Consider the following 57,671-nt stretch of genomic DNA (forward strand, 5'->3'; position numbering starts at 1 on the left):
CCCAACGATTCAATCAAGGTTTCTCTCACGAGAGAATATGGTGGAGGGGGACGGATTCGAACCATCGAAGGCGGAGCCGGCAGATTTACAGTCTGCTCCCTTTGGCCACTCGGGAACCCCTCCAGGGTTTTTTCCTATTCTTAAAATAGGCTCAATTGAAGTTTTCCCAACGATTCAATCAAGGTTTCTCTTACGAGAGAATATGGTGGAGGGGGACGGATTCGAACCATCGAAGGCGGAGCCGGCAGATTTACAGTCTGCTCCCTTTGGCCACTCGGGAACCCCTCCAGGGGTATTTTTTATGCTCTTAAAGCATACTTAAACAACGTTTTCCCAACGCATTGCTCAAGTGCGGAGCGCATCATAGCAAACTCGCTCTTTGTGTAAAGACTTTTTCTTATGATTTCGAATCGAATGCTGCCTTTTTGGACAAAGAAGCGCGTAATGAGTGGTTTTAGCAACAGAAAGCTATCTAAAACAGCATATGTGCTGTGTGTTGAATACTCAAATCATGATGTAGATAGCACTTATTTGATCAGATTTACACTCCTTGACGTTTGAATACCGTATAAGTCGTTACAATACCCTCAGTTTCTAACTATTGAATAAAAACATGAAAAATACGTCCGTTCTCTCATTGATTATTATCGCTTTGTTGGCTGCACCTCAAACTGCATTGGCAGCGCAAGCACCTAAGAAAGCACAAGCGGTCGCTGTCGTTACCGAACAAGTGGCGACTCATCAAGTGTCTCAATCACTATCTTTAATTGGTAAGTTACAAGCCGAGCAGTCGGTGATCATCTCGTCTGAAGTGTCAGGTAAGGTTGATAGTATTGCGATTAAAGCGAACCAAGAGGTCAAAAAAGGTCAGCTATTAATCCAATTGAATGATGACAAAGCGAAAGCTGCGGTTTCAGAAGCGAAAGCATATTTGAAAGATGAACAGCGTAAGCTCAAAGAGTTTGAACGCCTTGTTTCTCGCAATGCCATTACACAAACGGAAATTGACGCTCAAAAAGCGAGTGTGGAAATTGCTCAAGCGCGGCTCGATGCTGCCAATGCCAATTTAAAAGACTTACATATTGAGGCTCCTTTTAGTGGCACCGTCGGGTTTGTGGATTTCAGTTTGGGTAAAATGGTCAGTGCCGGAACAGAATTAATTACCTTGGATAACCTTTCCATTATGCAGCTCGATATTTTGGTACCTGAACGTTATTTGTCGATGATTCATAAAGATATGCAGGTAACAGCTAAAAGTAATGCATGGCCAGATAAAACCTTTGAAGGCAAAGTGGTTGGTGTGGATTCAAGAATCAACAGTGAAACATTGAATTTACGCGTTCGAATCCACTTTGCAAATCAAGAGCGTCAACTTAAACCTGGCATGCTTTTGTCTGCAAAATTGGATTTCCCTGCTATCGAAGCACCGATCATTCCGGTACAAGCTCTCGAATACTCGGGTACTAAGCGCTACGTCTACGTTGTTGAGCAAGAGAATAAAGCGCAACGTACAGAAGTGTGGTTAGGGGCACGTATTGAAAACCAAGTGGTGATTGATAAAGGCTTACAGATTGGCGATAAAATTGTTGTACAAGGTATTGTTAACATGCGGAATGGGGTCAGCGTGATGGAAGTTAATACCGATGGCACGCCAGTAGCGAAAGGTGACAAATAATGTGGTTGTCTGATGTTTCTGTAAAACGCCCCGTTGCTGCTGTCGTTTTAAGTTTGCTGCTGTGTGTGTTTGGTATCGTTTCATTCTCCAAGCTCTCGGTACGAGAAATGCCGGATATTGAAAGCCCCGTGGTTTCTATCAGTACCCGTTATGAAGGTGCATCGGCCACCATCATTGAAAGCCAAATTACCTCGGTACTTGAAGATCAATTAGCAGGTATTAGCGGCATTGATGAGATTGAGTCGACGACGCGCAATGGTATGTCTCGCATTACTGTAACGTTTGAGCTGGGATATGATCTTAATACTGGTGTCAGCGATATTCGTGATGCGGTCGCAAGGGCGCAACGTTCACTACCCGATGAAGCCGATGATCCTACCGTCTATAAGAATAATGGTTCAGGTGAAGCGTCTTTATACATCAACCTTAGTTCTTCAGAAATGGATCGTACTCAGCTAACCGACTATATAGAACGAGTATTGATTGACCGTTTCAGTTTGATTTCGGGCGTGAGCTCGGTTGATGTGTCTGGTGGTTTGTATAAAGTGATGTACGTTAAGCTCAAGCCTGAACTGATGGCTGGTCGTGGCGTGACGACTTCCGATATATCGAGTGCACTGCGCAGTGAGAATATTGAAAGCCCTGGGGGGGAAGTCCGTAATGATTCGACGGTGATGTCAGTCAGAACCGCTCGCTCTTATAAAACCGCGCAAGACTTTGAGTACTTAGTTGTTAAGCGTTCCAGTGATAATACTCCTATCTATCTAAAAGATGTGGCGGATGTGTTTATTGGTGCCGAGAACGAAAACTCCACTTTCAAAAGTGATGGTGTGGTGAACGTGAGTATGGGGATTGTGGCTCAGTCTGATGCGAACCCTTTAGAGGTTGCTCAGCGTGTCCACAAAGAAGTAGATGATATTCAGCAGTTTTTACCCAAAGGTACTCGTCTCGCGATCGATTACGATTCGACGGTTTTTATTGAGCGTTCAATATCTGAAGTTTATAGCACGCTCTTTATTACCGGTGGCTTGGTTATCCTCGTGCTCTATATTTTTATTGGGCAAGTCCGCGCGACCTTAATTCCAGCGGTGACTGTACCAGTTTCACTTATCTCTTCTTTTATTGCTGCATACTACTTTGGTTTCTCAATCAACTTGATAACCTTGATGGCGTTGATTTTATCGATTGGTTTGGTAGTTGATGATGCGATCGTGGTAGTCGAAAATATCTTCCACCATATCGAAAATGGTGAAAAACCTCTGTTAGCAGCCTATAAAGGGACTCGTGAAGTAGGGTTTGCCGTTATTGCGACAACATTAGTATTAGTGATGGTGTTCTTGCCTATTTCGTTTATGGACGGAATGGTTGGATTACTCTTCACCGAATTTTCGGTATTGCTTGCGATGTCGGTTATTTTCTCGTCGCTGATTGCTTTGACATTAACACCTGTGTTGGGCAGTAAGATTCTAAAAGTAAACGTAAAACCAAATCGTTTTAACCAATTTGTTGATCGTCTTTTCGGGCACTTAGAAGGTGGCTATAAATCCGCATTACGTGTGGCGATAAATTGGAAATGGGTCGCCCCAATTGTGATTTTGGCCTGTATTGGCGGCAGTTATGTCTTAATGCAAAAAGTACCATCGCAGTTAACTCCGTCAGAAGACCGTGGTGTTATTTTTGCTTTTGTACGTGGAGCGGATGCGACCAGTTATAACCGAATGTCTGCCAATATGGATTTGGTTGAAGAGCGTTTAATGCCGCTGCTTGGTCAAGGTTTTTTAAAATCTTTCAGTATTCAATCTCCCGCCTTTGGTGGTAATGCTGGTGACCAAACGGGTTTTGTGATCATGATTTTGGATGATTGGGATCAGCGCAGCCTTACGGCACAGCAAGCACTAGGTGAGGTGAGAAAATCACTGGCTGGTATCCCAGACGTGCGTGTTTTTCCATTTATGCCTGGTTTCCGAGGTGGTTCGAGCGAACCTGTTCAATTTGTGCTTGGTGGGTCAGATTACCCAGAGCTTAAAAAATGGGCTGAGTTGTTAGAAGTCGAAGCCGAAAATTCGCCTTATATGGAAGGCGCGGATATTAATTACTCCGAGAAAACACCAGAGCTTGTGGTAACGGTTGATAAACAGCGTGCGGCGGAGTTAGGTATTAGTGTTACTGATATTTCCGATACCTTGGAAGTGATGCTCGGAGGTAAAAATGAAACTACCTTTGTTGAGCGTGGTGAAGAGTATGACGTCTATTTACGTGGTGATGAAAATAGTTTTAATAATGCCTCGGATCTAAGTCAAATATACATGCGAACGGCATCGGGTGAATTGGTCACCTTAGATGCTGTTACTAAAATAGAAGAAGTCGCATCATCCATTCGTCTTGCGCACTACAACAAGCAGAAGTCGGTCACGATAACCGCTAACTTATTAGACGGCTATACGCTAGGGGAGGCACTAGACTTCCTCGATCAAAAAGCAGTAGAAATACTACCAAGTGATATTTCAATTAGTTATTCGGGAGAATCCAAAGACTATAAAGAGAATCAATCGAGCGTTGCCATTGTCTTCGCACTGGCATTGCTGGTGGCTTACTTAGTGCTAGCAGCGCAGTTTGAAAGCTTTATTAACCCTTTGGTCGTGATGCTAACCGTTCCGATGGGGGTATTTGGTGGTTTTCTTGGCCTGTTCATTATGAACCAAGGTATGAATATCTATAGTCAAATTGGGATGATCATGCTGATTGGTATGGTCACTAAAAACGGAATATTGATTGTGGAGTTTGCTAACCAACTGCGTGATAAAGGGGTAGAGTTTGAAAAAGCGATCATCGATGCATCTGCACGTCGTTTAAGACCGATTATGATGACTGCTTTTACTACTTTAGCGGGTTCTATTCCTTTAATTATCTCTACTGGTGCTGGCTATGAAAGCCGAGTTGCTGTCGGGACAGTTATTCTATTTGGAATGGGTTTCGCTACTTTAGTGACATTGTTTGTGATACCAGCAATGTACCGATTGATCTCCGCATCGACCCAGTCACCTGGCCATGTTGAAGCTGAGTTGAATAAAGAACTTTCTCAAGATATCAAAACAAGAAGTATCCACTAATAAATATGTTGAGCCTGTATAACGCAGGCTCTTTTTTTGTCTTTAAAATGGTTAATGATTACAACTTTCGACATTCTATTTTCAGCGCAGTAATTCTATAGCTTTCGCTAATATACCTGTAACTATAATCGACATTTCAACTAGTTGATGATTGTGTAAATAATCCATCAAAATAATGAAATGACTATTCTGAAATACATCCTTGGTTTAATTAAAGGTAGGCTCATTTTTGAGACACCCATTTATTGCCATCTTGAGATACTCTACTCATCGCTTTCAAACATAAACCAATAGTGACACATTGAAGTGAATGCATCAGTAAACATCATGGACAATAAAAGACGCTCTATTCTCATAGTATGCATGGGTAATATATGCCGTTCTCCCCTTGCTGAAGCTGTTTTACGCCAAAAAGCGCAACAATGCGGAATCGATTTAACCGTAGAGAGTGCCGGTACTGTTAACTTTCAAGTTGGCAAAGTGCCTGATCCTAAAGCTGTTTTCGTCGCAAATCAGCGAGGCTTGGTTATGTCTGGCATGCGAGCTCGACAAGTCTGCGTCGAGGATTTTGAGAAATTTGATTTCATCTTTGCCAGTGATAAAGCAAACCTAGCGGATCTTGTTGATATTTGCCCGGCAGAATATCGATACAAACTTTCCCTCTTTTTAGCGCATAGTCATATTGGTGTCACCGAAATTCCAGATCCTTATCAAGGAAATGTTCGTAAGTTTGAGCAAGTTCTTGAACTTATAGATAGCGGGGCTCAAGACATCATTGAGTATATTTCCAAGTACGATCAATTCAAGGAAAGTGAGATGCGGCTTTGTGTAACAACATAGCGGATTTTATATTTCAGATAATATTTTTACTCCCCAACATATAAAGCGGTAGCGGCTTTACAAAATGAATTACTTTCCATGCAGAGCGTATGGGAATAGGTTTTTTGCGCCTTATATAAGGCCAGTTTATTAAAAATAATGGGTTTAAAGACGCAGTCTAGAGGCGACATCTAGTGGCGGTAGCGTACTTAAAATCACCATCAATCAGTTGGGTTTACAAAGAAGTGACATTGACCCTGGTTCTAAAATGTCTCTTGGCTTTAATTATAGGAAATAGAGAAAGTGAAAAAAATTCTAATTGCGTTTGGTACAAGACCTGAAGCGATCAAAATGGCGCCATTGGTCCATCAGTTAAAGCAAGATGAGCGTTTTGAAACAAAAGTTTGTGTCACGGGTCAGCACCGAGAAATGCTTGATCAGGTGCTAGATTTATTCGAAGTCACGCCAGATTTTGACCTCAATATTATGGAACCAGGCCAGACGCTAACCACAGTTACCACCAAAATTTTAATCGGTATGGAAGGTGTACTAAAAGACTTTCAACCAGATGTTGTGCTGGTTCACGGTGATACAGCTACAACTTTTGCTACATCACTAGCCAGTTATTATCAACAAATTGCGGTTGGTCATGTTGAAGCGGGTTTGCGTACCGGAAATATTTATTCTCCTTGGCCTGAAGAAGCAAATCGAAAATTAACAGGCTCGTTAACTCAATATCACTTTGCACCGACAGAAACGTCAAAGCAAAACCTGCTAGACGAAAATTACGCTGACGAGAATATCTATATCACAGGTAATACCGTCATCGATGCACTGTTCATGATTAGAAATAAAATTCACAGTGAAGCCGATCTCAAAGCAACCTTGGAACACCATTTTCCAATGCTTGATAAAGATAAAAAATTGATCCTCGTGACAGGCCACCGCCGTGAGAGTTTTGGTGATGGCTTTGAACGCATTTGTGAAGCATTGCTCACAACCGCGAAGCAGCATCCAGATAGCCAAATTCTCTATCCTGTGCATCTTAATCCTAATGTTCAAGAGCCAGTCAACCGTCTATTACGTGGTGTCGACAATATATTCTTAATCGAACCGCAACAGTATCTACCATTTGTTTATTTGATGGACCGAGCTCACATCATCTTAACCGATTCCGGCGGCATTCAAGAAGAAGCACCATCACTAGGTAAACCGGTACTTGTGATGCGAGATACTACCGAAAGACCAGAGGCAGTGAGTGCAGGTACGGTGAAATTGGTGGGAACCAATACTCAGCTGATTTGCGATGAATTGAGTAAGTTGCTCTCAGATCAAGATGCTTACCAATTGATGAGCCAAGCACATAATCCATACGGTGATGGCCAAGCCTGTCAGCGTATTGCAGACGTTTTAGCACAATAAAGATTTAAGGAAATAAGATGTTTAATAAAGTATCAGTAATTGGTCTGGGTTATATCGGTTTACCAACGGCTGCTGTTATTGCTTCTCGCGGTATTGAAGTTATTGGTGTTGACGTTAATCAACATGCGGTTGATACCATCAACAAAGGTGAAATTCACATCGTTGAACCCGATTTAGATATCGTGGTTCGCAGTGCGGTCATGACCGGTAAACTAAAAGCGACCACAACACCAGAGCCAGCCGATGCCTTTATGGTTGCGGTTCCAACCCCATTCAAAGGGGATAATCACGAACCTGATCTGAGCTATATTGAAGCAGCAGCAAAAGCGATTGCTCCAGTGATCGAAAAAGGCAACTTGGTGGTACTTGAGAGTACTTCCCCGGTTGGTGCTACGGAAAAACTTTCCGCTTGGTTAGCAGAAGCACGTCCTGATTTAACCTTCCCACAGCATAAAGGCGATGCGGCCGATATCAAAATTGCGCACTGTCCAGAACGTGTATTGCCAGGTTATGTCTTACAAGAATTAGTGAGTAATGACCGTGTCATTGGTGGGATGAGCAAATCGTGTAGCGAAAAAGCGATGTCACTGTATAAGACGTTCGTCAAAGGCGAGTGTATTGTCACCAATTCACGTACAGCAGAAATGGCTAAGCTAACAGAAAACTCATTCCGCGATGTTAATATTGCCTTTGCTAACGAGCTATCTTTGATTAGTGAGAAATTAAAAATCAATGTGTGGGAATTGATTAAACTGGCTAATCGCCACCCTCGAGTGAACATTTTGAACCCAGGACCGGGTGTAGGTGGTCACTGTATCGCTGTTGACCCGTGGTTTATCGTTAACAGCTGCCCGGAAGAAGCAAAACTGATCGCGGCAGCAAGACATGTTAATGATGGCAAACCACACTGGGTTATTGACCAAGTTAAACAGGCCGCAGACCAATTTAAAAAACCGGTTATTGCATGTTTAGGTCTTGCTTTCAAAGCAGATATTGATGATTTACGTGAAAGTCCTGCATTAGATATTACAACTCACCTAGCGCAGGACGATATTGGTCAAATTCTTGCGGTAGAGCCAAACATTCATTCATTACCAAACAAACTAGCAGAAAACGGTGTTGAACTTGTATCACTAGAGCAAGCGCTAGAATTAGCAAACATCGTTGTAGTATTAGTTGATCACAGAGATTTTAAAGAAGCGGATAAAACAGCATTTGCGAAAAAAGTAGTGATTGATACTAGAGGTGTGGTTGCTTGAGTTCAGCATTCGATCTAATTAAGGCTGATCTGTATCGTCATACAGGGAAGTTGTCGACGGGGTTACTCATCAAGAACATGATGTTTAACCCTGGCTTTAAGTATATGTTTTGGTTCCGATTATGCCGAAGTAAGAATTATCTCTTACGTTCATTTGCTAGGCTAATGCATAAAAATTTATCCATTAGATACCAAATACAAATACCGAAAGAAACCAATGTTGGCCCTGGGTTATACCTAGGGCATGGTACTGGGATAATTATTAACAGTACGGCAAAAATTGGTGCTAATTGCAATTTGAGTCCTTTTACTGTGGTTGGTTCTAATCACAGTAAAGCGGCAACGATTGGCGATAATGTTTATATAGGTCCTCACGTTACTATCGTTGAATCAGTGCATATCGCCAATGGTGTTGAAATCGGCGCAGGCAGTGTGGTGGTAAAAGATATACCGGAATATGGCGTTGTTGTCGGTAATCCAGGCCGAGTACTCAATCAAGGAAGTGTTTGCCGTTATATACAAAACCCATATCTGAAAAAGGAAGGATGATGAGGAAAATATTGCTTGTCGTTCCTCTCAGCACGGTTAAATGGGGGAATGAGAATACTGGTGGTGTCGATAGTGTTTGCCAACAAATTGTCCGTTTCTTGGCTGAAAATCCTCCTGATGGCTATATTTATGAAATACTTGCCATCAAGGTTGGAGTCTCAGATGTTGAACTTTTTAAAAAACAAAAGTTGCATGAACGCGTTACATTAACCTTTATTCCTAACAAAGGTAAAGTTCACGGGGTTAAGCTTCCTGGATTTCTTTTCCAAAATTATCATTTAAATAAAATCTGCAAGCGATTCAAGCCGGATATCGTCCATAGCCATCTATTGAGTTTACCTCTGTATCTACAAGCGGGAATCAAATCTGTAGTAACACTTCATTCATATGGAAAAATCGCAAGAACTCCAAGAGGGAAAATGAATGATATCTTGTTTGAACATATACTCCCACGTAGAACATTGCATTTAGCTAATAAGATTACATGTGTTGGTGATATTCTTTGCGATGCAATAAGAGAAATATATCCAAATAAAATAATAAAAATCGGTAATCCTATTGATGATGCGTTTTTTAACGGTTGTAATGACAGGGGGGTAAACAATTCAACTCTCCGGTTAGTGACGTGCTCAATTATCACTCCGAGGAAACAAATTGACAAAATGATAGAGCTTATGAGCGAATTATCTAAACATATAGATATAGAGCTTATTGTCATTGGACCCGGTGGAAGTGCATATTTAGCTGAATTAAAGCGTAAAGCATCCGATTTGATGATTGATAATAAAATGCATTGGTTAGGTTCTATGTCACAACCTGAAATTTTTGAACAGTATAAAAAGTCTGATGCTGCCATTTTTTTATCTAAAGAAGAAACTTTTGGATTAGCACCGTTAGAAATGTTAGCTACAGGTCTCCCCCTCATTTCTACCAGAGTCGGTATTTTAGATGAACAATATGCATTTTTTAAAGAAAGCGGTGTATTGTTTGTAGATCTAGAAAATGTCACTAATTCTGTAAAGGACTGCTTGGGTTTTTTAAATAAACCACATGAAATTGACCGAGAATTATTGGCTAATCGATTTTCTGCAAATAGTATTGTTCAGCAGTATCAGAGTGTGTATCGGGAGTTAGAAAGGTGATCAATAAACTTTTCAAATACGCACCTGTACAACTATTCTCAGCACTAAGTCTATTTGTCCTGATTTCAATTCAAACTCGTTTTTTAACCCCTAAAGAGTATGGCTTATTAGCCATTCTGCTTGTTTTCTCCGAAGGTGCTAGATCCGTACTAATACAGTGGGTAAATAGTTGCCTAATCAGATTTTATTCAACTTCTGATGCGGATGTTAAGCCCAGCTTTCAATCTCAAACCACCCGGTGGCTAATTTATAATTTATTAATATCTAGTGTCGTTATCGCTGGTTGTATGCAGGTGTTTTCTAATTTTTCTTGGGTCAATTTCTCTGCAATTTATGCATTACTTATCAGTAAAAGTATTTATATGTACCTAATCGAGTGTGCCAGAGTTGAAGAGCGAGTGTCGCTATACCGTCGCACAGTATTCTTGCAGGCAATGCTGGTTATGATCACTAGTTTTGTTATTCTAAATTGGCATGCACACATTTTGTCTGCAATTTTCGCATTAGTGTTGAGTTATTTTATCTCAATTATTATCGCTGGTTATAGTGGAAAAATTACTCTTAAATTAGATAAACCGATGCGTAAGGAAGTGCTTAATTATGGTATTCCTTTCATGGTCTCAGGTCTACTCGGCATTTTAGCGTCTCGAAGTGATAGAGTATTGGTAGCCACTCTTGCCAATTTAGAGCAAGCCGGCCTATATGCCGCCATTGCAAATTTACTGCTAGGTATCATGGCGCTTGTTTTTATGATTGTTGCACTACCATTATTTCCAGAGTTAACTAAAGTTGTTGATGATAAAGAGAAGCTCTATCAACAGCATCGCTATTATGGTGGTGTGTTATGCGCCTTAAGTCTACCTGCAACCATTGGAATTTGCTTACTTGCTTCTTCATTTGTGGAAGTGTTTTTGGGTAAATCCTATCATGTAATGGATTTGAAAATATTCTACCTTTTAGCGTTTTCAGCTTGGTTTTTAAATATTAGAGGTCATTTTTTAGATCATGGTTTTCAATTTATATTGAAAACAAAATGGATGCCACTTTTGACATTCTGTACTTTGGTCACTCAAATGGTGCTCTCGTTCATCCTTATTCCCCAATATGGTGCCTTAGGTGCGGCAGGGAGTTTAGCTATCGCATTTTTTATCGGTGCAATATGCAGTCTTTGTATGGGAACATTCTTAGGCTACCGTTATCCATTACCTCAATGTTTACTCCAAACAGTCATTGCATCTAGTATTATGTCATTAAGTATTTTTTGTGCTAAGTACTATGTGGCTGAATTTATTCCAGTAGTTAAATTGTTATTACTCGTTGCTGTTGGTTGTTTATCATATACTGGTGCTCATATCGTACTGAATAGCTTTTCTGTTCGAGGTCATTTCAATGATTGGAGAAGAAAACGTGCGAAGTGTTAATACCTATGTGCCTATTTTAATAGCGATCATAGCTTCTGTTTTTTTAGGTAGCTACCTTCTTGAGAACTTAGGAATTAATTATGTTTCGGATGGTGGTTCTGCGCTACTTAAAATACATTTGTATACATATATTATTTTCGGTATGTTTACTGTTTTAGCAATGAAATTTGGACCAACATGGTTTTGTGAACGACTTGGTTCATTTAATAAAATATGGTGGATTGCTATATTTTCTTTATCATTTGTCATTATATACGGATATTTCAGGCATGGAACGTCTGGAATGGCATACTTGATCAATACATTTCTTGCTCCAATGTTGTTTATTCCTTTGCTTTCTAGCCTAGATGATTTTCAAAAAGATAAAGTTATTAATCTGATTTCATATTTGATATTGCTTAATTCAGTGATCGCAATTTTTGAATATTTAACAAGTTCTCGTGTTGTTGATGTTGACTTTCAGGCATTTTCATTCTTTCGTTCGAGTGCTCTGCTTACTCATCCACTTAATAATGCATTGATTACGGCTAGCTTAGGGTTGTTAATATTTAAACGGACTTTATTGCCTGGTTTTCTTTACATATTGATTACTCTATTAGGTTTATTCGCTTTTGGTGGGAGAGCAGCGTTAGTTATATTCTCATGTATGTTTATTTTGTATTGCATTCCAAGTGGTTGGAAGTTTATAACGACAGGGGTTAGAGGTGATAAAAGAAAGATAGCGTTATTTATGTTTTTAGGATATTTCGCTTTTATGTTCTTTGTCTTTATCATCGTTGGTTCTGGCATTACTGAAAGAATTATGTCTAAACTTTATATTGATGGAAGCGCATCAGCGCGTATCGATGTATTTTTCCTTTTTGATCAATTGACAGTGTCGGAATGGATTTTTGGTGCTAGTCACCGATTACTAGAGTCCATAGAGTTATATATAGGCATAAATGTTATTGAAAATTACTTTATAGGTTGGATTTTTACATTTGGTCTAATGGGGACTATTCCTTTATCAATATGTGTCTTTTTAACACTATATTATTTTGCTAAAAATGGAGATGTAGCATCTAGACTTGTTGTTGTTACATTTATGATTGTCGGTCTTACAAATAATTCATTAACAACGAAGACTCCAGTTCTACTCTTACTTTTTAGTGTGTTGTATTTGAACTCTGTTAGAAAAACACAGGTTAATACTTATTAATAATCAAAATATCAGGAGCTAGACTTTTAATGCCTAATGCTATCTTTTTCTATCGAATTTCTAGGTGGCTCTATCTTAAGAAAGTTCCATTTTTACCAAAGCTACTTCAGCTCGTTATATTCATATTATACAACTCGAAAGTTCCACCAGATGCAGATATTGGTAAAGGATCGTTTCTAGTCGTAAAAGGTGTTGCTGTTGTTATTATTAATGGCGCAAAAATCGGCAAGCGCTGTCGGATAGGTATTGGCTGTAGAGTCGTTGGAAAAGGTCCATATAAAAAGGTTCCAGTTATCGGAAATGATGTTTTCTTAGGTCCAGGTTGTGTAATTGTTGGGCCCGTGATTATTGAAGATAATGTGGTCGTTGCGCCTAACTCTGTTGTCACAAAAAGTGTACCGAAGGGTTCTATTGTTGCTGGTGTTCCAGCCAAAATCATTGGCAATGTGTCTAATTTAGATTATGACATTTTGAAGAATGAGAGCTATTTAGATGACAATGCACCTTTTATGAACTAATTTGAGGTTGTGAGATTATGTTTTTAAGTAAAATATATAGAAATTCCCCTTTATTAATTCAGAACCTTCTTCTTAGTTGCCGGGCTATTATTAGGAAGTTTATTAGAGAAAATGGACATCAACAGTCATTAACTCGAGAATTATTACAGCATGATTATAATAATGATCTTTTGAAACGATATAGCGAACTTCAATTGGAATTAGCGTTAAAAAATGCATTGAAAGCTAAGTTTTATAAAGATCGTGTAAAAACCATTTCAGAAAGTGAAGGGTTAGCACATTTTCCAATGATTAATAAAAATGAAGTTAGAAATTGTGCTGAAGATTTTATTAATTCCACAGAAAAAACGACACCGATTAAAGGTGCAACCAGTGGGACGACTGGTACACCTTTGTCAATTAGTCAAAATGTGGAATCCGTGATTCGTGAGCAAGCTTTTGTTGCAAGGCATCTTCAGTGGGCCGGATATAAAAAAGGTGACAAACGTGCTTGGATCCGTGGTGATATGATCGTGCCAATGGAGCAAAAAGGAGCCCCTTTCTGGCGTTATTCATGGTTTGAAAATATGATCATGTTATCTTCATTTCATATGACTCAACAAGCTTTACCGCTATACATCAAGGCAATGGTTGATTTTGGAGTAGACATAATTCAAGCCTATCCATCGTCGATTGTTGCTTTGGCTAAATATTTAGAGTCTAAGAATGAATATTATCCTTCCAATATTAAATCAGTGATTACATCATCAGAATCTTTGTCTGATGATGACCGTAAAGTCATTGAGGAACGATTTAAATGCAAAGTGTTCGATTGGTATGGACTTTTTGAAAGGGTTGCTGCAATTGCTAATTGTGAGCATGGTCGTTACCACGTTCTCACCGATTACTCGCAGGTTGAATTTTTAGATGCAGGAAATGGTACTCATGAAATTGTTGGCACTAATTTCAATAATAGCTACTTTCCTCTAGTTAGATACAAAACTGGTGACCATGTCGTACTGTCTGACGAGAAGCAGTGTCCATGTGGGAGATTCTATCCAATAATTAAACGAATTGAAGGCCGAGTTGGTGATTATTTACTTGGCGAAGATGGACAAAAAATACATATCCTGAATCACATACCGAAAGGGATTGATGGTTTATTAGCTTGTCAATTTGTTCAACACAAGGCCCAAGAAGTTGAAGTTTGGACAGTTAGAGACGAATCAATATTTGGCACTTTGCAAGAGAACCAATTGATTAGCAACACCAAAGAGCGCTTAGGTGAAAGAATGAACATCATCGTAAAATATGTTGATGCATTGCCTAGAACAAAAAATGGGAAAATTAGACAAGCGATATGTAATGTCAAGGATGTGAAGTGAAACAAAAAATAAATTTAACCGTAGCGACGGATCTAAATGGCCAAGGTGGGATTGCAACGGTCTTAAATGTATACAAAGAATCTGGTTTCTTTGCTAATAACAACGTCAAATTAATTTCAACACATTCTACTAAAAATAGATTCGGAAAAATTGGGGCATTTGCATTATTCCTATTAGCAACGATAAAGTTGATCTCATATTTTATATTTTACGATATTGGTCTAGTTCACATCCATATGGCTTCCAGAGGCAGTTATCAGCGCAAGTCTCTTCTTATTAGGATAGCTAAAGCTTTTAAAGCTAAAGTTATATTACATTTACATGGTGCTGAATTTAGAGACTTTTATGCCAATGAATGTGATGAACGCAAACAAGCCCATATCAGACATACTTTTGAAATTTGTGATGTCGTTATTGTCTTATCAACACACTGGCTTGCTTGGGCAAATGAAACGTTAAGCAAAAGTGACCATGTAAAAGTTCTTTACAATGCTGTTCCATCTCTTCGGTTACAGCGTTCGAATGCCCAACCAGGAGTCATAGCTTTTTTAGGTAGAGTTGGGCCTCGTAAAGGTGCATTGGATCTTCTTCATGCCTTTAAAATAGTTAAAGAGGTTTGCCCTCATGCGTTGCTGAAAATGGCTGGTGATGGAAATATCGCAGAATATAAGCAGGAAGCGAAAACGTTGGGTATTGATGATTCTGTAGAGTTTCTAGGTTGGATAAGTGGCCCTGGGAAAATGGAGCTGCTAGAAATAACTGATGTTTATTGCTTACCGAGTTATAACGAAGGATTTCCTATGGGGATCTTGGAAGCGATGTCCGCTGAAATTGCTGTAGTATCAAGTTATGCTGGCGGTATTCCAGATGCCATTACAAACAATATTGATGGCTTGTTGGTTGAGGCAGGTGATATTTATAACTTATCTCAAGCTTTAATATCTCTTATTAATAATCGAGATATTAATCGCCAATTCGTCATTTCAGCTAAGAGTAAATTCGAAGATAGATTTTCAATAAAAGCAATTATTCCCCAGCTACAAAATATTTATAAAGAAGTATTGGATACAGAGTAATGAAAAAAATAGCGGAGATACAAAATATTATTTTTGAGCAAGCTAAGTCTCATCAGTTTGCGGGGTACGATCCATTTGATGGTTTAAATTCACGTTGGTTTAACACATTTCCATCACTTCGCGACTCTTTGATAGGCCTTTGTTGGATTCAATTTTTTAAACGTTCTCCTATTAATATGCGTCCGATTCTAGGTGTACCTGAAGGGCGTAATCCTAAAGGAGTTGCTCTATTTATTCTGGGTATGTTGGAGCAATATAAGGTAACGGGAGATAAAGCATTATTGATTGAAGCCGAATCACTTGCTAACTGGTTAGTGACTCAGTGTTGTGACAAAGCACAATGGGGCACCGCTTGCTGGGGCTACCATTTTGATTGGAAAGCGAGAGCTTTTTTTGTACCTAAAGGTAAACCTAATGTCATTACGACTATCTATGTCAGTCGTGCTCTTTATGATTTGGGGACTCATTTAGGACGTCAAGACTTAATGGATATCGCGTTAAGCAGTGCAGATTTCATCGTTAATCATTTATACACAAAGCTGGAAGCGAGACAGTTTTTTGCTTACATCCCTGGAGAGATGGCATTTGTTCATAATGCCAGTTTGTGGGGAGCTGCCTGGGTTGCATTTGTTGCTAGTAAAACTGGCAATGAATATTATGCTGAGCTTGCGTTAAAAGTAGCATCTCAAAGTGTCAAAGAACAGGTTTCTAATGGTAGTTGGGTTTATGGTGATAGGCATCATCATCAATTTATTGATGGGTTCCATACTGGGTATAATCTTGAAGCACTCTATGAAATTAAAAAATCTTTAGATACAAATATATTTGATAGCGCTATAGAATTAGGGCTTACATATTATAAAAATAATTTTTTCGAGTCGGATGGTACTGCTAAGTATTATGATAATAACCGCTATCCACTAGATCCACACTCAGTGGCACAAGGCATTATTACGCTACTCAAAGTTGGAAAAAAGAAAGAAGATAAGGAATTAGCTGGGAAAATCATTAATAAAGCAATTGATGACTTATATATTGAAAGTAAACAGCATTTTCTTTATCAAAAAACTCAACGTTTCGAAAATAAAATAAATTATATCCGTTGGACGCAAGCATGGATGTACTACTCATTTTCTCTTTATCTAAAGGAACTCAGTGGTGATTAGAGACTTTAAAATAGATAATGCGAAGGGAATTGGTATTTTATTGGTTGTTTTCGGTCATTGTTTGTGGGTGAGTGAAGATATACTAACGTTGATTTACTCCTTTCATATGCCATTGTTTTTCATGATATCTGGCTTTCTTTCGATTAATTCATTGACGACGTATAAAAAAATATTGAGTAGATTGTTTTTGCCCTTTATCTTTTTCTACTTGGTGTCTTACTTGTCATGGTTGCCTTTAAACCTCTTTGGTAATGGTGGTGCATCACAAGTAGATTGGTACTTGCCTCTCAAAGAGTTGCTCTTGTTACAACGTGATAAATTGCAGATCAATGGTGTGCTATGGTTTTTCCCTGCGTTAATTGTAGTGTCAGTTGTTGATTGCTGTTTTAAAGATAAACGCTATGATTGGTTAGGAGTAGCTATCTTTCTACTTCTTACATTGATTATTTCAATTTATGATCTAGATGAGGTTAGTCTGTATTGGTGCTTAGATGTATCAGTCGTATCAGGGCTATACTTCTTTATAGGAAGAGTTATAAAAAGGAAGAATGTTTTAGATGCTTCAATATTTATGGGGAGCTCAAAATACACTTTATTGATCGTTGCATCTTTGTTTTTTATTTTTTTGAGTATGCTGAATTCAAAAGTAGACATTAGATCATTAATTTTTGGCGATCACCTTTCACTTTTTCTAATCAATGCATTATTGGGTTCTCTGATTACATACTTAATATCTTGTATTATAGGGAATTCAAAAACCTTACAGTTTTTATCTATTGCATCTATTACAATATTCCCATTGCATTTAATTGTATTAAGGTTTCTTCATGCTTTCGAAAAGGTCTTTTTTCGAAATTCATCCTTTGAATTTTTTTTACCGTTAATAAATACATTGGTTGCGATATTGATTTGTAGTGTTATTCATGTTTTTTTAAATAAATATTTTGGTTTTTTATTAGGAAGAGGTTATGGAAAGCGAGTTACTAAATAAATCGATTAAGTTCTTAGACACACCGATGCATGTACTGACCATGAACGAAACCGTCGATATTATTAAGCGTAGGATTTTTAGTAAACAGTTTACACAGCATGTGGTCGTCAATGTGGCAAAAATCGTTAATATGCGCAGTGATGTTGAGCTTAATCGTTCAGTTACCGAGTGTGATATTGTTAATATTGATGGCATGGGGGTTGTTTGGGGAGCAAAATTCTTAGGATTTGATGTTAAAGAGCGTGTTGCTGGCGTTGACCTTTTCTATGAATTGAATGCAATGGCTGAACAAGAGAAATTCTCAGTATTTTATTTAGGAGCACAGCAGGAAGTCGTTGAAAAAACATCGACGATTATGCAGCACAAGCATCCTAATTTATTGATTGCGGGCCATAACCATGGTTACTTTTGGGATGATGAGCAGGCTCTGGTCGAGAAAATTAAAGCATCCGGTGCCAAATTGTTGTTTGTAGCAATTACTTCTCCAAAAAAAGAAAATTTCATTAATAAATGGAGAGATGAATTGGGTGTCGATTTTGTCATGGGAGTCGGTGGTACTTTCGACGTGGTTGCTGGTAAGGTGAATCGCGCACCAAAATGGATGCAAAATGCAGGATTGGAGTGGTTATATCGGGTTATCCAAGAGCCTCGTAGGATGTGGAAAAGATACTTAATCACAAACAGTAAATTTGCTTGGCTTTTGCTAAAAGCTAAAATGAAGTGATTTTTATTACATTTTACGCTTGCTTAGAATTGTCATTTTCTATGCTGATTTTAAATAATAACTTTTATCTTAATTTCACCCAATTCAACTAAACTTTACAACTACCTTTTATTGTGGGTTTAATCTCAATTTTATGAAATTGAATGTAACAAAAGAAACTTGTTGATAAATTTTTTTAAATGAATGTCTCAATCTTATTCGAATGTTGAATGATAAATATCCGACTGATAGGCTCTTTCTCGATGAAGTACGGAATTTTCTATCAATCACTTATGGTGCAAAAATGAACAAATTATCTTCTTCTCTATTGGTTGGCTGTTTAATGCTGGCAACCCCTTTTTCAACTGTATCTGCTAGTGAAACGACTACTGCTGATATAGAAAAAATAGCTACGTCTATCGAATTATCTACACAGCAATTGACCGAAGTCGGTGGCTATATTGTCGCTGATGTGACTGTAAAAAACGCTGGTACTGATGCTGCAGACTTAAAATATTGGATTTCAGTAAAAGGTCCTAAAGGTCTTGTTTTTCCTGCAAAAGCTGTTGTACAAGTCAATAGTTCTGAATTTGAAGCTGATTCTGTAGAAAGTGGCTCTGCTTTAAAATTACGTCGTGGCATTTGGGTTCGTGATTATATGGACAATGGTTTGTATACTGTGTCGATTGAAGGTGTTAACACTGAAACAGGCCAAATTTTCAAAGAAACAACCCAGTTTGCCAAAGGTGTCGATCTTTTAAATGCTGCAAACTTGGATGGATTAACTCTAAATACGGCATTAGCGTTCGAAACTTCTGTTCCTAGTGATGGCGGATATATTCCATTATTCGTAGAAATAGATAATGCACGTGACTTCGCTGCTAACGTTGAATTTTGGATTACTGCCGAAGGTCCCGCAGGTTTGAACATTCCAGTACAATCTCGAGTTTTTCTAGATATCAATGCGGGAGATTCATATACTAAATCTCGCGGATTCAAATTTGATGCTAGTTACCCTGCTGGTGAATATAATTTTATTGCTCAAATGTATGATACGGCTACTGGCAAACGCGTTGAACGCTCAATTATTGTTGTGAAAGAATAACTATTATTTAGTTAATAAATTAAGGCCGACTCTATTGATATAGTCGGCCTTAGTTATTTTCAGCCAAACTCTATAGTGGATGATTCTCTTCAATATCTATCTTTTTTGTTTTAGGATCGATGGATATAAATGTTGTTCTATCTTCCAAGCGATATTGATTATTCTTGATAGTTACGTTAGAAAAGGATAATTCGTTGTTTTGAGTTAACGTTCGTATTATAGAACGGTATTTACTCTCGTTAACGTTATCAAATTTAATGTTTTGAAACATGTTATTGGTTATCGATATGTTTCTTATCGGATCTATCGCATTCTCTGTATTGACGAAACTTTGTAATCGAATTCCTTGCTCTGAACCATCAAATACATTGTCATTAATACGAATGTCACCCCATTTGACGTTTTTTTCTGCTCTTGTATTTGGATATACATTGATTAGGAATCCATTGATATTTTTCACTTTATTTTTTTCAAATAAAACATCCGAATAATAACTCAACTCAACGGCTGTTCCATTTATATTTTGAAATGTATTGTTTAGAATTTTCGCATTAGAGACTTCTGTTCTTGAAGATAACTTTAATGTACAGCCATTAAAGTTGTTACCTTTAAATAGTATATTTTTACTCCCCCCTAACTGTGTACCCGCAGTGGCTTGTGTCGTTGTTACTTGCCCACAATTCTCAAAAGTATTTTGCATAACGGTTATGTTATTTGAAGTGACTGCATACATTTCTTCATCTGCACTCGTTGTTAGCCGTAAAGCTGCATCTCCAAAATATCGAAAATGGCTATTTACGATGTAGCTATTTGCCGTGCTTGCAAGGTAGAGCCCTTGCTCTCCCCAAACTGGTTCAATGTCGCCATTATTTAACCCATTAAAAGTAAGGTTATTGACCCATAATCCGTCGGTATACTTTACATAGAATAAGTACTCTCCAGAAAATGGGGCACATTTGCTCAGTTCTGGTTTACCGATCCCTATGATTGATACGTCTTTCTTATTTAGCAAACTGATTGTATTGCATAGTAGGTAGTGACCATCGGGTACGATTAAAGTATCGCCATCTTGTAATGTTGATAGAGCGTCTTGAAACGCATCGCTGTCATCTTTTTGATCATTCGCGATTGCCCCAAACTGTGTTACTGAGTAAATATTTACCAGTGGTTCCATTGCTGTTGGGTAGCTTAAGGATACCGATAGTAGAGCTATTGCTTTCATGAAATTTAAGTCCCTTATTCATATCATGGAATATAACTAGAGTATCACTACTTCAGGTTCTCTATTGATTGTGATTAAGATTCTAGATAAAAAACTATGTAGTCTATCTTATATATGAGACGTCTCATAAATGAGTCGTTAAATCAGGGTCTTTGAGTTGATCCGATCCTTTCCGCTATTGATAATCCACTCGCACTATTAATGAAGCAAGGGACAACCGTAACTAGGTTGTCCTACCAATAAAATAAATCGAGTCAAATTTATATTGATTTGACAAAGAATAATATAAACAGCAGAGGGATGCTTTCCCATGACATCAAAATATTTTGCATTTGCTATCGGCATTTTGTCGTTGAGCAGCTCTGTGGTTCATGCCACAACGACAGATATAGCGGATATATCGACACAGTTAAAATGGTCTTGGAACGGAAGTTCCTTTAAACCTGAATCAGTACAGGTGATGATGACTCCTGTAGTGGCACAACTTAACGATGATAATGGCGATGGTAAAATCGATAATGGCGATGTTGCTGATATTATCATGGTGACCTTCGAAGGTAATAAGTATGCAAATGGTGGACTTGTCCGAGCTTTAAGTGGTGTTGATGGTTCAGAATTATGGACTTACGCTAATGGTGGAGTTATTGCAGAAGCAAGAAATTCACCTGCAGTAGCCGATTTAGATGGTGACGGTGTAGTCGAGATTGTTACTACCACTGCTGTTAGTCAATACATCAATGTGTTAGACAACACTGGTAATATTAAGAAGCAAATTTTAAAAGCAGAAACTGGCTGGCGCTCTATCGGCGAAATATCGTTAGCAGATCTAGACGGTGATTCATCAATAGAAATTTTATCTGCCGATGGTGTATACAACTACGATACCGGATTGTTATTTAGCCATTCATGGGCACCATCTTCTATCAGTGGTGACTTTGATGGTGACCAAGTTCAAGAAGTGTTTTCTGGTGGTGCACTTTATCAAAGTAGTGGCGCTTTAGATTGGCAATATCAAGCCAATGATATGGTTTGGTTTTCATCGTTAGTAAATCTCGATAGTGATGACAGCCCTGAAGTTGTGGTTTCAGTACCGGCTTCATATTCTAATGCTGCCAACAGTTCTTTCGCTGTTTTGGAACATGATGGGTCAACTAAATGGGAAATTAATAACTTGTCGAACCCTGGTGGTGGCGTGCAGGCTGTTGCAAATTTCTTAGGTGCAGATTCTCCTCAAGTACCGCAAGTGTCGAGCCAATCAAAAGTTTTTGGTTATACGCATCATAAGCAATCTTCTACCATTGCTTTTACTTCGGATAGCCAGCTTTGGGTGCGTTCTGGCGCGGCGATCGATGCGGTTGGTAGTGATGCAAATTCTTTAGTGGGTGGGCATGGTGGTCATTTAAACAACCCTGTTGATCTTTCTAAAGTGAAATCTATCGATATTACTTCAGGTCGATACTGGTGGGGTGGCCATCATATTTTAGCGCTAGATTTTAATTTTGTTGATGGCACGAGCACTACAATGGGCTCGAAACATTATGCGTTTTATAAGAAAACGGAACGTTTAACCGTTCCTGAAAACTCAAGCATCAAGGGACTAAAAGCTTGGACTGCTGGTTGGTTAATTGGTGGTTTGCAATTTGAGTTTGCATCAAATACTACTAGCAATGAAGTAAAAGGCATTGTCTATGCGGGCTATGCTGCCGTTGATATGTACAATCAGAACGGTGAGCTAGTTTGGTCATCGCCGAATGATGATATGAACAGCGGCAAAATCGGTGTATCAGCATACGACTTTGATAATGACGGAATTGATGAGGTTTTAGTTCAAGACATCCAAAGAGTCCGCATCCTTGACGGACGTACTGGTAAAGAGCTTGCCGTTATCGCTAATTCTACTAACACATTATGGGAGTACCCAATTGTTGTTGACCTAGCGGGCGATGACAATGCAGAACTGATTGTTGTGGCGAATGATTATAATAAAGCTACTGCGATCAACCACGGTGTTTATGTTTATGAATCGGCAGATTCTAGTAAGCCTTGGAAGAATGCAACACGAATTTGGAATCAACATTCATTCCATATTTCTAATGTAAACCAAGATGGAACAATGCCTACCAGCGCAGAGCCAAGTTGGTTGACTCATAATACCTATCGTTCTAGTACGCTCAGAGGTGCCACAAACTTACAATCACCAATTTTTGGTTATGAATTAGGTCAGGCTACAAAACACACAGTCAAGAATGATGGTGAGTTGTTTGTTCGTTCTGGTCTGGCGATAGATGCGGTAGGCACATCGTTGGATAACCTTGCGGGTGGTAACGGTGGTGCGCTAAGAAGAGCGGTTGATCTTCGTCAAGTCAAAGCTATTGAAGTGACTTGGGGGGCTTACTATTGGGGTGGTAAGCATATCGTTGCGTTGAAGTTTACGTATGCAAATGGGTATTCTGTCACAATGGGGTCAAAGAACTACGCATCAAGTAAAACAACTGACACATTCCACATTCCACAGGGTAAAACTATTAAGCAAGTTAATGTTTGGAGCCAAGGGTGGTTGGTTGAAGGGTTACAGTTTGAACTGAATTAATAGTCAAAATTTGTATTGTTGATAAAAGCCCCAGTTGATCTGGGGCTTTCTTTTTATCGATGTTATTTTCTGAGCACGCCCTAGTATTACGTTTTATGTTCTTTACGATCTACCCTATTTGGAATTGAGTTCGCCCAATGGCCCATCAGCAAGCAAAGTAGAAAATATAAAGTGTTAGCTGGTGCTTGAAGTGGAAAATCAACACTCATATGAATCGTCATACCAATAATAGCCATCAACGATGACAAGCCAATCCCACGCATCAATTTACTGCGACGCTTCTTAAATGCGTGGAAGGCTTGTTTGCCAGAGACTAAAATCATCAACAATAAGATGGTTGAGGCAACAAAACCATATTCAAATACAAATTGGATATAATCATTATGGGCATGATCATAAAACAGCTTTACATCACCTTGGTTATAGGCAGGAAACGTTGAATAAAATGTGCCTGCCCCATATCCCGTCAGTGGACGTTCTTGGATAGCAACGAGTGAATATCTGATAACATCATCTCGTGACTCACTTTCTAAGCTAGTTTCAACGAGGCGTTGCTTCACTTTTTCTAGACCAAACCAATTGCTTACAATAAAAGTATCAATAAGAAATAAGCTGATTATTAATACATATACACTTCTAGGTTTTGGTTTGTAGAAGAATAAAAGCAAAATGGATCCCAATGTCAATGCTATAAAAAAGGCAATATTGCCCATTCTTGAACGCGTTAGTACTAATGCAATAACCATAATAACAAGGCCTAAACGAACGAAAGCTTTATCCGAAAGTAATACGGCAAAAAACTGTTTTATCATGTTTCGTAATCCCGTTTTGTTTGAATCACTTAACTGGGCAATGAGAAGGCCAAAGCCAATACAAAGATTGAGCATAAGAAAGTTGGCTAAGTGGTTGTGATAAACAAAGCTCCCTGAAGCTCGAGTGCCCAAAGGTAGATTGAATATGGGCGAATGCTCTAGGTGGAGTAAAAGTACTACACCAGCATAAAAGCCTTGGCATATACCACTGGCCACCATGACGGTAGCTAGTAATTTCAGCTTGTTACGCGTATCGATTAATACAGATGCAACTAAGCATAACTGTAGATAGTGAAGAGACTTTAGTGCGGAGACAAAAACCAAGCCGGAATCTTGAGTCAGATTGAGTGACTGTATGCTTTGAATTAAAGACCAGAGCGTTATTGCCATGATCGGCATAATCACCCATTTGGTTCTTTTGAGCGACGTTTTCCAATGTTCAGGTGAATAAATACAGAGGCATAAGATAAGTAACAAAGCGCCCCATACTTCATTGAATGACCACGCGATAGGGCGATTACTGCCTAGAGGTATAGGAAGCCAAAAGACAAAAATTAAAAATAAAGGGAATGTTATCTTTTCAATTAGGCGCATGTTATTGATATCGAATAGAGAAGGGCAGGAATAGTTATATTCCTGCCCTTGGATAAAAAAGAGATGACGAACGTTTTAATTAAGTGATGCAGTACCACCACCGCTACCACTGCCAGTACCTAAGGTTGTGGTGTTTCCTGGTGTTGTCGTTACTGGAGGTGGAGTACCCGGTAGGGTTGATGGGGTACCTGCTGCTGTCGGTTCGGTAATGGTTGCCGGATCGGCTCCGCCAGATAAGGCTGCAATAATGACATCCGTTGATTGCATCGTTTCTGTTCCGATAACGGCATCAACAATCGCTTGAGCTGACTCTGGCGATTGACTTACTGCAAGTTGGACAACCTCTGAACGTAGGTTTGCTGGAGCGTTTTTTACTAGAATTGCAGTGAGCTCAGCAACTTGATCGCTTGGAATATTGGCAAAAACAGCATTGAAAATATCTAAAGATAGCTCTGGGTGTAAAGTAGAGGCAACATCAGCCATCTCTAAAATCATATTAGGACATAACTTCATTAAAGCTTGTAACGAAGTAACTGCACTGTCTGCTTGAGCTAAGCTAGCTTTAATTGTGTCCATTGCGATTTCATGATTTTTATATAACGAACAACTCGCTTCTGTTGCTGCATATACATTTGAGCTACCCACTAAGGCTGCAAAAGTAGTCCATAATATCCATAGTGTTTTTTTCATTTTAGATTCCTGAAGAGCCTACAATTATCGTCGTGAAATTATAAGTTAAGTCGGTAACTAGGTGATATCACTCTAGCGATAAATAACTGAATTATTCTCATTTTTAAGGCATGTTAATGACTGGTATGGCACGAATTGGTGAATGATTTTCTCTTGGTTTTCATTGATTGATATTTATCTGTTAAGTAGATCATAACTGCAGCAAAAAATATACCGAGTAAACTTGAGCCTAGATCGAATAATGAAAAGGTTCTAGTGTCGGAAAATATCTGCAAACTTTCATCAATCATGCAGCATACAGAGACGATCGAAATAGCCAAGTAAATACTGTTTTTTATTTCCAGCGAGGCCGAGATTACTCTTATCAAAATAAGGGTTAGCAACAGTGCAAAGGTAAAATGTAGATAGATGTCTCCGCCAATAAAATTTTCCAACAGCAGTGGGATTTCTACATGGTAATGAAACGTTTTTAACAGTGATAACGCAACTGTGCAAAGCGAAAGGATAGTAAACATTGCAAAGGTAACAGGGCGCTGAATAATGTAATGTTTTAAGCTGAGATTCACTTTAACACCTTTTTACAGAGATTGACTTTGCCATCATACCCTCTTGGGTTGTAGATAATAGCGGCGCAAGCAAATTTCAATAGTCCGCTTGATTGTAGATAACGGTACATCTCCCCTTGGCTTTTGGGATGGGTTAGTGCTCTTGCAATATGTTCAATGATTATGGATCTTCGTTGAGGCGTGAATTGCTGCCAGTTTTCGAGTCCCACTTGTGCAATCTTGCTATTGACGGTTGGGATAAATGGTCCATATTGATTAGCATTGTCAAAATACAAGTTAATATTTCCCCCTTGCAATTGCGTTTCTACAGACAACAAGTCGGCCCAGGTATCAGGCCAGTTTTGTCTTAGCGATGCACTTTTCAAGTAGGCTTTTTTCGCTTGTTGCAGAATGCCTATTTGGTCTTCTGTTGTGCTCAAATAGGCTTCCCATTCTAATGTTTTACCTAACAAATTGTAATAATGAGGGTGACTCGAATGGTAGTCGATAGCCTCTAATATAGTTTGTTTGGTTTCATTAATCATATTAGGTGTGACATCTTGAGGGTGTTTTACCCAACGTTCGATATTTTTTTCTGTCGCAACAGCGTAGATAGAAGCTGAACCGAAACAGAAGGCCAGATATAGAGTAACTAATGCACAAAGCCCAACACTCCATTGAAGTATTGGGGCTGTGATTATATTTTTATTTACGAAGGCTACCATTATGGTTTTTCAGCACCGTAATACGAGTGGTACTGCTGATATCCGCTATAATGAGACGCTTTTTTGATGTTTAATTTATTTAAGACCACGCCATCAATTCTCGCGCCTTGCTGAGTCAGTCGTCCAACCACATCACGAACTATTTTCGTGCGAGTCTGTGCTGCATTGATAACTAGGATCGTTGAATCAACATATTGAGATAACATGAATGCATCACTTACAGCAAGACATGGGGGAGTATCGATAACTATTCGAGTGTAGCTTGTCTTTAATTCTTCCAGCAAGGATACAAATCGCGATGATGAGATTAATTCCAACGGATTGTCCGTCAGTACACCTGCGGTCAGGATGTCTAATCCTGATTCTTCATCAGTATGAATACAGTCATCCAAGGTATGAGTACCTGTCAGCAGGTTGGTTATTCCTGGCTGGGAACCTGAAACTCCGAAGCGATGGGCTACCGATGGCTTGCGTAAGTCACAATCAATAAGCAGTGTTTTTTCCATTTGTGATAATGAAAAAGCAAGGTTAATGCTTGAGGTTGTCTTCCCTTCTTCAGGCAGCGATGACGTGACCATTACGACATGGTGATCTTTGTTGGTGTTAGCCAGTAAATAACCAGTTCGAATGGTCCTAATCGCTTCCGTTAACTCTCTGTGGTTACTATCAAAGTAGGCCCTTGGCTTTAATTGGCCGCGAGTCTTTATCGCTGGAACAATACCCAATAAACTGAGCGATAATAGTTTCTCAACCTGTTTAATATCGACAAATGTATCGTTAACCGCATCAGCAATGAAGGCCACCACGCAAGCAAAACCAAAAGAAGCAATGAAAGCCAAGATTACGATTAACTTTCTATTTGGCTTGCTAGGAGCAAGTGGTGGATTAGCAAAGTCAGTAAATCTGGCAATCGTTGCATTAAAATCGCTTGATGCACTGGTCTCTTTTTGGCGACTTAAGAATAAGTCAAATAGCTCGCGGTTGGTTTGAACCTCACGTTTTAATTCTGAATATTTGGCATTTTTTACGGTTAGAGTTTGAAAATCTAATTTTCTTTTCTCCAATTCCTTATGTAAAGAACGCTCAGCTTGCTTGGCTGCTTGCAATTCGTTGCTAATACCATTCAACAGCTGTTTAAGTTCTGAATTTAAGTTACGTTTGACCGAGTTTAGTTCGGCTTGAGCCGATTTTAATTTCGGGTGTTTTGGGCCGTAACGCTTTGACAGTTCAGACACTTTTCTTTCTGCTTGTACTTCAGCCAGTTTTACATCTCTGATCGTCGGGTGATTCGAGATTTCAGGAATCGAGGCGAGAGAAGATAAATCATCCTTGCGGCTATAAGTTTGTGCGACGAGGTAAAGTGTTTCTGCGGCCACGCGGCGATCGCGAGTTTTATTCAGTTGAGAGGTTAGTTCTTCAAGCTCTTGCGAAGCTAACCCCTCAACGCCTTGAATATCAACTAATCCTTCTGCTTTAAGAAAGTCTTGCAACTGAGCTTCAGACACTCTGAGTTTTTCACGCAGTTCACCCATACGACTGTTCAGCCAACTATTTGCTTTTAATTCAACTTCAAGTTTAGCTTCAATGTGACTATCCATAAAAACTCGGCCAATTTCGTTAGCAATTTGAGCTGATAATTTAGGGTCTTTACTGGTATAAAAGATAGTAACAAGCTGAGTTTTTCGTATAGGGCTAATTTCGAGCCCTCGTTTAAATTTAGCTAAAACTAAGCGGCTGTTACGATAGTTTTGCTCTTCTTCTGAAGCTTCTACTGGCTCTTTTTTAAAAGCTTTAAGAGCCGGAAACCATTCAAAAATACTCGCCAAACTAAGGGTTGGTTTTTTTTGTGCGGAAGGATCAAATTCCGGATGCTGGGAAAGATTTAGTCGGTTGATAACTTCTTCTGCAATTCGGTCAGATTTTAGAATTTCAATTTGAGTTAAGTAATACTCTTGGCTCTTGGTATCTAAGCCATAGACATCTTCTATTGATACGGCTTTCGCCTGCTTAGATTCAATGAGCAATGACGCTCTAGCTGTATACTGTGAAGGGATCGACAATACTATGAGTACTGCGATCGCGGTCACCATGATAGAGAAAAGCAAAATACGCCATTTATAGTTGAGCAGAATATTAAAGTACTGACGAATATCAATGACCTCATCTGAGTTCAATTGACGATTATTTATAGAGTTTTCCATACAACTACATTACCTAAAAAAAGCTTTCTTCAATGGTGAGAATGTCACCTGGCTGAATTTTATGAAGCAAAGTTACCTTGACCGGCTTGGCACTAGGGTCATCACTTGACGATACATATATATTGGTCTTTGAGGCTCGCTCGGTAAAACCGCCAGCAATTGTAATGGCTTTATTCACGGTGAGACCAGGGTGGTATGGATAGCTCCCGGACTTATCAACTTCACCATTGATAAAATAGGGGCGATACTCGATCACACTGACAAATACATTCGGGTTAACGAGATAATCTTCAAGTAAACCATCGTGTATAGCGGTTTTCACCTCTTCAATGGTTTTTCCTTTCAGCTTAATTCTGCCCAAAAAAGGATAGTCTATGTTACCACTGTCACTGACACGGGTTTCCATAGACAGCTCTGGCTCGTCATAAACCTGGATCTTAATCTGGTCGCCGACACCGAGTTTGTATAGGTTCTCATTGGCCAATGTTGACAAAGAGAAACAGCTTAAAATAATGGCTAAGAAGTACTTCATTATAAGTTACATCACACCTTCAATAGCAAAGTAGTAAATATTTTGATCATAGCTAAATTGGTTGATGTTTGAATCTTTTGATTCAAGACCATAACCAAGCTTGAACGTTAACCAACGACGAAAATCATAATTAAAGGATAACGTTACATTGGTTGTATCATCTTTACGTGATGAGCCTGTGTAATCTTCGCTGAGTAATGAGACGTCAGCTTTAGTTGAGATGATCTTACTCCAATTGTGTGACCAATTAATATCGTAGATTTTTGTATCAATAGCATCACCCACACCGTCAGGGTCCGTTGAACGACGGTTTGTTTTAAGTTGTACAGCAGAATAAGATTTAACGAGATAAGTCAGATCGATATCCCATGAAAATGAATCAAAATCTTCTCTTTCTGCTGAATCAAAGTTTTTATGTTGTGCACCAATTTTTGCATTGCCTCGCAATTTACCCGTTGCATCCCAGGATGCACCGACATAAGCAAAGTAATGTTTGCTATCTCTTTGGGTCGAATTAGGAGCAACAAGATCATAGTTTCTGTCGTTGGCAATAAATTGGATCAATAGCGATGTTTTAGGTAAGGCCTTGTAGTAAAAGGCGGTGTTGAAACGAAGTTCATCCCAGTCTTGATACTGTGTTCTATTCTTATTATTTTTGTAATCTAAATCACCCCAACCAATATTGGTTTCCACTCTGCCTTTTGCTTCTATACCACCATAACCGTAACCAAGGTTAAGGTTATTGCTGTTGTATTTGTTGTACAGCAGATCCAGGGTTTCATCGTTATCACCGCGGCTTTCATGAGTTAATGCTAATGAATAGTTTAGGTTTAATCGGTGCTTAGAATTAAGCTCCCAATCGCTAGATAAATCAAAAAAGTGATCGGTGAAATCATCTTTACTTGAACTGAAAAAATCACCTCTTTGAAGCCTATAAGCGATGATATGCTTTTGTCCAACAGGTTCAAAAGCAACGGTCACACCAGGTTCCAATACTAAATAATGAGAACTTTCGAGGTCATTATCAGCTTTTGCTAGGTTGTCGTTATAGCCCGTTGATGCGTTCAAAAAAGGTATAATTGCAATCCCAGAATCTGTAACGATAGGATTGGGTTCTGGTTTTGCGTAAGCCATGGTAGCTGTTAAAAATGTCAGGCTAAAGAAAGCAGCCTTTTTAAAATTATAATTTTTCATGTGAATGCACTGAGTCCATTTTTTAGTAAGCGTTTTTGCCGACAAATCCTTTAAATACGGTTAGGAATACAATTTTGATATCCAACCATAAAGACCAACGGTGTATATAGTCCAAATCGAATTGAACCCGTTTTTCCATTTTATCCACAGTATCTGTCTCTCCACGCCAGCCGTTGATCTGAGCCCATCCGGTAATCCCAGGTTTGACTTTGTGTCGCAACATGTATCGATTGACTATGGTTCGATATTCTTCGTTGTGCGCAACTGCATGCGGACGAGGACCAACTATCGACATTCTTCCTTGAAGAACATTAATGAATTGTGGAAGTTCATCTAGCGAGGTTTTACGAATAAAAGCACCAAACGGTGTTACTCGGGGATCATTCTTGGTGGCTTGCGTGACTTTATTGCCATTATCCATCGCTCGCATACTTCTAAACTTCCATACTTTTATGGGTTTACCATCGAGCCCATAACGCAGTTGTTTAAAGATAATGGGACCAGGTGAGCTGAGTTTAACGCCAATGGCAACGGCAATAAGAACAGGGCTTATTAACGTCAAAATAATACTGCTGAGCACCAGATCTTCAAACCGTTTTAGCCAGGTAACCAAACCATTAAAAGGCGTATCGAAAATACTAAAAGCATTAACTTCGCCGATGGTGTACCAGCGAGAATGAAGTAAATTAAAGGTAAAGAAGTCTGGGACGATATAGGTATTAACGGTGCTATCTGAAAACGCTTCTAAAATGGTGCTGATTCTCTGCTGAGCTTGCATTGGCAAAGCAATATATACATTTTTTACTTTGCCATCTTTCGCCAATGCTAATGCATCATTAACTTTGCCTAAAACAGGAATATCTCCATCTAAACGGGCTGTTTCTCTATCATCATAAAATCCGGTCATCTTTATCCCTAATTCAGGATTCTTAATTAGATTTTTTGATAATTCTAAACCTTGGGGTGTCATGCCTATGATGACGGCTTTGGTGGTATGGAACCCTTGTTTGTGTAAATAGTAAATGACGGCGAATGCTAACGAACGCCACACAATCAGCAATATGAATGATCCGACAAACCAAAATCCTAAAATTAAACGAGAAAACTCATTACCAGTTTTAGTGAAGTAGCCAACTAATGTCAGACAACCAACCGTAGCCGCCCAACAAAAAGAGGTGTGTAAGGCTAAATCTCGAAGTTTAGCTGTGCGCCATCCACTATAAATACCTAAGCTTTCAGCAATAAAGGAATAAAAAAGTACTCCTAAAAGACTCACTGAGACGTATGACATAGTGACAATATGTGAGTGAAACTTTAGCGTAATATACATGGTGATCAGTATTACTAGGCAATCTATCAAACGATAGAAAAATTTACCTTGATAGTTAGTAATACGGATCCTTCCTTTTTCACCCATAACAGGAGCTCCTACAAGCAACTTAATTAAAGCCAGAAATAATAATTATGTTAAGTGGAGCATTCTCATATTAAGCGTGTATGACTTCAACCGGTCCTAGTGCTTCAAAAATAAGACACTATGCATATTATTTGGTTTTTCGTTCTGTAAAAGGTGAGGTGATGATTTAAATAACAAAAAACTAGTACTTAAGTTTATTTTTTATTGATTTTGTTATTATTAATAATGATGGAGGAGGATTACTTTATACCTAGTTTGAAGTTTATGTAATATTAGTGCTTTCTAATTTCGCATTGCTTAATAAAGCGTAATTTTTAATCAATTTGAAGTTTTATAAAGAAAAGGAGTACGTTATTTGCTGAATGTAATTACTTTCAAAGAAGGAAAAGGCTTTAAACCTTTTCCTAGATCAATTACCCGTAAGTAACGCTATAACGTGTTGGTTTATGATTCATCGCTAATACTAGGTTCAGTGCAACCGCTCCCAATACAGAGATAGCAATAGTAGTCGGTGAGACGAAAAAGAAAGAGGCAAACAAGATAGCGCAGTCAATAGTCAACTGGCTCTTACCAACTGAGATACCGAATTTATCTTGGATAAATAAGCAAAGAACATTGAAGCCGCCAAGGCTCGAACGGTGGCGAAATAAAATAAGCATGCCTAATCCCATTAATAGTCCGCCCGCTATTGCGCAATAGATGTCATTGACACTATCAAGAGAAATGACCAGATACAGATGGTCGGCAAAAATAGAAACTAACGCACCGGAAACCGCGCTATTTATTGCAAAGCGTTTGCCAAAGCGTTGCCATGCGAGAAGATAAAACGGACTGTTGGCGATGAAATACAAGATTCCAAAAGAAGCTGGGACAAACTGGCTTAATAACAGTGCTAAGCCAGTAGTGCCGCCTGTCAGTAAATGAGCCGACTGCAAAAAGAAGATACCTTGTGCGACTAGAAATGTACCCGTTAAAATGGCAATCCAATCTTCTTTGCGTGTGTGTTTTTCCATCAAAAATAAATTTAAATAGTCCAAAGTGGCATGCATAGTAAAGAAAAGTCGATCTTTTCGGTAGCTAGAGAGCAAAAATTGAGGTAAACCTATGTAATTGCCGTTTTACAGGGTGTAAAGCCAAAAGTTGACGTTTACTGGTTATCATGAAAAATCGAGCACGTAACATGAGAAACCTCGTTAGTCATTATGAGAAAACTGCATAATAATTTCTGCAATTTGTTCTTTATGACCCAGATCAAATTATGTAGAATGTGCGCCATATTACGGTGACGAAAACGTTTGCTTTTGGTCGTTGTGTGGTTTTTTTGAAACATTCAGTCAAATCTGAGTCAGGAGATACAGATGCTTAAGCGTGATATGAACATCGCAGATTACGATGCGGACTTGTTCGCAGCTATTCAAGAAGAAACTCTTCGTCAGGAAGAACACATCGAACTTATCGCTTCAGAAAACTACACAAGCCCACGTGTAATGGAAGCTCAAGGTTCTCAGCTAACCAATAAATATGCAGAAGGTTATCCTGGCAAGCGTTACTACGGTGGTTGCGAGTTCGTTGATAAAGTGGAAACGTTAGCGATCGAACGTGCATGTGAATTGTTCGGCGCTGAATACGCAAACGTACAGCCTCACTCTGGTTCTCAAGCGAATAACGCGGTTTATATGGCACTGCTTAATGCTGGTGATACTGTTTTGGGTATGAGCTTGGCTCACGGTGGTCACTTAACTCACGGTTCTCCGGTAAACTTCTCTGGTAAGCTTTACAACATTATTCCTTACGGTATCGATGAGAATGGCCAGATCGATTATGAAGAAATGGAAGCATTAGCGGTTGAGCATAAGCCAAAAATGATCATCGGTGGTTTTTCTGCTTACTCACAAATTTGTGATTGGAAACGCATGCGCGAAATCGCGGATAAAGTCGATGCTTACCTTTTTGTTGATATGGCGCACGTTGCAGGCCTAATTGCGGCGGGTGTTTATCCTAACCCAGTACCACACGCACATGTCGTAACGACAACCACTCATAAAACGCTTGCGGGTCCTCGCGGTGGTTTAATTCTTTCAAATGCGGGTGAAGATCTGTACAAGAAATTAAATTCAGCAGTATTTCCAGGTGGTCAAGGTGGCCCATTGATGCACGTTATCGCTGGTAAAGCGGTTGCATTCAAAGAAGCGTTGGAACCTGAATTTAAAGAGTACCAAACACGTGTTGTGGCTAACGCAAAAGCGATGGTAGCGGAGTTTCTTGCTCGTGGTTACAACATTGTATCAGGTTCAACGGAAAACCATCTTTTCCTTGTTGATTTGATTGATAAAGATATCACAGGTAAAGATGCAGATGCTGCGTTAGGTGCTGCCAACATTACAGTCAACAAAAACTCAGTGCCAAATGATCCTCGTAGCCCATTCGTAACATCGGGTATCCGTGTTGGTTCTCCTTCAATTACTCGTCGTGGTTTCACCGAAGCGGATGCAAAAGCGTTAGCTGGTTGGATGTGTGACATCCTTGATAACATGGGCGATGAGTCTGTTATTGAAGCGACTAAAGCGAAAGTACTTGAGATTTGTAAGCGTCTGCCTGTTTACGCGTAAATTTGTTTAGTACTAAAAGCAAAAGCTCCCAAATGATGGGAGCTTTTTAGTTAAGGGATAAAAAGATCAACTGGCGTCGAGATCCCTTATCGTGATTATTCTTTTATATCGCTACTTAGCAATGCTCAATAGTGTTCCTGACTTACATTGAAATGAGTAATACTTAGTGCTTTCATTGAATTTGCCAAGACCTTCACCATCACAATATTCAATGTTGATATTACGCATGGTATCCAGTGTTTTTTCACTATTAAGCGCAAATTTAGAACCATCGGCACAAACGATACGTACGCGACCATCATCACTCACCGAATAGATACTAACTTCAGTATTACAAAGCTCAAAAGATGCTTCACGATAGTTATCCTGTTGTGTATTGGATGCACAACCGGCAGTTAATGCGGCAGCAATAAGCGCCAATGTACTGATCGTTTTCATTTGGATTATCCTTAGCTTTGTTATTGTACTTATATAATCCATAAGCCTATAGAACCTCAGCTCAATATTCAAGTTTCTGATATTTTCGTTAAGACAAACAAAAGCCGATATATAGGTATCGGCTTTATCGGCTATCGATTTTACTTATCAAACAGAAGATTTATTTTACTTCCAGTCCTTTCGCTTGCAAGTCGGCGTGATAAGACGAGCGAACGAATGGGCCGCAAGCTGCATGAGTAAATCCAAGCTCTAATGCAATTTCTTTGAGTTCATCAAATTCTGATGGTGGAACATAACGTTCCACAGGTAAATGATGTCGACTTGGCGCTAAATATTGGCCAAGTGTAAGCATGGTGACTCCATGCGCTCGCAAGTCTTTGAGTACTTCTACGATCTCTTCTTTAGTTTCGCCCAGCCCCATCATCAGTCCTGATTTCGTTGGAATGCTAGGGTGCTGCTCTTTGAATTTCTTTAGGAGTTCCAGTGACCATTTATAGTTTGCACCCGGACGAGCCTTACGATAAAGGCGAGGAGCTGTTTCTAAATTGTGGTTAAAAACATCGGGTGGGTTGTCTTTTAGTAAATCTAAAGCAACGTCCATGCGCCCACGAAAATCAGGGACGAGCGTCTCGATACGAATCTCGGGGTTTAATGCTCGGATTTCGCGATTACAGTCAGCGAAGTGTTGAGCACCTCCATCACGTAGATCATCGCGGTCAACGGAAGTAATCACGACATACTTCAATTTCATGTCTTTAATGGTTTGCGCCAATTTTGCAGGCTCATCATTTTCAGGTGCATTTGGGCGACCATGGGCAACATCACAAAATGGGCAACGACGGGTACAAATTGCCCCTAAAATCATGAAGGTTGCCGTACCGTGGTTGAAGCATTCGGCAAGATTCGGACAAGAAGCCTCTTCACACACTGAGTGAAGGTTATTTTTGCGCATCGCTGACTTTATGTCTTGAATGCGTTGGCTATCCGAAGGCAGTTTTATTTTCATCCATTCCGGTTTGCGCAGTACTTCTTTTTGTTCGACAGCTGGCATGTTTTTAACAGGAATTAGTGCCATTTTATCAGCGTCACGGTATTTAACGCCTTTTTCCATTTGGATTGGTTTGCTCATGCTTTTTACCTATGAAGAGGTGCTTCTGTGCTGATTTCTACTTGCTCGTAACCAAGTAACGTAACGAGTTCTTTTATTATTTGTTTCTCTATCACTTCTAGATCGGAAGGTCCACCAAGCTCACTGACTTGTATCATTTCCATCCCTTGATAACCACAAGGATTAATGCGTAGAAATGGAGATAAGTCCATGTTGACATTCAGGGCCAAACCGTGAAATGAACAACCTTTACGTATCCTCAAGCCAAGGGAGCATATTTTTTTTCCATCGACGTAAACACCAGGGGCATCCGGCCGAGCGGCTGAGTTAATATTGTATGTTTGGAGTGTATTGATGACGATATTTTCAATGTTGGTGACGAGATCGCGCACACCTAACTTTTTTCTACGTAAATCGATAAGAAAATAAGCGACTAACTGACCAGGGCCATGGTAAGTCACTTGCCCCCCTCGGTCGCTTTGCACGACAGGTATGTCGCCCGTATTCAGTAGATGTTCAGCTTTACCTGCTTGCCCTTGAGTAAATACGGGGCAATGCTCGACAAGCCAGAGTTGATCTGGCGTGGTTTCATCCCTTGTGTCGGTAAACTCGTGCATCGCTTGCCATACTGGCTGATAATCTTGGCGACCGAGTCGTTTTACAACAAGCTGGTTAAACATCAACAACACTCATCATCACTATATAAATAAAGTTTTTGGATTATAAACTTCTTCCGGCCAATGGACTACCGATTGGGCTGATAAATTTATCCATGTTGCTGATGTGGCTCATTTAGCTCTATGATTTATATGAAAAAAGCAGCCTTGGCTGCTTTCAAAAAAATTTGAAAAAATCAAAAATATGAGAGGTTAATCCATTCTCATCAACAAATTATAGCACCATTCGTACGATATCTATTTCACCGAGTTCTTTGTATAGCACTTCAACTTGTTCAATTGAAGTGGCGGTGATATTGATCGAAACTGAATGATAATTGCCTTTCGCACTTGGTTTTATCACTGGGCTATAATCACCAGGAGCGTGGCGTTGAATGACTTCTAAAACCAATTCAGGAAGCTCTGGTTTAGCATGACCCATTACCTTGTAAGTAAAAGAGCAAGGGAACTCAAGTAGGTCTTTTAATTTCGCATCAGAATTTATGGTCAGCATAGTAGAGACTCCAGTTAGTCAATCGATTGGTGGCGAATAGTACTGTCAATCGATATTAATCTCAATAATAACAAAAGCCGCCATTATGGCGGCTTTCTCGTTGTTCATTATGAATCTTAGAATAAGCCTTTGAAAAGCAATACGATGTAATCCCATAGGCGGCTAAAAATACCACCTTCTTTTACATCTTCCAATGCCATCAATGGGTATTGGGCAACGTCTTCACCATCAAGTTGATAGTATAGCTTACCGACAACATCGCCTTTATTTATTGGGGCTTTTAGTTCTTTTTCAAGAACAAAACTGGCGGTTAAATCTTTCGCTTGACCACGAGGTAGGGTCACATAGGTATCTTCGTCTACACCTAGTGCTACCGCGTCCTTGTCACCCATCCAGATTTTTTCTTCAACGAAGGTTTCGCCAGCTTTGTGAGGCGCAACGGTTTCGAAGAAACGGAATCCATAGCTCAGTAATTTTTTGCTTTCCGATTTACGTGCATTGGCATCTTTAGTGCCCATGACGACTGCCACTAAACGCATTTTACCTTCAGTCGCTGAACTTACGAGACTGTATCCAGCATTCGTTGTGTGTCCGGTTTTTATACCATCGACATTCATGCTTTTATCCCAAAGTAAGCCGTTACGGTTGTATTGGGTAATGCCGTTATAGGTATATTTTTGCTCGGAATAAATACGGTATTCATCAGGCACATCACGAATCAGTGCTTGGCCTAATAATGCCATGTCGTATGGCGTAGAATACAGATTTGGGTTATCTAATCCGTGTACATTGGCAAAGTGAGTATCGTTCATTCCCAGTGAACTGGCCCAAGCATTCATTAGATCGACGAATGCATCTTCAGAGCCTGCGATGTGCTCAGCCATTGCAACACAAGCGTCGTTGCCTGATTGGATGATGATGCCGCGATTGAGATCTTCTACTTTGACCGTTGTGCCGACCTCAATAAACATTTTTGATGAGTCTGGGAAGTTTTTTGCCCATGCATTGCGGCTGATAACTACATCATCTTCAGGAGAAATGTTGCCACGACTGAGTTCTTGACCTATCACATAGCTGGTCATCATTTTGGTTAAGCTTGCTGGAGATAATTTAGTATTCATCTCTTTTTCAGCTAGAACTTTTCCTGAATGATAATCCATTAAAACGTAGCCCTTTGCTGCAATCTGTGGTGCATCAGGCACCACGATAGGACCTGCGAACACGGAGCTTGTGAAGGTAGCGGAAAGCGCAATTGAAGACGCTAGAATCGGTTTTAAAAACGTTATTTTTTTCATGATGAATGCAAATTTTCTTGTTAACTGTCCATATCTTAACAGAAACGACCTATCAAGCCAGAGCCGGAATCAATATCACGGTGTTTGAAGGGTCACTGAGTAACGGGTTGCTTTTTGATGAATGCTGTCTCGTAACCTAGCAATTTAACTTTTTCAAGTGCTTGCTGCGTCAGAGAATAGTCATTAAATGGGCCTAAAAAAACACGGTGGCTATCATTTACGCTGTCGACAAAGCTTTCAACGGATAACTTTTGACTCAAATCTTGAGATAAAGTTCGAGTTCTATCTTCATATTTTGAAGAGGCAACCTGAATAATGTATTTAGGGTGACGATTTGTCGGTTTTGTGGTGTTTGGTTTTTCGACGGTAATGACTTTTATCTCTACATTTGCGGTACCCGTTTGTACTACTCCTAGTTTGTAGGCTGCGGCGTAACTTAAGTCGATGATTCGTCCTTCATGGAAAGGACCACGATCGTTGACACGAACAACGGTTGTTTTTTGGTTATCTAAATTGGTGACTTGAACATAACTGGGTAGTGGCAATGTTTTATGCGCAGCTGTCATCGAATACATATCGTAGATTTCACCATTAGAGGTCAGGTGACCATGGAACTTCTTGCCGTACCAAGATGCTTGCCCCTTTTCAGTGAAACCGTTGCTGTCTTTGATTATGGTGTAATTCACCCCGCGCAGTGTGTAGTTTTTATTGCCACCTAAACTGTACGGTTCGTATTGAGGCTGCGCATCTTCAATGTGATCGACAGAAATAGGGGCTTTAGGCGCCACATCATCTTTGATTGAATAGCGGTCAGAAGAACTACAACCTGCGAGAAAAACGCTGGCTGTAATAAAAATAAATAGCGTATTTCTCATGGTTAAGTCGCCTTTGAAAATGCGTTTCTATGCGTATGAATGGACATCAGAATCCCGAACCCTGCCATCAGTGTTACCATGGATGTTCCACCATAGCTGATCAAAGCAAGAGGCACTCCCACAACAGGTAAAATACCACTTACCATGCCAATATTTACAAAGATATAAACAAAAAAGCTCAATACAATACTGCCTGCCATCATGCGGCCAAATGCTGTTTGTGCATTGCTAGCAAGGTATAAGCCGCGTCCGATAATGAAAAGGTAAATAGCTAACAAGCATAAGATACCAATCATGCCCCATTCTTCGGCGATCACGGCAAAGATAAAGTCAGTATGACGTTCGGGTAAAAACTCAAGTTGTGATTGCGTGCCATGTAGCCATCCTTTGCCTGACATCCCACCTGAGCCGATGGCAATTTTGCTCTGAATAATATGGTATCCCGCACCTAGCGGATCTGATTCTGGGTTAAACAGTGTGCGAACTCGGACCTTTTGGTATTCACGCATTAAAAAGAACCATAGCACCGGAATAAAAGCGCCCAATGCAACGGCGGCTGCAAAAATAATTCGCCAACTTATCCCTGCAAGGAAAATAACGAATATTCCTGATGCGGCAATCAAAATCGATGTGCCGAGATCAGGTTGTTTGGCAATCAAAATTGTTGGAATGAAAACCATCAATAAAGCGATAAACAGTGTTTTGAAACTTGGTGGAAGGGCTCGTTTACCGGTATATCGAGCCACCATGAGTGGTACGGCAAGCTTAAGCAGTTCTGAAGGCTGGAAGCGAACAAAACCAAGGTTTAGCCAGCGCTGTGCACCTTTAGATGATTCACCAAAGAACAGTACGCCTAGCAGTAATAAGACACCACAAAAGAACAGAAATGGGGCAAGCGCTTCATAAGTGCGGGGGGATACTTGTGCAAGGATAAGCATCACACCAAGAGCGAGCGCCATGCGCATTGCTTGTCTGTCCATCATGGCCAAACTTTGACCGCTGGCACTGTACATTACTACCAAACCAAAGCCCATCAGCAACAAAATGCCAAGCAGCAGTGGGAGATCGATATGTAGGCGCTCAAATAGCGCTCGGTTTTGGCCAGTTGAAGGATCGAGTTCCATTATTTTTCTGCCTTAGTTTCTTCGCCCAATAGCGCTTTATCAAACACTTTACGCACAACGGGGGCTCCATTAGTAGAGCCTCCGCCTGCATTTTCTAGTACTATCGTCACCACGAGTTTTGGATCTTCTACAGGGGCAAAACCGGTAAACAGTGCGTGGTCACGTAAGTGTTCTGCAAGCTCATCTGCATTATATTCTTGATTCTCTGCTAGTCCGAAAACTTGTGCCGTACCTGATTTACCAGCACTGGTATATTTTGAGCCGTAAAAAGAGCGGCGCGCCGTGCCTTTTTTCCCATGGTTAACTAATTCCATTCCGTGAATGGCGATATCCCAATAACGTTTTGGCACTTCGTTAATTGGCGGGTACGTTTCGACATCAGACAGTTGTTGTTTACTGAATTCTTCACCATTTTTAATGGTCGAACGCAGTAGGTGAGGGGCGATAACTTTACCATGATTGACTAATACTGAGGTTGCTTTGGCAATCTGCATTGGCGTTGCTGTCCAGTAGCCTTGTCCGATCCCAACCGGTATGGTATCGCCTTGGTACCACGGCGTACGGTGGCGAGCCATTTTCCACTCACGCGTTGGCATATTGGCTTTACTTTCTTCAAAAATATCAATGCCAGTGTAATCACCAAAGCCAAAGCGCATCATCCAAGCTGAAAGCCTGTCGATCCCCATGTCATAAGCGATTTGATAAAAGAACGTATCGACAGACTCTTCAAGTGCTTTGGTGATGTCTACTTTGCCATGCCCCCAACGCAGCCAATCGCGGAAGGGTTTGGTTTTAGAGTTAGGTATTGTCCAATAGCCTGGATCGTTGCGCACTGTTTTGGTCGTTATCACGCCCTCTTCTAAGGCTGACACGGCAATAAATGGTTTAACAGTAGAGGCGGGTGGATAAATGCCCAGTGTTGCGCGGTTAACCAATGGCCTGTTTTTATCGGTCAGAAGCGCGTTGTACGCTTTACCAGAGATACCATGAACGAAAGCGTTAGGGTCATAACTAGGGCTAGATACCATAGCGAGTACGCCGTTATCTTTGGGATCGAGCACAACAGCGGAGCCGCGACGACCATCAAGCAGTTGATGCACGTAAAGTTGTAAGTCGATATCTAGGTTTAAAACAATGTCTTTACCGGCAACGGGGGGAACGTATTTTAAGGTACGGATGATACGACCACGGCTGTTGACTTCCACTTCTTGGTAGCCAGCAATGCCATGTAAGGTTTCTTCGTAGAAACGCTCGATACCCAATTTACCAATATCACGAGTAGCCTGGTAGTTAGCCGCTTTTTCTTCACGTTCTAGGCGTTCTAAGTCTTTGTCGTTTATCCGTGATACATAGCCAATGACATGAGTCAGCACTGCACCGTAAGGATAATAACGCTTTAAGTTGGCGGTAACGGAAACTCCAGGAAATCGATGCTGATTAACGGAAAAAATGGCCACTTGTTCTTGAGTCAATTGAGTCAAAATAGGGATGGAATTAAAGCGTCGGGTTTGTCGTCGCTCTTTTTCAAAAGTCGCAATTTTCTCTGGTGATATTTCGAGAATATCTTGCAAGCGAGCAATGGTCTCAGCCATATTTTTCACTTGTTCTGGAGTGATTTCGAGGTTAAATACCGGGCGGTTTTCTGCTAAAAGAACGCCATTACGATCGTAGATCAACCCGCGATTGGGAGCGATGGGAACAACTTTAATTCGGTTGTCGTTGGAACGTGTTTTGTAATCTTGATATTGATTAATTTGGATGTGATATAAATTGGTGAGCAAAATGCCCACCAAAACTACAATACCAATGAAAGCTGCAATCGCTCGGTTTCGAAAAAGGCGAGCTTCAGCTTGGTAGTCACGAATTTGGCTACGATTACGCAACATGTATATTTATTCTCGGTGGTAAGGATGGTTCGCGGTAATGCTCCAAGCTCGATACAAACTCTCAGCCATAACCACTCGCACAAGAGGGTGAGGGAGAGTCAACGGCGATAGAGACCAGCTTTGTTCGGCTGCCGCTTTGCATGCAGGGGAGAGCCCTTCTGGGCCGCCAATCAAAATCGAAACATCACGAGCATCTAATTTCCAACTTTCTAACTGCCCAGCGAGCTGTTCTGTATCCCAGCGCTTGCCTGGAATATCGAGTGTAACAATTCGATTACCTTTTGGCACTGCCGCCAACATGGCTTCGCCTTCTTTTTGCAAAATTCTTGCAATATCAGCGTTTTTCCCTCGTTTTCCTGCTTGTATTTCAATCAGTTCTAGGGGCATGTCGTGCGGAAAGCGGCGGCGATATTCTTGAAAGCCTTCTTCGACCCACTTGGGCATTTTTGTCCCAACGGCGATCAGTTGAATTTTCAACGTTTAGCTCCAGAGCTTTTCTAGTTGGTACAGTTCTCGATGCTCTTCTTGCATAACATGCAGCATGCTGCTGCCCATGTCTAGGACCACCCATTCACCTTCAGCTTCACCATCCATGCCCAAAGGTTCAAGACCGACTTTTTTTACCTCGCTAGATACGTGCTCAGCAATAGAAGCAACATGTCTTTTCGATGTGCCAGTGCAGATGATCATATAATCGGTAATGCTGGATTTTCCTTTTACATCCAATGTTTTGATATCTAGCGCTTTCATATCATCAGCTTTATCTGCAAGAAAGTCTTTTAATTCGTGGTGTTGCAAAGGTGCTCTCCTATAAGAACAAATTTAAGGCGAAAGAAAAATGGAGCGCAGTATATCACGCTTTTAGGCCAACTTTGACAAGCCTGATTGAGGTAAACAAAACTCAATACTGAGTTGCTGCAATAGGGGCCAAGGTGAGGTGTCATACTGCGTTTTAGCCATGATTTCAGCTTGGCTGAGTTGTTGTATCAGTTGCTGTAATTTTACGCTCGACAAGCGTTTTAAACTGGCAGAATACCAAGGACGTTTTGATTGCCATATTCTGTGTTTATCAAAAATAGCGCCTAACGTCATCTGCGAGAGTTCTTTTTGCATTTGCAGCAATAATAAAAGCTCTTTTTGAAGACTACGAATAAGGATAACGCATTCTGTTTCTTCTGCGATCAATTGGCGCAAGATACGCTGTACTCGGTTCGCTTGCCCTTCTAATAAGGCGTCAATCCAATGGAATACAGTGAAGTGGTTGTGTCTACTGAGTGACTCTTCTAAACGGATCAAAGTCAGTTGGCCATCAGGATAGAGCAGGGCAAGTTTTTCTAAACTTTGCGCGAGTGCAAATAAATTCCCTTCATGCCACTGAGCGAGCATTTGAACCGCTTCTTTGTCCGGCGTTAGACCGAGAGCGCGGCAGCGCATCATGACAAATTGTGGCAATTTTTGCATGTCAGGCGTTAAGCAACTGACCCAACAACCTTGAGCTGAGAGCGTTTTAAACCATTTTGCACTTTCTTGTGCCTTGGTTAATTTACCCCCAATGATGACCAGCAAAATATCGTCATGAAGTGACTCACTTAGCGAGAGTAACTCCTTGGCAATCGCAGCGTTAGCACCGGCTTCCGGTAACTCTATTTCTATGATCTGTCGACTAGAAAAGAGGCTTAGAGACTGACAGCAATCATAAACATCAGGCCAATTTAAATTGGAATCAGCAGCAAAGCGGTGGCGTTCTTCAAAACCATGCTGCTGAGCTTTTTTTTGAATAGCAAGGCGAGATTCTTGTAACAAAAGCGGCTCGTTGCCAAACAACAAATAGATGTTCACTAGTTGCTTATTTAGATGATCAGCCAATTTGTCAGCAAATATTCTCATTACCACGACCTAGTTTGATTGATTGGTTGGGGCTAATTCGCCTTCAATCGTTTGTATATCGTACTGCTTTTCGATGGTTTGCATTTCTTCGTTTTCTTGCGCTTCAAGCATCATCTCACTGGCCGCAATGTTGGCTTTTAAACGAGCCATTTGACGTAAGATTTGGCTGGCGGCAACTTTACGCATTTCATCTTCGATCATATCGCGCTCTACGGATTTAGCGAGTGCTGTCAGTGGGTTATCTAGATAGCTGCGAGTAACGCTGGTCGAAAACACTTTTGTTCCTACATCAGGGACAGTCACGCGGTAAGAGGCGTTAAACGTTAACTCTTTTTCAGCCGCGCGAGTGTTTTGATATAAAGAAAGCGTCCGTTCTCCCACGCTTTCACCAAGTAGGTGTAAATTAGGTACATCTTTTGTTGGTGAGACTAGCTCTATTTCAGTCACGCGCAGTTGGTTTTTCACCATACGGGTAAAGGTGCTGTATTGGTCATAACTGGTTAATGACATTCTGTGCAACTCTTCGGGCACCGAGTAATCGCCACGAAGATGAAAACCACACGCTGAAAGTAGAGTCGTCAATGCGAGTACAGAGATTAACTTCAATGAGGAAGAAGGGATAAGGCGCATTAGATTTAAATTCTCATATGTTGTTTACTTATTTTAGTTTACCTCATCAGGTTACTTGCTTAAGAGCATTACTGGAGAGGAAATATTATGTAGTTAGATAAACTAAAATAAGTAAACAGGGTAGCGAGCCACCCTGTTTAATTTGCACTTATAACAAGCTAATCCATTATCGTGATAATGTCTTAGTTTGCTACGATGTTGAGCAATTTACCGGGTACGTAGATTACTTTACGAATCGTCAATCCATCGGTAAATTTCATTACGTTTTCATCCGCTAAACCAAGTGTTTCAACCTGATCTTTGGTTGCGTCTGCGGCAACTGTCAGTTTGCCACGTAGCTTGCCGTTGACTTGCAATACAATCAGTTTTTCATCTTCGACTAGTGCTGATTCATCGTAAGTGGGCCAAGTAGCGTTATCTACATTTGATTCACCGAGCGCATTCCACATTTCAAAACAGATATGTGGAGTGATTGGGTAAAGCATGCTTACTACCGCTTTCATGGCTTCATCAAGAATAGCGCGATCTTGTGCTGACTCTTGTGGTGCTTTTGTCAGCTTATTCATTAGCTCCATGATAGCTGCGATTGCTGTATTGAAAGTTTGTCGACGAGCAATATCATCAGTCACTTTCGCAATGGTTTTATGCACTTCACGACGAAGCGCTTTTTGCTCACCAGAAAGTGTCGCGGCGTCAACCGCTTCTGCTGCACCTTTTGCTGTGTGCTCACCAACCAATTTCCAAACACGTTTTAGGAAACGGTTTGCGCCTTCAACGCCAGACTCTTGCCATTCCAGTGTCATATCAGCAGGAGAAGCAAACATCATAAATAGACGAACTGTATCAGCACCGTATTTGTCAACCATCTCTTGTGGATCAATACCGTTGTTTTTTGACTTAGACATTTTGATCATGCCTGAGTGCTCAACGCTACGGCCTTGGTTATCAATTGCTTGTGTGATACGACCTTTACCATCACGGTCAACTTTCACATCCGTCGGTGCTATCCATTCTTTAGTGCCTTTCTCATTGGTATGATAGAAAGCATCCGCAAGCACCATACCTTGACACAATAGTTGCTTGAATGGTTCGTCAGAAGTGACGTAACCAGCATCACGCAAAAGTTTGTGGAAGAAGCGTGAGTACAGTAAGTGCATGCACGCGTGTTCAATACCACCGATGTATTGATCCACCGGTAACCAGTAGTTAGCTTTTGCTGGGTCTAGAATATCGTCTGCTTGTGGTGAACAGTAGCGAGCGTAGTACCAAGACGACTCCATAAAGGTATCGAAAGTATCGGTCTCACGCAGTGCTGGTTCACCATTGAAGGTGGTTTTGGCCCACTCTTTATCGGCTTTGATTGGGCTTGTAACCCCGTCCATAACTACATCTTCAGGAAGAATGACTGGCAGTTGATCCGCTGGTACTGAATGAACTTGGCCATCTTCAGTCGTCACCATTGGGATTGGTGCACCCCAGTAACGTTGACGAGATACGCCCCAGTCACGTAGACGGAAGTTAACAGTCTTCTTGCCTTTTCCTTCTGTTTCTAGTTTGGCTGAGATTGCATCAAATGCTGCTTGGAAATTAAGGCCATCAAATTCACCTGAATCAAACAGAACCCCTTTTTCTGTATAAGCGGCTTCTGATACATCCACATCAGAACCATCTTCAGGTTTGATCACTGGAATGATACCTAAGCCGTATTTAGTGGCGAACTCATAGTCACGCTGATCATGAGCGGGTACAGCCATCACTGCGCCAGTGCCGTAATCCATCAATACAAAGTTTGCGATATAGATAGGTACTTCACGCCCATTGAGCGGATGGATAGCGGTTAAGCCAGTATCCATACCTTTCTTTTCCATCGTAGCCAGTTCTGCTTCAGCTACTTTCGTATTCTTACATTCGTCGATGAATGCGGCTAATGCTGGGTTATTTTGAGCTGCAATAGTCGCTAGCGGGTGACCCGCAGCGATACCCACGTAGGTTACACCCATTAATGTGTCTGGACGCGTGGTATACACTTCAAGATCTGAATGATCCTGAACGGCAAACTTAAGCTCAACACCTTCAGAGCGGCCAATCCAGTTACGTTGCATGGTTTTAACCATTTCAGGCCAACCGTCAAGTTTGTCGAGATCGTCCAATAGCTCTTGTGCGTAAGCCGTGATTTTGATGAACCACTGTGGGATCTCTTTTTGTTCCACAGGGGTATCACAACGCCAACAACAGCCATCTTCCACTTGCTCATTAGCAAGTACTGTTTGGTCATTTGGACACCAGTTCACTGACGAGGTCTTTTTGTAAACAAGGCCTTGTTCGTAAAGCTTAGTGAAGAACTCTTGTTCCCAACGATAGTATTCAGGAGTACATGTTGCGAATTCACGGCTCCAATCATAACCAAAGCCAAGAAGCTTAAGCTGATTTTTCATGTACTCAATGTTTTCATAAGTCCACGGAGCTGGCGCAGTTTTGTTTTTTACTGCGGCATTTTCTGCCGGAAGGCCAAAAGCATCCCAGCCAATTGGCTGCATTACATTTTTGCCTTGCAGGCGTTGGAAGCGAGAGACTACATCACCGATGGTATAGTTGCGCACGTGACCCATGTGCAGTCGACCACTTGGGTAAGGAAACATAGAGAGACAGTAGAATTTTTCTTTATTTGGGTCTTCACTTACCACAAAGGTCTTGTTGTCATCCCAGTGCTGCTGAACTTTTTGTTCAATATCTTGCGGGTTATATTGCTCTTGCATCGATGATATCCGGTTATCTTGGAATTTGTGAGTTCGGTTAGAACAGATTCTAATTGATCGACATAGAATACCTAAAGCAAGGGTACACAACAATAGCCAATCTAGTTTGATGGAGGTCACTAATGCCAAAACGTAAAGCGAGTTATGAAGAGATTGTTGATGATGTGATAGAAACACTCAAACATAGCCCAGATGAAATATCAAATGTTTTGCATACATCGGGCAAAGTTGTTGATGCAGCGAACGATATGACCAAAGATGAGTTGGCGTTGATTTCGGCTTACGTTAAAGCTGATTTGAAAGAGTTTGCGGATAATTTTGAAGAGAGTCGAAGTAGCCCGTTTTCGTTGATGATCACAAACTCAATTTGGCAAGGGTTGCTAGATATTACTGATCGTACGAAAGTGGAATGGGTTGAGCTATTTCAAGACTTAGAGCGACAAGGTTTATATCAGGCAGGTGAGATGATTGGTTTAGGTGTATTAGTTTGCGACCATTGTGGGCAAAAAACGGAATACAACCATCCAACGGAAATTGTAGCTTGTATCCAATGTGGGAAAACTGCCTTTACCAGGTTGCCATTAAAACCATAATAGTGATGTGCTTTGGCTATCTGTGATTTCAAAGGCGCACTAAGCGCCTTTGTTTCATTTTAACTGAGCACTATTAGCTCTTCCATCGCCACCCACAAAGTAAGCTTAAGAAGACCCAAATATACAAAGGCCAAGTTCCAATGGTTCGATAAGGGGTATGACCTGTTGTTGAGGTCAGCTCTGTTTTAAGTACGCCAGTTTCAAACTGAGGCAGTTGTTTGAGGATGTTACCCTTATGATCCGTGACTGCTGTGACGCCGTTATTGGTTGAACGTATTAACGGCTTCCCTAGCTCAAGAGCGCGCATTCTGGCGATCTCCATATGCTGTAATGGCCCAATAGATCGACCGAACCAAGCGTCGTTTGATAGCGTTAAGATAAAGTCGGTATCGTCTGTGACGTTTGCTCGTACTTGTTCACTAAAAATGATCTCATAACAGAGCGCAGGAGTGAGGTGTTTCCCATTCGCTATGATATTAGGTTGAACATACTCTCCGCGATGAAAAGATGACATTGGTAAGTTAAAAAACGGAGCAATTGGTCTTAAGAATTTTTCAAAGGGGACAAATTCACCAAAGGGCAGTAGGTGATATTTGTGATAGCGCAGGGTTGGGTCATAGGTGTAATCACCATAAGGCGTTTCACCAAGCGTCAGTATGCTGTTATAAAATTCTTTCTCAGGTCCTTGGTTCAATATACCAGTAATGATTGCGCTGTTATTCATCTTTGCTGCGCTATCAAGGTTATGCAGAAAAGAGGGGATCTCAAATTCGAAAGCTGGAATGGCTGCTTCAGGCCAAATGATAATATCCGCATCCCAGTTTTCACGGCTGAGGTCGGTATATTTCATAATGGTTGGCCAACGTTGGTTAGGGTGCCATTTGACAGCTTGATTGATATTACCCTGGATAAGTGCAACTTTGGTGGTTGAGCTAGGGTCTAGTGTTACCCAATCAATATTTCTTAAGCCAAAACCAGTGGTAAAGATAACCGCAGGAATAAGTAGCAGCGCCCATGCTCGTTGAAGCAACGTCATCGCGATAGCACTGGAACACACGATAACGAGCAAAGTGATGAGCTCGACACCCCCTAATGGGGCAAAGCTGGCAAGGGGGCTATCGATTTGGCTATAGCCTAACCACAGCCAAGGAAATCCGGTCATCACCCAACCTCTTAACCAGTCGGTGAGTAACCAAAGTGCTGGCGCGGCTAAGAAAAAGCGAGCGAGATTATTTTTCGGGAAAAAACGGTTTAAAAGACCGGCAAATAACCCAGTGTAGACTGCTAAATATCCGACCAATAGTGACATTAAAAATAGGCTAGCGATTTTTGGCATACCGCCAAATGTGTCGATGCTGACGTGTACCCAACTGATACCAAAGGCGAAGAAACCTAACCCCCATGCATAGCCTATTACGGTGGCTTTTCTAGTTGATTGTTGGTTAATCAGTAGTAACAAGAGTACGGGGCTGATGATGGCAAGTGGCCAAAATTGGTAGGGAGCAAAAGCTAAAGGGGTTAATACGCCAATAAAAGCGGCCGCTAACGGCCGCTTTAGGCGATGAATAAATGCTTTAATCATCTTTTGTCATTCTAATGTACTTACTTCAGTAAGAATGGATATTGGTTATTCTTCTGTGGTGACAGGAAGAGTTTCAAGATCAGGGATGGTGACTTGTAGTTGAACAACTCTACGGCTGTCTGCTGCAGTGACTTTGAAACTATAGTTTTCGATCTCAACCACTTCACCACGGCTCGGCAAATGACCAAATGCAGTCATGACTAGTCCACCTACGGTATCGACTTCTTCATCACTGAAGTTAGAGCCAAAAGCATCATTAAAGTCTTCAATGGTTGTTAGTGCTTTAACCGCAAATGTATGCTTGCTGAGCTTACGAATATCAAGCTGTTCTTCGTCATCGAACTCGTCTTCAATATCGCCGACGATTTCTTCCAAAATATCTTCAATGGTTACAAGACCAGATACCCCACCAAATTCATCAACGACGATCGCCATATGGTAACGTTCTTCACGAAACTCTTTCAGCAATCGGTCAACTCGCTTACTTTCCGGCACAACCACGGCCGGGCGAATCACTTCTAAAATGTCAAATGGTGCGCTTTCTGAACCCAAATATTTAAGTAAGTCCTTCGCAAGTAGAATACCTTCAACATGGTCTTTGTCTTCACTGATAATCGGATAACGTGAGTGCTGAGCGTCTGTAATCAGCGCGATTAAAGCATCCAAGTTAGCATTTTTATCAACAGTGACCATTTGTGAGCGTGGGATCATAATATCTCGCACGCGCATCTCAGAAATCTCCATCACACCTTCCAACATATCACGGGTGTCATGGTCGATTAGGTCATTTATTTCGGAGTCGCGGATGACATCTACAAGCTCTTGGCGATCTTTTGGCTCACCTTGAAATAATTGGCCTAGGCGTTCAAAGAAGGACTTTCTACTCGGACCTTCAGAATTCTGGGGGTTATCTTCGTTCATTGTTTCTCTAATTATTCACGCTATCAGATGTGTGATAGCACACATATTTGTACCTGCCAGTCAGGTACAGCTTTAAAGCTCTTGCTTTTAAGCTATTCTTTTTCTGCAATGTATGGGTCTTCAAAGCCCATATCAAGCATGATTTCTGTTTCGAGAGACTCCATCTCTTCAGCTTCGTCATCTTCGATATGATCATAACCTAACAGATGCAGGCTGCCGTGTACAACCATATGCGCCCAGTGTGCCATCAATGGCTTGTTTTGCTCTTGGGCTTCTTGTTCTACTACTTGGCGACAAATAACGAGGTCACCGAGCAAATCGATTTCCATTCCCGGCGGTGCTTCAAAAGGGAAAGAAAGCACGTTGGTTGGCTTATCTTTTCCACGGTATTCGTGATTGAGTTGCTGACTTTCTTGGACATCAACCACACGAATAGTCACTTCCGCTTGAGTCTGAAATGGTGTTACCGCTTTATTGAGCCACTGGCTAAAATCATTAAGAGTAGGTAAACCTTGTTCTGATTCGACCGCTAATTGTAAATCTAGTTCGATACTCATTGTTCACCAGTCGTTTTTTCAGTTTCTAACAAGTCAGCGTTTATCGTGTCGACGACTTTTGCTTCGCGCTCTTCTCGTCGACGTTGCTCATTAGCTTTTCGTTCTTTTTGATCTTTCGCTTCCCATTTTTCATAGGCGTTGACGATACGTGCTACGACTGGGTGACGAACGACGTCGTCGGCAAGGAAGAAGTTGAAACTAATTTCATCGACTTCATTGAGTACTTCAATGGCATGTCTAAGGCCAGAACGAGCACCGCGAGGTAAGTCAATTTGGGTGACATCGCCGGTGATCACGGCGCGAGAATTAAACCCAATCCGAGTCAAAAACATTTTCATCTGTTCAACGGTGGTATTTTGGCTTTCATCCAAAATAATAAAAGCGTCGTTGAGCGTGCGTCCACGCATGTAAGCGAGCGGAGCCACTTCAATCACATTACGCTCAATCAGCTTTTCTACTCGTTCAAAGCCGAGCATTTCAAACAAAGCGTCGTAGAGTGGTCGCAAATAAGGGTCAACTTTTTGGCTTAGATCTCCCGGTAGAAAACCCAGTTTCTCGCCAGCTTCAACTGCAGGCCGAGTCAGCAAAATTCTGCGAATTTCTTGGCGTTCAAGTGCATCAACGGCTGCGGCAACGGCTAAGTATGTTTTCCCTGTACCGGCTGGCCCAATCCCGAAACTGATGTCATGAGTGACCATGTTAACTAAGTACTGAGCCTGATTCGGTGTGCGCGGTTTTATGACACCTTTTTTGGTTTTAATGAACACTTCTTTACCATGTTCAATGACCGCTTCCGAGTTTTGTTCAAGGATGCCTGATTCTTTGATCGCTAAGTGGATTTGTTCAGGCTCGATGTCGGGAATATTACCGTGGACAGGTGCGGTATCAACGTATAAAGATTTAATAATATCTAAAGCAGCGGCTGCGGTATGAGGTTGGCCGACAATGGTGAAAAACTGGCTGCGATGGTTGATTTCGACACCTAAACGGCGCTCTAAATGCTTGATGTTGTCATCGAATGGACCGCACAGACTGGCAAGGCGGCGGTTATCTGAAGGTTCTAGATCTATCTCTAGCGTCACAATTTTATTGCTCAATGTTGCCTCTCAGTTTGCCATTTAATAGCACCCGATTTGGACCGGGTGCCATATGGAATTATTGTAAACCTAAGGTGTAAACGTTGCTACTCCTAGCTCATCTTCACGACGAGTCTGCGCCATCATTTGAGTAGGAGAAATCATGGTGCGAAGGTCCATATCTTTTTCTGTACGCACTAATTCACCACGTAGTGAGTTAGCAAATACGTCTACGATCTTCACATCAACGAATTGACCAATGAGATCGGCAGAACCTTCAAAGTTTACAACGCGGTTATTTTCTGTGCGCGCACGAAGTTCCATCAAGTTCTTTTTCGATGGGCCTTCAACTAGAACGCGTTGCTCAGTACCAAGCATTAAACGTGAATAACGCATGGCTTGCGCATTGACCGTTTGTTGTAGTTCGTACAGGCGCTCTTTTTTAACTTCTTCAGACAAATCACAAGGATAGTCAGCAGCAGGTGTACCTGGGCGTGGAGAAAAAATAAAACTGAAGCTCATATCGAAATCAACGTCTTTAATTAGCTTCATCGTGTCTTGGAAATCTTTGTCACTTTCACCTGGGAAGCCAACAATGAAGTCTGAGCTAATTTGAATATCTGGACGAGCTTTACGCAATTTACGAATGATCGATTTGTATTCAATCGCGGTGTGTGGGCGCTTCATCATGGTCAAAATTCGGTCTGAACCACTTTGTACTGGAAGATGCAGGAAGCTCACTAGCTCTGGTGTATCTTCATAAACAGCAATGATGTCATCGGTAAATTCAAGCGGATGACTGGTTGTGAAGCGAATGCGATCAATACCATCAATCGAAGCGACCAAACGTAATAGTTCTGCAAAAGAGCAGATTTCGCCATCGTGCATTGGGCCACGATAGGCATTAACATTCTGACCAAGTAGGTTGACTTCGCGTACACCTTGCTCAGCAAGTTGGGCGATTTCGTACAACACGTCATCCATTGGACGGCTTACTTCTTCGCCGCGAGTGTATGGCACTACGCAGTAAGTGCAATATTTTGAACAGCCTTCCATGATAGAAACAAAAGCGGTCGCACCGTCTGCTTTTGGCTCTGGTAGACAGTCAAATTTCTCAACTTCAGGGAAGGATATATCCATCACCGGCCCGGCGTTGGTTTGTGATTGTTTAATCATTTCAGGTAAACGGTGTAGCGTTTGTGGGCCAAAAATAACATCAACGAATGGCGCTCGTTCACGAATATGATCGCCTTCTTGTGTTGCCACACAACCGCCAACACCAATCACAACGCCCTGTTTTTTATCTTTTAGCGTTTTCCAACGACCTAGTTGGTGGAAAACCTTTTCTTGCGCTTTTTCACGGATTGAACAGGTGTTAAGTAATAGTACATCTGCTTCCTCTGGCTCTTCCGTTAGCTCATAGCCGTTTGCAGCGTTAAGCAGGTCGGCCATTTTTGATGAATCGTATTCATTCATCTGGCAGCCCCAGGTTTTAATTAGCAGTTTCTTACTCATCTCACTTCCGCTCATTTTGTTTGTCTAAATTCGTTGAGCCATGCTCAAATTATAGCCGCCATATCAGCGGTAGCCGCGTATTGTACTGCTTTAAAAAGTCACTGACTAGTGATCCAGCGAAATCTATTCTATACAAGGCTGTATCTAGGGTTTTGCCATGTTTTTAATAAGGTTTTTGATGAAAAAAATTAGCAAAAATGTCTGAGGAACGTACAATGAAAAACAGCCTAAAAATCAGAATGAAAAGTGTAAATAATGGATAATTTTGACGTAGTGATCGTTGGTGGTGGCATGGTTGGTGCTGCTGTTGCGCTTGGTTTTGCCAAACAAGGACGCACAGTCGCGGTTATTGAAAGTTGCATCCCTGAAGCATTTGATGCTTCGCAAGCCTTTGATCTGCGTATTTCTGCTATTTCACAAACATCGGTTCAGCTATTGGAGTCTTTGGGGGCTTGGGAGTCTATTGCTCGCATGAGAACATGCCCATACCGTCGTTTAGAAACCTGGGAGCACCCTGAATGCCGAACGCGATTTAATAGCGAGGATTTAGCCTTACCACAGCTTGGTTATATGGTTGAAAATAGGCTCATACAGTTGGGGTTATGGCAACAGTTCGAACACTATTCAAACCTAACATTACTTTGCCCTGAGAAGCTAGAACGTATTGATTTTGATGAGCTTAACACTGTGCATTTGCAGTCAGGAAAATCACTCAAAGCTCAATGGGTGGTCGGTGCTGATGGGGCCAACTCCAAGGTGCGCCAACTTGCTCATATTGGTGTTACGGCTTGGGACTATCGCCAACAATGCATGCTTATCAATGTGGAAACCGAAATGCCTCAACAAGATATTACCTGGCAGCAGTTTTTTCCTTCAGGACCTCGTTCATTTCTTCCTTTGCTCGGTCAGCAAGCTTCTTTGGTTTGGTATGACTCTCCAGCGCGCATTTGTCAACTATGTGCCTTGGACGCAGACGCGCTCAGAGGTGAAATATTATCTCACTTTCCACAAGAGCTAGGTGATATCAAGGTGTTGAAGTGGGGGGCGTTTCCTCTTACTCGGCGTCATGCTCAGCAATACTCAAAACGACAATGTGTTGTGGTCGGTGATGCGGCGCACACTATCAACCCGTTAGCAGGGCAAGGGGTGAATCTTGGTTTGAAAGATGCCAAGGTATTATTGAATGTTACTGAAGGAAAAGCTCGATTGTCTGATGACTTGCTGTATGAGTATCAATGTCGACGTTACCCAGATAACTTGTTGATGCAAACGGGAATGGATCTGTTTTATAAGACATTCAGTAACCAAGTTCCGCCAGTTAAGCTGCTTCGTAATGCGGTATTGAAGTTGGCAGAACACTCAGGTCCAGTTAAAGGCCAAGTGCTGAAATACGCTTTAGGGCTTTAGATTTTCATCATCAAAGAGCGTGAATTTAAGTTTAATGTCATGAATTGAATACAATAAAAAACGCTGCTCAAAAGCAGCGTTTTTTTACATAACAATGACGATAACCAATAGGGTTACTTAGTTACGCGTAGAACTGGAGTTTCACCTACAGTTACAGAACCAGAAAGTTTGTTCAACTCTTTGATTTCGTCCATGTTAGAGATAACAACTGGAGTCAAAGTTGATTTTGCTTTCTCTTCTAAAAGCGCTAGATCGAATTCGATTACAGTATCGCCAGCTTTAACAGCTTGGCCTTCTTGTGCAATGCGAGTGAAGCCTTCGCCTTTCAGTTCAACAGTATCGATACCGAAGTGAACAAATAGCTCAACACCATCGTCAGACTCGATTGAGAATGCGTGGTTTGTTTCGAAGATTTTACCGATAGTACCATTTACAGGAGCTACCATCTTATTACCAGATGGTTTGATGGCAATACCATCACCAACGATTTTCTCAGCGAAAACAACATCTGGCACATCTTCAATATTTACGATTTCACCAGAAAGAGGTGCGATGATTTCGATTGCACCCGCATCAGCGCTGTCGTCAGATACTAGCTTTTTAAGTTTGTCAAACAGACCCATTGTGTCATGCTCCTAACGTTTAGTTTAATTCTGTCGATTTATAGTATACCAATCATTGAGATTAGACGACTACTTTTAGTCGTCTAGGTCATTGGTATCGGCAGATTATTGAGTTTTCTCTGCGATGAATTTGTCTACGCAAGCTTCAATCTCTGCAGCAGTTGGAAGAGAAAGTGCTTCTTCAGCCATTGCTTTCACGTCTGCAAAGTTTGAATTACGAATGACTTTCTTCACTGTCGGGATAGAAATACCGCTCATAGAGAACTCGTCAAGTCCCATGCCTAGTAGCAGAAGCGTTGCGCGTTCATCACCTGCGAGCTCGCCACACATACCAGTCCACTTGCCTTCAGCATGAGATGCATCGATAACTTGTTTAATCACCGTCAGTACTGCTGGTGATAGTGGATTGTAAAGATGAGAAATCATCTCGTTACCACGGTCAACCGCTAACGTGTACTGAGTCAAATCGTTAGTGCCGATAGAGAAGAATGACACTTCTTTCGCTAAGTGATGAGCGATAGCTGCGGCAGCTGGTGTTTCAACCATGACGCCGATTTCGATATTCTCGTCGAAAGCAAGACCTTCAGCACGAAGTTCTGCTTTGTACTCTTCGATTGCACTCTTAAGTTCACGAATCTCTTCAACAGAGATGATCATTGGGAACATGATGCGTAGTTTGCCGTGTGCAGATGCACGTAGAATACCACGTAGTTGATCGCGGAGAATTTCACGGCGATCTAGGCTAATGCGAACGGCACGCCAACCCAAGAATGGGTTCATCTCTTTTGGTAGATCCATATATGGCAGATCTTTATCACCACCAATATCCATGGTACGGATAATAACCGCTTCACCGTGCATTGCTTCTGCAACTTCTTTATAAGCTTGGTATTGCTCATCTTCAGTTGGTAGGGCATCACGATCCATGAATAGGAATTCAGTTCGGTATAGACCGACGCCTTCACCACCATTACGTAAGATACCATCGCAGTCTTTTACGGTACCGATGTTACCGCACACTTCAACTTGATGTCCGTCTAGTGTAATAGCAGGGAGGTCTTTAAGTTTTGCTAGCTCTTCTTTTTCAGCGGCAAAGTCATCACGAATTTTTTTCGCTTCTTCAAGCTGTGCTTCTGAAGGATTAATGATGATTTTGTTGTTCATAGCATCAAGAACAAGCATATCGCCATTTTTCACTTTTTTAGTGATGTCGTTAGTACCAACAATCGCTGGAAGTTCAAGTGAACGAGCCATAATTGAAGTGTGAGATGTACGACCACCAATATCACAAGCAAAGCCCAACACGTAATCAAGGTTGATTTGTGCAGTTTCAGATGGTGTTAGATCGTAAGCAACAAGAATAACTTCTTCGTTGATATCGCTAAGTGAAACGATATTGATACCAAGAGCATTCTTAACGAAACGAGAGCCGATATCACGGATATCTGTTGCACGTTCTTTTAAGTACTCGTCATCAAGAGATTCGAGTGCAGCAGCTTGTTCTTCGATCACGGTATAGATCGCGTTATCTGCATGCATTTTGTCATTTTTGATGAGTGCTAAAATCTCTTCTTCTAGCT

At 40.9% G+C, this 57,671-nt stretch carries 50 protein-coding genes and 2 tRNA genes (1 of these 52 running past the window's edge); 20 read left to right on the forward strand and 32 right to left on the reverse strand.

What is annotated here, in order from left to right; translation table 11 throughout:
• Positions 1-38 precede the first annotated feature (38 nt).
• A tRNA-Tyr gene (locus HGG78_RS09340) sits at positions 39-123 on the reverse strand.
• Positions 124-203: 80 nt separating this feature from the next.
• Positions 204-288: transfer RNA gene (locus HGG78_RS09345), tRNA-Tyr, on the reverse strand.
• Positions 289-613: 325 nt separating this feature from the next.
• Between HGG78_RS09345 and HGG78_RS09350 the strand changes: the two genes are divergently transcribed.
• From HGG78_RS09350 to HGG78_RS09425, 16 genes are all read left to right on the forward strand, one after another.
• Positions 614-1,675 carry an efflux RND transporter periplasmic adaptor subunit gene (locus HGG78_RS09350; protein WP_172532726.1) on the forward strand — a complete coding sequence of 354 codons (1,062 nt, stop codon included), beginning with the start codon at positions 614-616 and terminating at the stop codon, positions 1,673-1,675.
• The gene (gene vexH / locus HGG78_RS09355) at positions 1,675-4,785 is read left to right on the forward strand and encodes a vibriobactin export RND transporter permease subunit VexH (protein ID WP_172532727.1); all 3,111 of its coding nucleotides are present in this window, start codon (positions 1,675-1,677) and stop codon (positions 4,783-4,785) included. The genes HGG78_RS09350 and vexH overlap by 1 nt, the downstream gene beginning before the upstream one ends.
• A gap of 327 nt (positions 4,786-5,112) precedes the next feature.
• Positions 5,113-5,625: a low molecular weight protein-tyrosine-phosphatase gene (locus HGG78_RS09360; protein ID WP_172532728.1), complete on the forward strand. Its 513-nt coding sequence runs from the start codon at positions 5,113-5,115 to the stop codon at positions 5,623-5,625.
• Between the two features lie 282 nt (positions 5,626-5,907).
• Positions 5,908-7,026 carry a non-hydrolyzing UDP-N-acetylglucosamine 2-epimerase gene (gene wecB / locus HGG78_RS09365; protein ID WP_172532729.1) on the forward strand — a complete coding sequence of 373 codons (1,119 nt, stop codon included), beginning with the start codon at positions 5,908-5,910 and terminating at the stop codon, positions 7,024-7,026.
• 17 nt (positions 7,027-7,043) lie between these two features.
• On the forward strand, positions 7,044-8,285 hold the full coding sequence (vpsB, locus tag HGG78_RS09370; protein WP_053310303.1) for a UDP-N-acetyl-D-mannosamine dehydrogenase VpsB: 1,242 nt from the start codon (positions 7,044-7,046) through the stop codon (positions 8,283-8,285).
• Positions 8,282-8,833, forward strand: a complete 552-nt coding sequence (locus HGG78_RS09375; RefSeq protein ID WP_172532730.1) for a serine O-acetyltransferase — start codon at positions 8,282-8,284, stop codon at positions 8,831-8,833. Before vpsB ends, HGG78_RS09375 begins: the two co-directional genes overlap by 4 nt.
• Positions 8,830-9,975 carry a VpsD family glycosyltransferase gene (locus HGG78_RS09380; RefSeq protein WP_254068186.1) on the forward strand — a complete coding sequence of 382 codons (1,146 nt, stop codon included), beginning with the start codon at positions 8,830-8,832 and terminating at the stop codon, positions 9,973-9,975. Before HGG78_RS09375 ends, HGG78_RS09380 begins: the two co-directional genes overlap by 4 nt.
• Positions 9,972-11,396: a lipopolysaccharide biosynthesis protein gene (locus HGG78_RS19245; RefSeq protein ID WP_170894829.1), complete on the forward strand. Its 1,425-nt coding sequence runs from the start codon at positions 9,972-9,974 to the stop codon at positions 11,394-11,396. Before HGG78_RS09380 ends, HGG78_RS19245 begins: the two co-directional genes overlap by 4 nt.
• Positions 11,365-12,594, forward strand: a complete 1,230-nt coding sequence (locus HGG78_RS09390) for a VpsF family polysaccharide biosynthesis protein (protein WP_216835519.1) — start codon at positions 11,365-11,367, stop codon at positions 12,592-12,594. The genes HGG78_RS19245 and HGG78_RS09390 overlap by 32 nt, the downstream gene beginning before the upstream one ends.
• A 29-nt stretch (positions 12,595-12,623) precedes the next feature.
• Positions 12,624-13,112 (forward strand): serine O-acetyltransferase, encoded by a 489-nt coding sequence (locus HGG78_RS09395; RefSeq protein WP_053310299.1) that lies wholly within the window; start codon positions 12,624-12,626, stop codon positions 13,110-13,112.
• Positions 13,113-13,129: 17 nt separating this feature from the next.
• Positions 13,130-14,476, forward strand: a complete 1,347-nt coding sequence (locus HGG78_RS09400; protein WP_172532731.1) for a phenylacetate--CoA ligase family protein — start codon at positions 13,130-13,132, stop codon at positions 14,474-14,476.
• A complete protein-coding gene (locus HGG78_RS09405) occupies positions 14,473-15,552 on the forward strand; it encodes a glycosyltransferase family 4 protein (protein ID WP_172532732.1) in 1,080 nt (359 codons plus the stop codon). Before HGG78_RS09400 ends, HGG78_RS09405 begins: the two co-directional genes overlap by 4 nt.
• Positions 15,552-16,718, forward strand: a complete 1,167-nt coding sequence (locus tag HGG78_RS09410; RefSeq protein ID WP_172532733.1) for an aspartate-semialdehyde dehydrogenase — start codon at positions 15,552-15,554, stop codon at positions 16,716-16,718. Before HGG78_RS09405 ends, HGG78_RS09410 begins: the two co-directional genes overlap by 1 nt.
• A complete protein-coding gene (locus HGG78_RS09415) occupies positions 16,711-17,709 on the forward strand; it encodes an acyltransferase family protein (protein WP_172532734.1) in 999 nt (332 codons plus the stop codon). Before HGG78_RS09410 ends, HGG78_RS09415 begins: the two co-directional genes overlap by 8 nt.
• Positions 17,687-18,433: a WecB/TagA/CpsF family glycosyltransferase gene (locus tag HGG78_RS09420; protein ID WP_053310294.1), complete on the forward strand. Its 747-nt coding sequence runs from the start codon at positions 17,687-17,689 to the stop codon at positions 18,431-18,433. The genes HGG78_RS09415 and HGG78_RS09420 overlap by 23 nt, the downstream gene beginning before the upstream one ends.
• Positions 18,434-18,716: 283 nt before the next feature.
• Complete coding sequence (locus HGG78_RS09425) at positions 18,717-19,517, forward strand: RbmA family biofilm matrix protein (RefSeq protein WP_053310293.1); 801 nt, start codon at positions 18,717-18,719, stop codon at positions 19,515-19,517.
• A gap of 70 nt (positions 19,518-19,587) precedes the next feature.
• Here HGG78_RS09425 and HGG78_RS09430 read toward each other — a convergent pair whose 3' ends face one another.
• Complete coding sequence (locus tag HGG78_RS09430) at positions 19,588-20,739, reverse strand: right-handed parallel beta-helix repeat-containing protein (protein ID WP_172532735.1); 1,152 nt, start codon at positions 20,737-20,739, stop codon at positions 19,588-19,590.
• A gap of 310 nt (positions 20,740-21,049) precedes the next feature.
• Between HGG78_RS09430 and HGG78_RS09435 the strand changes: the two genes are divergently transcribed.
• A complete protein-coding gene (locus HGG78_RS09435; RefSeq protein ID WP_172532736.1) occupies positions 21,050-23,329 on the forward strand; it encodes a beta-prism lectin domain-containing protein in 2,280 nt (759 codons plus the stop codon).
• Between the two features lie 86 nt (positions 23,330-23,415).
• Here the strand turns inward: HGG78_RS09435 and HGG78_RS09440 are convergent, their stop codons facing one another.
• The 9 genes from HGG78_RS09440 to HGG78_RS09480 all read right to left on the reverse strand — a co-directional run bounded on the left by HGG78_RS09440 (position 23,416) and on the right by HGG78_RS09480 (position 33,052).
• Positions 23,416-24,735: an O-antigen ligase family protein gene (locus HGG78_RS09440; RefSeq protein ID WP_172532737.1), complete on the reverse strand. Its 1,320-nt coding sequence runs from the start codon at positions 24,733-24,735 to the stop codon at positions 23,416-23,418.
• 75 nt (positions 24,736-24,810) lie between these two features.
• Positions 24,811-25,425: a hypothetical protein gene (locus tag HGG78_RS09445; protein WP_172532738.1), complete on the reverse strand. Its 615-nt coding sequence runs from the start codon at positions 25,423-25,425 to the stop codon at positions 24,811-24,813.
• Between the two features lie 113 nt (positions 25,426-25,538).
• Positions 25,539-25,991 carry a VanZ family protein gene (locus tag HGG78_RS09450; RefSeq protein ID WP_172532739.1) on the reverse strand — a complete coding sequence of 151 codons (453 nt, stop codon included), beginning with the start codon at positions 25,989-25,991 and terminating at the stop codon, positions 25,539-25,541.
• Entirely contained in the window at positions 25,988-26,695 is a 708-nt protein-coding gene (locus tag HGG78_RS09455) for a VpsP family polysaccharide biosynthesis protein (protein ID WP_172532740.1), read from the reverse strand. Before HGG78_RS09455 ends, HGG78_RS09450 begins: the two co-directional genes overlap by 4 nt.
• Positions 26,695-28,896, reverse strand: a complete 2,202-nt coding sequence (gene vpsO / locus HGG78_RS09460) for an exopolysaccharide regulatory tyrosine autokinase VpsO (protein WP_053310287.1) — start codon at positions 28,894-28,896, stop codon at positions 26,695-26,697. Before vpsO ends, HGG78_RS09455 begins: the two co-directional genes overlap by 1 nt.
• A 13-nt stretch (positions 28,897-28,909) precedes the next feature.
• On the reverse strand, positions 28,910-29,428 hold the full coding sequence (gene vpsN, locus HGG78_RS09465) for an exopolysaccharide export protein VpsN (protein WP_053310286.1): 519 nt from the start codon (positions 29,426-29,428) through the stop codon (positions 28,910-28,912).
• A 6-nt stretch (positions 29,429-29,434) separates the two neighbouring features.
• A complete protein-coding gene (locus HGG78_RS09470) occupies positions 29,435-30,622 on the reverse strand; it encodes an outer membrane beta-barrel protein (RefSeq protein ID WP_172532741.1) in 1,188 nt (395 codons plus the stop codon).
• Between the two features lie 22 nt (positions 30,623-30,644).
• Complete coding sequence (gene vpsL / locus HGG78_RS09475; protein ID WP_172532742.1) at positions 30,645-32,039, reverse strand: exopolysaccharide biosynthesis glycosyltransferase VpsL; 1,395 nt, start codon at positions 32,037-32,039, stop codon at positions 30,645-30,647.
• Between the two features lie 413 nt (positions 32,040-32,452).
• Positions 32,453-33,052, reverse strand: coding sequence for a YitT family protein (locus HGG78_RS09480; RefSeq protein WP_053310456.1), 600 nt, complete (start codon positions 33,050-33,052; stop codon positions 32,453-32,455).
• Positions 33,053-33,397: 345 nt separating this feature from the next.
• Here HGG78_RS09480 and glyA point away from each other — a divergent pair, with 345 nt between their 5' ends.
• Positions 33,398-34,648: a serine hydroxymethyltransferase gene (glyA, locus tag HGG78_RS09485; RefSeq protein ID WP_053310283.1), complete on the forward strand. Its 1,251-nt coding sequence runs from the start codon at positions 33,398-33,400 to the stop codon at positions 34,646-34,648.
• Positions 34,649-34,759: 111 nt separating this feature from the next.
• Here glyA and HGG78_RS09490 read toward each other — a convergent pair whose 3' ends face one another.
• The 13 genes from HGG78_RS09490 to leuS all read right to left on the reverse strand — a co-directional run bounded on the left by HGG78_RS09490 (position 34,760) and on the right by leuS (position 47,817).
• Entirely contained in the window at positions 34,760-35,086 is a 327-nt protein-coding gene (locus HGG78_RS09490; RefSeq protein WP_053310282.1) for a hypothetical protein, read from the reverse strand.
• A gap of 160 nt (positions 35,087-35,246) precedes the next feature.
• Positions 35,247-36,215 (reverse strand): lipoyl synthase, encoded by a 969-nt coding sequence (gene lipA / locus HGG78_RS09495; protein WP_172532743.1) that lies wholly within the window; start codon positions 36,213-36,215, stop codon positions 35,247-35,249.
• Positions 36,216-36,220: 5 nt separating this feature from the next.
• The gene (gene lipB / locus HGG78_RS09500; protein ID WP_053310280.1) at positions 36,221-36,874 is read right to left on the reverse strand and encodes a lipoyl(octanoyl) transferase LipB; all 654 of its coding nucleotides are present in this window, start codon (positions 36,872-36,874) and stop codon (positions 36,221-36,223) included.
• Positions 36,875-37,085: 211 nt separating this feature from the next.
• Positions 37,086-37,364, reverse strand: coding sequence for a DUF493 family protein YbeD (gene ybeD / locus HGG78_RS09505; protein WP_053310279.1), 279 nt, complete (start codon positions 37,362-37,364; stop codon positions 37,086-37,088).
• Between the two features lie 116 nt (positions 37,365-37,480).
• Positions 37,481-38,659 carry a serine hydrolase gene (locus tag HGG78_RS09510; protein WP_053310278.1) on the reverse strand — a complete coding sequence of 393 codons (1,179 nt, stop codon included), beginning with the start codon at positions 38,657-38,659 and terminating at the stop codon, positions 37,481-37,483.
• A gap of 92 nt (positions 38,660-38,751) precedes the next feature.
• Entirely contained in the window at positions 38,752-39,534 is a 783-nt protein-coding gene (locus tag HGG78_RS09515) for a septal ring lytic transglycosylase RlpA family protein (RefSeq protein WP_172532744.1), read from the reverse strand.
• A gap of 2 nt (positions 39,535-39,536) precedes the next feature.
• Positions 39,537-40,658 carry a rod shape-determining protein RodA gene (rodA, locus tag HGG78_RS09520; protein WP_172532745.1) on the reverse strand — a complete coding sequence of 374 codons (1,122 nt, stop codon included), beginning with the start codon at positions 40,656-40,658 and terminating at the stop codon, positions 39,537-39,539.
• Entirely contained in the window at positions 40,658-42,544 is a 1,887-nt protein-coding gene (gene mrdA, locus HGG78_RS09525; RefSeq protein WP_053310275.1) for a penicillin-binding protein 2, read from the reverse strand. Before mrdA ends, rodA begins: the two co-directional genes overlap by 1 nt.
• A 6-nt stretch (positions 42,545-42,550) precedes the next feature.
• A complete protein-coding gene (rlmH, locus tag HGG78_RS09530; protein WP_053310274.1) occupies positions 42,551-43,021 on the reverse strand; it encodes a 23S rRNA (pseudouridine(1915)-N(3))-methyltransferase RlmH in 471 nt (156 codons plus the stop codon).
• A gap of 3 nt (positions 43,022-43,024) precedes the next feature.
• Positions 43,025-43,342 (reverse strand): ribosome silencing factor, encoded by a 318-nt coding sequence (gene rsfS, locus HGG78_RS09535; RefSeq protein WP_053310273.1) that lies wholly within the window; start codon positions 43,340-43,342, stop codon positions 43,025-43,027.
• A gap of 63 nt (positions 43,343-43,405) precedes the next feature.
• On the reverse strand, positions 43,406-44,431 hold the full coding sequence (gene holA / locus HGG78_RS09540; protein WP_053310272.1) for a DNA polymerase III subunit delta: 1,026 nt from the start codon (positions 44,429-44,431) through the stop codon (positions 43,406-43,408).
• Between the two features lie 9 nt (positions 44,432-44,440).
• A complete protein-coding gene (locus HGG78_RS09545; protein WP_172532746.1) occupies positions 44,441-45,061 on the reverse strand; it encodes an LPS-assembly lipoprotein LptE in 621 nt (206 codons plus the stop codon).
• A 182-nt stretch (positions 45,062-45,243) separates the two neighbouring features.
• Positions 45,244-47,817, reverse strand: a complete 2,574-nt coding sequence (gene leuS, locus HGG78_RS09550) for a leucine--tRNA ligase (RefSeq protein WP_172532747.1) — start codon at positions 47,815-47,817, stop codon at positions 45,244-45,246.
• Positions 47,818-47,939: 122 nt separating this feature from the next.
• Between leuS and HGG78_RS09555 the strand changes: the two genes are divergently transcribed.
• Complete coding sequence (locus HGG78_RS09555; RefSeq protein WP_172532748.1) at positions 47,940-48,410, forward strand: zinc ribbon-containing protein; 471 nt, start codon at positions 47,940-47,942, stop codon at positions 48,408-48,410.
• Positions 48,411-48,483: 73 nt separating this feature from the next.
• Here the strand turns inward: HGG78_RS09555 and lnt are convergent, their stop codons facing one another.
• The 5 genes from lnt to miaB all read right to left on the reverse strand — a co-directional run bounded on the left by lnt (position 48,484) and on the right by miaB (position 54,061).
• Complete coding sequence (lnt, locus tag HGG78_RS09560) at positions 48,484-49,992, reverse strand: apolipoprotein N-acyltransferase (RefSeq protein WP_172532749.1); 1,509 nt, start codon at positions 49,990-49,992, stop codon at positions 48,484-48,486.
• Between the two features lie 45 nt (positions 49,993-50,037).
• Positions 50,038-50,913, reverse strand: a complete 876-nt coding sequence (gene corC / locus HGG78_RS09565) for a CNNM family magnesium/cobalt transport protein CorC (protein WP_053310267.1) — start codon at positions 50,911-50,913, stop codon at positions 50,038-50,040.
• A gap of 92 nt (positions 50,914-51,005) precedes the next feature.
• Entirely contained in the window at positions 51,006-51,470 is a 465-nt protein-coding gene (gene ybeY / locus HGG78_RS09570; protein ID WP_172532750.1) for an rRNA maturation RNase YbeY, read from the reverse strand.
• Entirely contained in the window at positions 51,467-52,567 is a 1,101-nt protein-coding gene (locus tag HGG78_RS09575) for a PhoH family protein (RefSeq protein WP_172532751.1), read from the reverse strand. Before HGG78_RS09575 ends, ybeY begins: the two co-directional genes overlap by 4 nt.
• 69 nt (positions 52,568-52,636) lie before the next feature.
• Positions 52,637-54,061 carry a tRNA (N6-isopentenyl adenosine(37)-C2)-methylthiotransferase MiaB gene (miaB, locus tag HGG78_RS09580; RefSeq protein ID WP_053310264.1) on the reverse strand — a complete coding sequence of 475 codons (1,425 nt, stop codon included), beginning with the start codon at positions 54,059-54,061 and terminating at the stop codon, positions 52,637-52,639.
• A gap of 255 nt (positions 54,062-54,316) precedes the next feature.
• On the opposite strand from miaB, the gene HGG78_RS09585 reads away from it, so the two are divergent.
• Entirely contained in the window at positions 54,317-55,468 is a 1,152-nt protein-coding gene (locus HGG78_RS09585) for a 2-octaprenyl-3-methyl-6-methoxy-1,4-benzoquinol hydroxylase (protein ID WP_172532752.1), read from the forward strand.
• A 113-nt stretch (positions 55,469-55,581) separates the two neighbouring features.
• Here HGG78_RS09585 and crr read toward each other — a convergent pair whose 3' ends face one another.
• Positions 55,582-56,091 (reverse strand): PTS glucose transporter subunit IIA, encoded by a 510-nt coding sequence (crr, locus tag HGG78_RS09590; RefSeq protein WP_053310262.1) that lies wholly within the window; start codon positions 56,089-56,091, stop codon positions 55,582-55,584.
• A gap of 105 nt (positions 56,092-56,196) precedes the next feature.
• Positions 56,197-57,671: the 3' portion of a phosphoenolpyruvate-protein phosphotransferase PtsI gene (gene ptsI, locus HGG78_RS09595; protein ID WP_053310261.1), read on the reverse strand. It continues 250 nt past the right edge of the window; the window shows 1,475 of its 1,725 coding nt (coding positions 251-1,725); its start codon lies beyond the right edge, outside the window; its stop codon occupies positions 56,197-56,199.

The organism is Vibrio aestuarianus, assembly GCF_012395185.1.
In the GTDB taxonomy this organism is placed as follows: domain Bacteria; phylum Pseudomonadota; class Gammaproteobacteria; order Enterobacterales; family Vibrionaceae; genus Vibrio; species Vibrio aestuarianus.

Excerpts from the sequence above, each read along its gene's own strand:
- HGG78_RS09490 (WP_053310282.1), bottom strand. The coding sequence starts at position 35,086 with ATGAAAACGATCAGTACATTGGCGCTTATTGCTGCCGCATTAACTGCC.
- HGG78_RS09425 (WP_053310293.1), top strand. The coding sequence starts at position 18,717 with ATGAACAAATTATCTTCTTCTCTATTGGTTGGCTGTTTAATGCTGGCA.
- rodA (WP_172532745.1), bottom strand. The coding sequence starts at position 40,658 with ATGGAACTCGATCCTTCAACTGGCCAAAACCGAGCGCTATTTGAGCGC.
- HGG78_RS09515 (WP_172532744.1), bottom strand. The coding sequence starts at position 39,534 with ATGAGAAATACGCTATTTATTTTTATTACAGCCAGCGTTTTTCTCGCA.
- leuS (WP_172532747.1), bottom strand. The coding sequence starts at position 47,817 with ATGCAAGAGCAATATAACCCGCAAGATATTGAACAAAAAGTTCAGCAG.
- HGG78_RS09470 (WP_172532741.1), bottom strand. The coding sequence starts at position 30,622 with ATGAAAAATTATAATTTTAAAAAGGCTGCTTTCTTTAGCCTGACATTT.
- vpsO (WP_053310287.1), bottom strand. The coding sequence starts at position 28,896 with ATGGAAAACTCTATAAATAATCGTCAATTGAACTCAGATGAGGTCATT.
- lipB (WP_053310280.1), bottom strand. The coding sequence starts at position 36,874 with ATGTTTAACCAGCTTGTTGTAAAACGACTCGGTCGCCAAGATTATCAG.
- HGG78_RS09410 (WP_172532733.1), top strand. The coding sequence starts at position 15,552 with ATGAAAAAAATAGCGGAGATACAAAATATTATTTTTGAGCAAGCTAAG.
- vexH (WP_172532727.1), top strand. The coding sequence starts at position 1,675 with ATGTGGTTGTCTGATGTTTCTGTAAAACGCCCCGTTGCTGCTGTCGTT.
- HGG78_RS09455 (WP_172532740.1), bottom strand. The coding sequence starts at position 26,695 with ATGGTAGCCTTCGTAAATAAAAATATAATCACAGCCCCAATACTTCAA.
- HGG78_RS09445 (WP_172532738.1), bottom strand. The coding sequence starts at position 25,425 with ATGAAAAAAACACTATGGATATTATGGACTACTTTTGCAGCCTTAGTG.
- HGG78_RS09390 (WP_216835519.1), top strand. The coding sequence starts at position 11,365 with ATGATTGGAGAAGAAAACGTGCGAAGTGTTAATACCTATGTGCCTATT.
- vpsB (WP_053310303.1), top strand. The coding sequence starts at position 7,044 with ATGTTTAATAAAGTATCAGTAATTGGTCTGGGTTATATCGGTTTACCA.
- HGG78_RS09380 (WP_254068186.1), top strand. The coding sequence starts at position 8,830 with ATGATGAGGAAAATATTGCTTGTCGTTCCTCTCAGCACGGTTAAATGG.
- corC (WP_053310267.1), bottom strand. The coding sequence starts at position 50,913 with ATGAACGAAGATAACCCCCAGAATTCTGAAGGTCCGAGTAGAAAGTCC.
- HGG78_RS09435 (WP_172532736.1), top strand. The coding sequence starts at position 21,050 with ATGACATCAAAATATTTTGCATTTGCTATCGGCATTTTGTCGTTGAGC.
- miaB (WP_053310264.1), bottom strand. The coding sequence starts at position 54,061 with ATGAGTAAGAAACTGCTAATTAAAACCTGGGGCTGCCAGATGAATGAA.
- HGG78_RS09545 (WP_172532746.1), bottom strand. The coding sequence starts at position 45,061 with ATGCGCCTTATCCCTTCTTCCTCATTGAAGTTAATCTCTGTACTCGCA.
- holA (WP_053310272.1), bottom strand. The coding sequence starts at position 44,431 with ATGAGAATATTTGCTGACAAATTGGCTGATCATCTAAATAAGCAACTA.
- HGG78_RS09400 (WP_172532731.1), top strand. The coding sequence starts at position 13,130 with ATGTTTTTAAGTAAAATATATAGAAATTCCCCTTTATTAATTCAGAAC.
- vpsL (WP_172532742.1), bottom strand. The coding sequence starts at position 32,039 with ATGGGTGAAAAAGGAAGGATCCGTATTACTAACTATCAAGGTAAATTT.
- lipA (WP_172532743.1), bottom strand. The coding sequence starts at position 36,215 with ATGAGCAAACCAATCCAAATGGAAAAAGGCGTTAAATACCGTGACGCT.
- HGG78_RS09555 (WP_172532748.1), top strand. The coding sequence starts at position 47,940 with ATGCCAAAACGTAAAGCGAGTTATGAAGAGATTGTTGATGATGTGATA.
- mrdA (WP_053310275.1), bottom strand. The coding sequence starts at position 42,544 with ATGTTGCGTAATCGTAGCCAAATTCGTGACTACCAAGCTGAAGCTCGC.
- HGG78_RS09585 (WP_172532752.1), top strand. The coding sequence starts at position 54,317 with ATGGATAATTTTGACGTAGTGATCGTTGGTGGTGGCATGGTTGGTGCT.
- HGG78_RS09430 (WP_172532735.1), bottom strand. The coding sequence starts at position 20,739 with ATGAAAGCAATAGCTCTACTATCGGTATCCTTAAGCTACCCAACAGCA.
- HGG78_RS09510 (WP_053310278.1), bottom strand. The coding sequence starts at position 38,659 with ATGAAAAAAATAACGTTTTTAAAACCGATTCTAGCGTCTTCAATTGCG.
- HGG78_RS09420 (WP_053310294.1), top strand. The coding sequence starts at position 17,687 with ATGGAAAGCGAGTTACTAAATAAATCGATTAAGTTCTTAGACACACCG.
- HGG78_RS09480 (WP_053310456.1), bottom strand. The coding sequence starts at position 33,052 with ATGGAAAAACACACACGCAAAGAAGATTGGATTGCCATTTTAACGGGT.
- ybeY (WP_172532750.1), bottom strand. The coding sequence starts at position 51,470 with ATGAGTATCGAACTAGATTTACAATTAGCGGTCGAATCAGAACAAGGT.
- crr (WP_053310262.1), bottom strand. The coding sequence starts at position 56,091 with ATGGGTCTGTTTGACAAACTTAAAAAGCTAGTATCTGACGACAGCGCT.
- glyA (WP_053310283.1), top strand. The coding sequence starts at position 33,398 with ATGCTTAAGCGTGATATGAACATCGCAGATTACGATGCGGACTTGTTC.
- lnt (WP_172532749.1), bottom strand. The coding sequence starts at position 49,992 with ATGATTAAAGCATTTATTCATCGCCTAAAGCGGCCGTTAGCGGCCGCT.
- vpsN (WP_053310286.1), bottom strand. The coding sequence starts at position 29,428 with ATGAAGTACTTCTTAGCCATTATTTTAAGCTGTTTCTCTTTGTCAACA.
- ybeD (WP_053310279.1), bottom strand. The coding sequence starts at position 37,364 with ATGCTGACCATAAATTCTGATGCGAAATTAAAAGACCTACTTGAGTTC.
- HGG78_RS09395 (WP_053310299.1), top strand. The coding sequence starts at position 12,624 with ATGCCTAATGCTATCTTTTTCTATCGAATTTCTAGGTGGCTCTATCTT.
- HGG78_RS09350 (WP_172532726.1), top strand. The coding sequence starts at position 614 with ATGAAAAATACGTCCGTTCTCTCATTGATTATTATCGCTTTGTTGGCT.
- HGG78_RS09360 (WP_172532728.1), top strand. The coding sequence starts at position 5,113 with ATGGACAATAAAAGACGCTCTATTCTCATAGTATGCATGGGTAATATA.
- HGG78_RS09440 (WP_172532737.1), bottom strand. The coding sequence starts at position 24,735 with ATGCGCCTAATTGAAAAGATAACATTCCCTTTATTTTTAATTTTTGTC.